51 protein-coding genes, 3 tRNA genes and 1 pseudogene (2 of these 55 running past the window's edge) are annotated in these 56475 nt (G+C 66.1%); 26 read left to right on the top strand and 29 right to left on the bottom strand.

The features are described 5' to 3' along the window. On the bottom strand, window positions 1–251 hold the 5' portion of the coding sequence (gene secF / locus NZ773_06535) for a protein translocase subunit SecF (GenBank protein MCS6801583.1). The gene continues 718 nt to the left of window position 1, outside the view; the window shows 251 of its 969 coding nt (coding positions 1–251); it begins with the start codon at window positions 249–251; its stop codon lies beyond the left edge, outside the window. Between the two features lie 356 nt (window positions 252–607). Between secF and NZ773_06540 the strand changes: the two genes are divergently transcribed. Then, window positions 608–2074 (top strand): ABC transporter substrate-binding protein, encoded by a 1467-nt coding sequence (locus NZ773_06540; GenBank protein MCS6801584.1) that lies wholly within the window; start codon window positions 608–610, stop codon window positions 2072–2074. Between the two features lie 91 nt (window positions 2075–2165). Here the strand turns inward: NZ773_06540 and NZ773_06545 are convergent, their stop codons facing one another. Together NZ773_06545 and NZ773_06550 are read right to left on the bottom strand one after the other, a co-directional pair. Next, the gene (locus NZ773_06545; protein ID MCS6801585.1) at window positions 2166–2501 is read right to left on the bottom strand and encodes a hypothetical protein; all 336 of its coding nucleotides are present in this window, start codon (window positions 2499–2501) and stop codon (window positions 2166–2168) included. Window positions 2502–2612: 111 nt separating this feature from the next. Further along, entirely contained in the window at window positions 2613–3881 is a 1269-nt protein-coding gene (locus NZ773_06550; GenBank protein MCS6801586.1) for a Glu/Leu/Phe/Val dehydrogenase, read from the bottom strand. 163 nt (window positions 3882–4044) lie between these two features. Here NZ773_06550 and NZ773_06555 point away from each other — a divergent pair, with 163 nt between their 5' ends. After that, complete coding sequence (locus tag NZ773_06555; protein MCS6801587.1) at window positions 4045–6087, top strand: hypothetical protein; 2043 nt, start codon at window positions 4045–4047, stop codon at window positions 6085–6087. Window positions 6088–6252: 165 nt separating this feature from the next. Here the strand turns inward: NZ773_06555 and NZ773_06560 are convergent, their stop codons facing one another. Further along, window positions 6253–6939: a GDSL-type esterase/lipase family protein gene (locus NZ773_06560; GenBank protein ID MCS6801588.1), complete on the bottom strand. Its 687-nt coding sequence runs from the start codon at window positions 6937–6939 to the stop codon at window positions 6253–6255. 52 nt (window positions 6940–6991) lie between these two features. Beyond that, a complete protein-coding gene (locus NZ773_06565; protein ID MCS6801589.1) occupies window positions 6992–7696 on the bottom strand; it encodes a GntR family transcriptional regulator in 705 nt (234 codons plus the stop codon). Between the two features lie 14 nt (window positions 7697–7710). Here NZ773_06565 and NZ773_06570 point away from each other — a divergent pair, with 14 nt between their 5' ends. Continuing rightward, window positions 7711–8379, top strand: coding sequence for a ComF family protein (locus tag NZ773_06570; protein MCS6801590.1), 669 nt, complete (start codon window positions 7711–7713; stop codon window positions 8377–8379). 112 nt (window positions 8380–8491) lie between these two features. On the opposite strand, the gene NZ773_06575 is transcribed toward NZ773_06570, so the two are convergent. From NZ773_06575 to NZ773_06585, 3 genes are all read right to left on the bottom strand, one after another. After that, the gene (locus NZ773_06575) at window positions 8492–8635 is read right to left on the bottom strand and encodes a pilus assembly protein (protein MCS6801591.1); all 144 of its coding nucleotides are present in this window, start codon (window positions 8633–8635) and stop codon (window positions 8492–8494) included. A 23-nt stretch (window positions 8636–8658) separates the two neighbouring features. After that, a complete protein-coding gene (locus NZ773_06580) occupies window positions 8659–9339 on the bottom strand; it encodes a response regulator transcription factor (protein MCS6801592.1) in 681 nt (226 codons plus the stop codon). Window positions 9340–9439: 100 nt separating this feature from the next. Beyond that, window positions 9440–10411 carry an esterase family protein gene (locus NZ773_06585; GenBank protein MCS6801593.1) on the bottom strand — a complete coding sequence of 324 codons (972 nt, stop codon included), beginning with the start codon at window positions 10409–10411 and terminating at the stop codon, window positions 9440–9442. A gap of 199 nt (window positions 10412–10610) precedes the next feature. Between NZ773_06585 and NZ773_06590 the strand changes: the two genes are divergently transcribed. From NZ773_06590 to NZ773_06615, 6 genes are all read left to right on the top strand, one after another. Beyond that, window positions 10611–11243, top strand: a complete 633-nt coding sequence (locus NZ773_06590; GenBank protein ID MCS6801594.1) for a nitroreductase — start codon at window positions 10611–10613, stop codon at window positions 11241–11243. 122 nt (window positions 11244–11365) lie between these two features. After that, window positions 11366–11854 (top strand): crossover junction endodeoxyribonuclease RuvC, encoded by a 489-nt coding sequence (gene ruvC / locus NZ773_06595; GenBank protein MCS6801595.1) that lies wholly within the window; start codon window positions 11366–11368, stop codon window positions 11852–11854. Then, window positions 11851–12483: a Holliday junction branch migration protein RuvA gene (locus tag NZ773_06600; GenBank protein ID MCS6801596.1), complete on the top strand. Its 633-nt coding sequence runs from the start codon at window positions 11851–11853 to the stop codon at window positions 12481–12483. Before ruvC ends, NZ773_06600 begins: the two co-directional genes overlap by 4 nt. Window positions 12484–12499: 16 nt before the next feature. Continuing rightward, the gene (ruvB, locus tag NZ773_06605; GenBank protein MCS6801597.1) at window positions 12500–13531 is read left to right on the top strand and encodes a Holliday junction branch migration DNA helicase RuvB; all 1032 of its coding nucleotides are present in this window, start codon (window positions 12500–12502) and stop codon (window positions 13529–13531) included. 347 nt (window positions 13532–13878) lie between these two features. Further along, on the top strand, window positions 13879–14340 hold the full coding sequence (locus tag NZ773_06610; protein MCS6801598.1) for a pyridoxamine 5'-phosphate oxidase family protein: 462 nt from the start codon (window positions 13879–13881) through the stop codon (window positions 14338–14340). Window positions 14341–14350: 10 nt separating this feature from the next. Continuing rightward, window positions 14351–14815, top strand: a complete 465-nt coding sequence (locus NZ773_06615; protein ID MCS6801599.1) for a pyridoxamine 5'-phosphate oxidase family protein — start codon at window positions 14351–14353, stop codon at window positions 14813–14815. Between the two features lie 478 nt (window positions 14816–15293). Here NZ773_06615 and mdh read toward each other — a convergent pair whose 3' ends face one another. Genes mdh through NZ773_06630 form a run of 3 tightly spaced genes read right to left on the bottom strand, consistent with a single transcriptional unit; the run spans window position 15294 to window position 18825 of the window. Further along, window positions 15294–16223 (bottom strand): malate dehydrogenase, encoded by a 930-nt coding sequence (mdh, locus tag NZ773_06620; GenBank protein MCS6801600.1) that lies wholly within the window; start codon window positions 16221–16223, stop codon window positions 15294–15296. After that, a complete protein-coding gene (locus NZ773_06625; protein MCS6801601.1) occupies window positions 16220–17737 on the bottom strand; it encodes a UDP-N-acetylmuramoyl-L-alanyl-D-glutamate--2,6-diaminopimelate ligase in 1518 nt (505 codons plus the stop codon). Before NZ773_06625 ends, mdh begins: the two co-directional genes overlap by 4 nt. Next, entirely contained in the window at window positions 17734–18825 is a 1092-nt protein-coding gene (locus NZ773_06630) for a hypothetical protein (GenBank protein ID MCS6801602.1), read from the bottom strand. Before NZ773_06630 ends, NZ773_06625 begins: the two co-directional genes overlap by 4 nt. A 638-nt stretch (window positions 18826–19463) precedes the next feature. Here NZ773_06630 and NZ773_06635 point away from each other — a divergent pair. Both NZ773_06635 and NZ773_06640 read left to right on the top strand, forming a co-directional pair. Then, window positions 19464–20150, top strand: a complete 687-nt coding sequence (locus tag NZ773_06635; protein MCS6801603.1) for a methyltransferase domain-containing protein — start codon at window positions 19464–19466, stop codon at window positions 20148–20150. An 82-nt stretch (window positions 20151–20232) separates the two neighbouring features. Further along, the gene (locus NZ773_06640) at window positions 20233–21426 is read left to right on the top strand and encodes an HD-GYP domain-containing protein (protein MCS6801604.1); all 1194 of its coding nucleotides are present in this window, start codon (window positions 20233–20235) and stop codon (window positions 21424–21426) included. Here the strand turns inward: NZ773_06640 and glgX are convergent. Further along, the gene (gene glgX / locus NZ773_06645) at window positions 21377–23503 is read right to left on the bottom strand and encodes a glycogen debranching protein GlgX (GenBank protein ID MCS6801605.1); all 2127 of its coding nucleotides are present in this window, start codon (window positions 23501–23503) and stop codon (window positions 21377–21379) included. The two genes, NZ773_06640 and glgX, sit on opposite strands and share 50 nt — an antisense overlap. Before the next feature lie 126 nt (window positions 23504–23629). Between glgX and NZ773_06650 the strand changes: the two genes are divergently transcribed. After that, complete coding sequence (locus tag NZ773_06650; GenBank protein ID MCS6801606.1) at window positions 23630–23905, top strand: hypothetical protein; 276 nt, start codon at window positions 23630–23632, stop codon at window positions 23903–23905. A gap of 526 nt (window positions 23906–24431) precedes the next feature. On the opposite strand, the gene NZ773_06655 is transcribed toward NZ773_06650, so the two are convergent. Genes NZ773_06655 through NZ773_06665 form a run of 3 tightly spaced genes read right to left on the bottom strand, consistent with a single transcriptional unit; the run spans window position 24432 to window position 25633 of the window. Further along, window positions 24432–25193, bottom strand: a complete 762-nt coding sequence (locus tag NZ773_06655; GenBank protein ID MCS6801607.1) for a hypothetical protein — start codon at window positions 25191–25193, stop codon at window positions 24432–24434. Then, window positions 25168–25488, bottom strand: coding sequence for a hypothetical protein (locus NZ773_06660; GenBank protein ID MCS6801608.1), 321 nt, complete (start codon window positions 25486–25488; stop codon window positions 25168–25170). Before NZ773_06660 ends, NZ773_06655 begins: the two co-directional genes overlap by 26 nt. 10 nt (window positions 25489–25498) lie before the next feature. Then, on the bottom strand, window positions 25499–25633 hold the full coding sequence (locus NZ773_06665) for a hypothetical protein (protein MCS6801609.1): 135 nt from the start codon (window positions 25631–25633) through the stop codon (window positions 25499–25501). 354 nt (window positions 25634–25987) lie between these two features. Here NZ773_06665 and NZ773_06670 point away from each other — a divergent pair. Then, window positions 25988–26061: pseudogene (locus NZ773_06670) on the top strand (zinc-ribbon domain-containing protein). A gap of 154 nt (window positions 26062–26215) precedes the next feature. After that, entirely contained in the window at window positions 26216–26605 is a 390-nt protein-coding gene (locus NZ773_06675; protein MCS6801610.1) for a hypothetical protein, read from the top strand. Window positions 26606–27083: 478 nt separating this feature from the next. Here the strand turns inward: NZ773_06675 and NZ773_06680 are convergent. From NZ773_06680 to NZ773_06695, 4 genes are all read right to left on the bottom strand, one after another. Next, window positions 27084–27156: transfer RNA gene (locus tag NZ773_06680), tRNA-Lys, on the bottom strand. A 55-nt stretch (window positions 27157–27211) separates the two neighbouring features. Then, complete coding sequence (locus NZ773_06685; GenBank protein ID MCS6801611.1) at window positions 27212–28432, bottom strand: DUF58 domain-containing protein; 1221 nt, start codon at window positions 28430–28432, stop codon at window positions 27212–27214. Continuing rightward, window positions 28429–29376, bottom strand: a complete 948-nt coding sequence (locus tag NZ773_06690; protein MCS6801612.1) for a MoxR family ATPase — start codon at window positions 29374–29376, stop codon at window positions 28429–28431. The genes NZ773_06685 and NZ773_06690 overlap by 4 nt, the downstream gene beginning before the upstream one ends. Further along, entirely contained in the window at window positions 29373–30242 is an 870-nt protein-coding gene (locus NZ773_06695) for a PHP domain-containing protein (GenBank protein MCS6801613.1), read from the bottom strand. The genes NZ773_06690 and NZ773_06695 overlap by 4 nt, the downstream gene beginning before the upstream one ends. 108 nt (window positions 30243–30350) lie before the next feature. On the opposite strand from NZ773_06695, the gene chrA reads away from it, so the two are divergent. After that, complete coding sequence (gene chrA / locus NZ773_06700) at window positions 30351–31532, top strand: chromate efflux transporter (protein MCS6801614.1); 1182 nt, start codon at window positions 30351–30353, stop codon at window positions 31530–31532. On the opposite strand, the gene rpoD is transcribed toward chrA, so the two are convergent. Then, entirely contained in the window at window positions 31520–32824 is a 1305-nt protein-coding gene (gene rpoD, locus NZ773_06705; GenBank protein MCS6801615.1) for an RNA polymerase sigma factor RpoD, read from the bottom strand. The genes chrA and rpoD overlap by 13 nt on opposite strands. A gap of 453 nt (window positions 32825–33277) precedes the next feature. Here rpoD and NZ773_06710 point away from each other — a divergent pair, with 453 nt between their 5' ends. Next, on the top strand, window positions 33278–34495 hold the full coding sequence (locus NZ773_06710) for an LCP family protein (GenBank protein MCS6801616.1): 1218 nt from the start codon (window positions 33278–33280) through the stop codon (window positions 34493–34495). A 150-nt stretch (window positions 34496–34645) separates the two neighbouring features. Continuing rightward, window positions 34646–35383 carry a glycosyltransferase gene (locus NZ773_06715; GenBank protein ID MCS6801617.1) on the top strand — a complete coding sequence of 246 codons (738 nt, stop codon included), beginning with the start codon at window positions 34646–34648 and terminating at the stop codon, window positions 35381–35383. A gap of 6 nt (window positions 35384–35389) precedes the next feature. On the opposite strand, the gene NZ773_06720 is transcribed toward NZ773_06715, so the two are convergent. Further along, window positions 35390–35893, bottom strand: coding sequence for an Hsp20/alpha crystallin family protein (locus NZ773_06720; protein ID MCS6801618.1), 504 nt, complete (start codon window positions 35891–35893; stop codon window positions 35390–35392). Window positions 35894–36114: 221 nt separating this feature from the next. Continuing rightward, a complete protein-coding gene (locus NZ773_06725; protein ID MCS6801619.1) occupies window positions 36115–37446 on the bottom strand; it encodes a citrate synthase in 1332 nt (443 codons plus the stop codon). Window positions 37447–37915: 469 nt separating this feature from the next. Between NZ773_06725 and NZ773_06730 the strand changes: the two genes are divergently transcribed. Next, window positions 37916–41284: a CPBP family intramembrane metalloprotease gene (locus tag NZ773_06730; protein MCS6801620.1), complete on the top strand. Its 3369-nt coding sequence runs from the start codon at window positions 37916–37918 to the stop codon at window positions 41282–41284. 169 nt (window positions 41285–41453) lie between these two features. Here the strand turns inward: NZ773_06730 and NZ773_06735 are convergent, their stop codons facing one another. Beyond that, entirely contained in the window at window positions 41454–42311 is an 858-nt protein-coding gene (locus NZ773_06735; GenBank protein ID MCS6801621.1) for an aspartate/glutamate racemase family protein, read from the bottom strand. 68 nt (window positions 42312–42379) lie between these two features. On the opposite strand from NZ773_06735, the gene NZ773_06740 reads away from it, so the two are divergent. The 3 genes from NZ773_06740 to NZ773_06750 all read left to right on the top strand — a co-directional run bounded on the left by NZ773_06740 (window position 42380) and on the right by NZ773_06750 (window position 43477). Continuing rightward, window positions 42380–43231: an alpha/beta hydrolase gene (locus tag NZ773_06740; GenBank protein MCS6801622.1), complete on the top strand. Its 852-nt coding sequence runs from the start codon at window positions 42380–42382 to the stop codon at window positions 43229–43231. A gap of 93 nt (window positions 43232–43324) precedes the next feature. Then, a tRNA-His gene (locus NZ773_06745) sits at window positions 43325–43397 on the top strand. Between the two features lie 6 nt (window positions 43398–43403). Beyond that, a tRNA-Arg gene (locus tag NZ773_06750) sits at window positions 43404–43477 on the top strand. Window positions 43478–43606: 129 nt separating this feature from the next. On the opposite strand, the gene NZ773_06755 is transcribed toward NZ773_06750, so the two are convergent. Both NZ773_06755 and NZ773_06760 read right to left on the bottom strand, forming a co-directional pair. Continuing rightward, entirely contained in the window at window positions 43607–44440 is an 834-nt protein-coding gene (locus tag NZ773_06755) for an SDR family oxidoreductase (protein MCS6801623.1), read from the bottom strand. Continuing rightward, window positions 44437–44760: an REDY-like protein HapK gene (locus tag NZ773_06760; GenBank protein MCS6801624.1), complete on the bottom strand. Its 324-nt coding sequence runs from the start codon at window positions 44758–44760 to the stop codon at window positions 44437–44439. Before NZ773_06760 ends, NZ773_06755 begins: the two co-directional genes overlap by 4 nt. Before the next feature lie 189 nt (window positions 44761–44949). On the opposite strand from NZ773_06760, the gene NZ773_06765 reads away from it, so the two are divergent. After that, on the top strand, window positions 44950–46500 hold the full coding sequence (locus NZ773_06765) for an acyl-CoA carboxylase subunit beta (protein ID MCS6801625.1): 1551 nt from the start codon (window positions 44950–44952) through the stop codon (window positions 46498–46500). On the opposite strand, the gene NZ773_06770 is transcribed toward NZ773_06765, so the two are convergent. From NZ773_06770 to NZ773_06785, 4 genes are all read right to left on the bottom strand, one after another. Then, on the bottom strand, window positions 46497–47405 hold the full coding sequence (locus NZ773_06770; protein ID MCS6801626.1) for a sugar phosphate isomerase/epimerase: 909 nt from the start codon (window positions 47403–47405) through the stop codon (window positions 46497–46499). The genes NZ773_06765 and NZ773_06770 overlap by 4 nt on opposite strands. Then, window positions 47405–48721 carry a site-2 protease family protein gene (locus tag NZ773_06775; protein ID MCS6801627.1) on the bottom strand — a complete coding sequence of 439 codons (1317 nt, stop codon included), beginning with the start codon at window positions 48719–48721 and terminating at the stop codon, window positions 47405–47407. Before NZ773_06775 ends, NZ773_06770 begins: the two co-directional genes overlap by 1 nt. An 89-nt stretch (window positions 48722–48810) precedes the next feature. After that, a complete protein-coding gene (locus NZ773_06780) occupies window positions 48811–50655 on the bottom strand; it encodes a DUF2079 domain-containing protein (GenBank protein MCS6801628.1) in 1845 nt (614 codons plus the stop codon). A gap of 193 nt (window positions 50656–50848) precedes the next feature. Then, window positions 50849–51196, bottom strand: coding sequence for a twin-arginine translocase TatA/TatE family subunit (locus NZ773_06785; GenBank protein MCS6801629.1), 348 nt, complete (start codon window positions 51194–51196; stop codon window positions 50849–50851). Window positions 51197–51463: 267 nt separating this feature from the next. Between NZ773_06785 and NZ773_06790 the strand changes: the two genes are divergently transcribed. From NZ773_06790 to trpE, 4 genes are all read left to right on the top strand, one after another. Continuing rightward, window positions 51464–53284, top strand: coding sequence for a hypothetical protein (locus tag NZ773_06790; protein MCS6801630.1), 1821 nt, complete (start codon window positions 51464–51466; stop codon window positions 53282–53284). 438 nt (window positions 53285–53722) lie between these two features. After that, complete coding sequence (locus NZ773_06795; GenBank protein ID MCS6801631.1) at window positions 53723–55084, top strand: TrpB-like pyridoxal phosphate-dependent enzyme; 1362 nt, start codon at window positions 53723–53725, stop codon at window positions 55082–55084. Next, entirely contained in the window at window positions 55081–56076 is a 996-nt protein-coding gene (gene trpS, locus NZ773_06800) for a tryptophan--tRNA ligase (GenBank protein ID MCS6801632.1), read from the top strand. The genes NZ773_06795 and trpS overlap by 4 nt, the downstream gene beginning before the upstream one ends. Beyond that, window positions 56076–56475, top strand: partial view of an anthranilate synthase component I gene (trpE, locus tag NZ773_06805; protein MCS6801633.1) — the start only. Its footprint extends 1034 nt past the window's final position; 400 of the gene's 1434 nt are visible here — the first part of the coding sequence; its start codon is at window positions 56076–56078; its stop codon lies beyond the right edge, outside the window. The genes trpS and trpE overlap by 1 nt, the downstream gene beginning before the upstream one ends.

Below are 56475 nucleotides of genomic sequence, written 5' to 3' on the forward strand. Positions count from 1 at the left end.
CGCGTCCGGATGAGATACTGGTCGCCGCCGCTGCGCTGGATGATCGCTTCGGGAAATCCTTGCTGCGCCATGAAGGCGCGGAGTTCATCTTGAGGAACAGATTGGGAGAACTGCACCGTGAAGGTGGTTCCCGAGGTGAACTCAATGCCGGGAACGAGCGCCGGGGGAATGAGGAGCGAGATCGCGCCGGGGATGATGAACAGCAGCGACAGCAGGTAATACCAGTTCCGCTTGGAGACAAAGTCAAGCACGCGCCATCCCTCCGACTGAGCGGAGTCTACTCGACCAGCGTCGTCCCGCACCAACCGGCGCGCGGCGACGAGCGGGCGGTCCCGCTTCACCGTCGCTCGTCGTCGGCACTCCGGCAGAGAGAGCGGGGGACAGGGACGGCGCGCGGTTGCGGAGCTCCCAGTGTGCTCCAAAAACGTTGCCGTTCTTCATCCGGTGATGAATAATGCACCAAGTGTTGAGCAAGCTCTTGCGGGAAGGGGAACAGCAGATGCGCAGACCGATTGTTCGGGCACTCCTCGGCGTAGCGGTGCTCACAGCGGCTTGCGCGCCGGCGCAGCAGCCATCGCCGGGCGCGCCGGGCCAGCCACAGGAGCGGATGGCAGCTCAGCAGGTGCTTCGCTTCGGCCGGCCGGGGTTCCCGACGAGTGCCAGCCCGGAAAGCTCCTCCGCCAACAACCAGATCTTCAGCAATCAGTTCGATACGCTCACCACCCTCGGCAAAGGGTTCCAACTGCAGCCCGCGGTTGCTGAGCGGTGGGAGTTCCTGCCGAACGATCAAGGGTGGCGGTTCTTCCTCCGCAAAGACATGACCTTTTCGAATGGGGACAAGCTGACGTCAGCGGATGTCGATTTCACGGCGAAGCTCCTGCTGGAAGTGTCGCCGCCGCTGCCTCAGCGCGGCCTGCTGCCGAAGCTTGCCGGCAGCCGCATCGTTGATGAGTACACGATCGACCTGTTGACTGCCGGCCGCGACAGCTCGCTCCTCTACGGCACGCCGTATTTCTACGTCCTGCCGAAGCGCTACTACGAGAGCGTCGGGAGGAATGAGTTCGCCATCAAGCCGATCGGGTCCGGGCCGTATGAACTCGTCGAGTTCAGAAGCGCCGACATCTTCCGCTACCGGCTGCGGCCGAACTATACCCATCCGTATCGAAAACCGATCGCGACCGAAGTGATCTGGCGCGCCATCCCTGAGCCCACGGCGCTGATGAACGGCCTGCGGCTCGGCGAGATCGATATCGTCTGGACAGGCCCGTCGCCCGACCAGGCGGAAACCGCGAAGCGCGAAGGCAACCAAGTGATCGTCGCCGACTTGGCCAGTTCGCTGATCGCGATCGACAAGGCCGCCAATGAACGGGTGAATTCCCCGCTGCTCGATCGGCGCGTCCGTCTTGCGCTCAATTACGCTATCGACCGCGAGGCGCTGGCGAAGAACCTCTACAAGGGCTATGCCCAGCCCCTCAACCAGATCGCGATCCCCGGCACGCCCGCCTTCAACAAGGACATCCCGCCTTTCCGCTATGACCCGGCAGAGGCGAGGCGGCTGCTGGCCGAGGCTGGCTATCCGAACGGCTTCCGGATCCAAAACCCTATCGACTATACCGGCGCGGGGGTCGTCGACTCGCTCTTCCTCGCCGTCCAAGACTACTGGCGCCAAATCGGGGTCGAAGTCGGTCTCCAGCGCCATGAATTGGGGATCTGGGTCGACAAATTCTACGCCCGCAACAACCAGGTGCGGAACGAACTGATCTCGTCGGGCGGGTCCGATGCCCTGGGCATCCTGCTCTTCTTCCGGCAGTTTGTCACCTGCAACAACCCGCCCGAGCGCATCATCTGGTGCGTCCCCGAGTTCGACCGGCTGATGGACCTCGCCTACGCCGAGCCGGACACTGCTAAGCGCGAGCAGCTGATCCGCGAGGCGGTCAAGGCGCACCAAGCGGAGATCACCTATATCTACATGCTGGCAACGCCGCAGTTCTTCATCGCGAGCCCGAAGGTGCGGGGCTTTGAGATTGACGCCGCCGTCTTCTGGAACAGCGACAAGGTGTACAAGATCGAGTAAGCGCCGCTGTGCGCCCCGAGAGAACACCGCGCCCCCGGCCTCGCCGGTCGGGGGCGTTTTCGCGGGAGAGCGGCGCGCCGGTGCGCGAACGTTACCGCGCGGGGCGCCGCGGCGGGAGCTTGGTATGGCCGCGCTTGGCCGGACGTCGTGGCCGCAGCGGAGGACGGCGGCTGGCGACCCCGCCGAGCGACGGATGGTCAGCGTCATACACGTAGCCGACCGATGGGAGGGCGGCGATCGCCGCGACGCTGGCGGCGGCGACCCGGCCGGTCCATAGCCCGCCAGCGCTGGAAGAAGGGGAGAGGCCGAACCTGGCGAGGACGGCCGTGTCATGGTCGGTCGGCGCGGCAAGGAGCTGGACGGCGACCGTCACCTCGCCCTCATGGCGATCGCGGAGCGCAGGATCCACCTTCCACGCGGCGCTCATCGTTCCTCCTCCTGCTGGCACAGCATCGCCGCCGCAGCGCGCTGCGCCAGCCCATCGACCGGGGCCCCGCGGCGAGGTCGCTTCCGACCGTCCGGCATCGCTCCTGAAGGATCACGGGTACAGCCCTCGAGCGGCATAGGTCTCGGCGACGCGGTGCACCGCCAGCATCGAGGCGGCGAGCCGAAGCGAGATCCGCTCGTGAGCGGCGAGAGCGACGACCGCGTCGAAGGCACGCGTCAACAGCCGCTCGAGGCGGCTGTTGACTTCGGCTTCCTCCCAGAAATATTCCTGCAGATCTTGCACCCACTCGAAGTAGCTGACAGTGACGCCGCCCGCATTGGCGAGGATGTCCGGAACAACGGTCACGCCGTTTGACTCGAGGATGGCGTCGGCGTCCGGGGTGGTGGGACCGTTGGCGCCTTCAACGATCAGCTTCGCGCGGACGTGCGGAGCGTTCGCAGCGGTGATCTGGTGCTGAACAGCCGCCGGCACGAGGATGTCGACGGGGAGCTCGAGCAGTTCGGCGTTGGTGATCCGTTCGCCGAAGCCGTCGACCGTGCCGGTGACTTGGTGGTAGCGGCGCAGCCGCTCGTAGTCGAGCCCTGCCGGGTCGTACGCTCCTCCATTCACATCTGAGACGGCGACCACCCTTGCGCCGAGCTGGCTCAGCAGCTTGACAACGCCCCCGCCGACATTGCCGAAGCCTTGAACCGCGACCGTAGCGCCCGCGAGGTCGAAGTTCAGGTGGCGCGCCGCCGCTGCGGCGATGATGACGATCCCGCGCGCGGTCGCCTCGGCGCGTCCTTCTGAGCCGCCGATGGCGACCGGTTTTCCGGTCACCACCGCAGGGACCGCGTAGCCGATGTGCTGGCTGATTGTGTCCATGATCCAGCCCATCTCGCGCGGGCCGGTTCCAAGGTCGGGGGCGGGGATATCTTTGTCTGCCCCGATAATGATCGAAATCTCGGTGGCGTAGCGGCGAGTGAGCCGCTCGAGCTCGCCGGGCGACAGCACCCTCGGGTCGCAGACGACGCCGCCCTTCGCGCCGCCGAAGGGAAGCCCAATCAGCGCCGTCTTCCAGGTCATCCACATCGCGAGCGCCCGGACTTCGTTGAGGTCGACCGTCGGGGCATAACGGATGCCGCCTTTGGCGGGACCCCGAGCAACGCTATGCTGAACGCGATACCCCGTGAAGACGCGCACTTTGCCGTTGTCCATCTTGACCGGGAAGTTGACGATCAGTTCGCGCTTCGGCGCCCGGAGGACGACGCGCAGGGTATCGTCGAGATTGAGCCGGTCGGCCGCGGCATCAAACTGAGCGAGTGCCATCTCCCAGAGATTGGGCCCAGGAGCATTCGCCGCCGGCGCGACAGACACCATCTCGACCTCCTTCTCGGGCCGCCGATTCTATCAGCCGTGAAGAGACAATGAGGGGGCGGCCCGATCTCCTTGAAGCCGTCTCCAGACGCTCCTACTGTAGAGCGTCGGCGGCCGGGTGCTGGCTCTGCATTCGGCTGGACCACCGTTGCGGATGGAGAGGACGATGGCGGTCCTTACCCGAGACACGACTGCGGTCCAGGCGCCGGAGTTTGCTGCGGTTGGCGCGATCCTCCCAGACGGCGTGGCGGTCCGTCAGGTCGCTGGCCGCCGAGCATCGGACGGCAAGCGCGTCATCGAGACGATCTATGTCCTGCTCGGGGGACCGAAGCATGCTGAGGCCGGGATCGCGATGGAGCCGATCCTCGAGGAGTTCGCGGCAGCGTACCGAACGGTCAGCGCGCGCCTCGTGGACGGAATCCAAAGCGCGAGCCGGCGCATCGCGAGCGAGAACCAGCGCAGTCTTGCCCGCGAGCGCTTTCGGCTCGATTTAGCGCTCGTTGTGATCCGGGGGGCGGAAGCGCTGTTCTCCCTCGCTGGTGCCGCCCATGCCTACGTCGTGCGCGGGGGACAGCTGTTTGAGGTCGGCGCTGGCGATGCCGGTCCGGCGCTTGGCGAAGAGGACCCACCGATCCCGATTGTCATTCGGGCGCGTCTCGAGCAGGATGACATCATTCTTCTCGCCAGCGGCGAGATCATCGCGTATGCCGATGCCGACCGGATCGCGGCGTGGTTCAGAGCGGGGGTTCGGAAGGGCGCGCGGTGGCTCGATGCCGCCATCGGCAATCAGATCGGAGTTGCGGTCTTTGAGCCGGGCGGCGCGCCGGAGGAACAGCGCGGGCGGATCTCCTCCTCCCCTGTTGCCGAGACACTGCGCGCGCTGCCGATCGAGGGCGTAGTCGCGGGGGCGGGCGGCGCGGCGGCCGCTCTTGTCCGCGGCGTCGCGCCGGCAGTGCGGCTGTTCGTCCCCGCGGGCGATGAACCGCGTCGTGCCGTCGGCGCGGAGCGAGACGAAGCGTCTCCTTCCGCGCCGGGAGAACCGCGCCCTCACCCGCAGCGGCGCGCTGCGGGCGGCTGGCGGCGTTTTCTCGCTGGCGCTCTTGCCGCGGTCATCGTAGTCGCTGCTCTGGGGCTGACGCTGCCGACGATGGTCACGAAAGATCGCGGCGAAGCAGCCTATGTCAACGCGATGACCGAAGCAGAGCGCTCCTACCGGGCCGCGCTGACATCGACTGACCAAGGGTTTGCGCGAACTCGTCTTCGCGAGGCGGAATTTGCAGTAGGGCGGGCGCTCGATGCGCGCAGAGACGACCCCGCCGCCCTCAAGCTCCAGGAGGCGGTCAAAGCGGAGATCCAGAAGCTCGACCGGGTCGTGCGCGTGGGGGGGGTGCAGCAGGTCATCGACCTTGCTGCCGCGGGAGCGCGCGATCCCAGCGGCCTCGTTGTGGAAGGAGGAACGACCGCCTACGTGCTGGACCCTAGTCCGTGGGGGGTCCGGAAGATCGCGCTGGAGCCGAACAAGCCGAAGGAGCCTCAGATCGTCGCCGTCCGAGGCACGCAGACCGACGGCGTCGCCGTCGGCGACCCGATGGCGATCGCGTGGCTTTACCCGGTGGATGCTCGCTCTCGCGTCGGGGTGATCGTGCTCGACCGCGACCGCCGTTTGTTCTACCAGCCGGCGAACCGGCCGCTTGTCGAGCTTGCGGTCCGAGGCGCCAGCGCATGGCAAAGCGTCCAAGCGATCCGCGGCTATGTCGGCAATCTGTATATCCTCGACCCGAAAGCGAACCAGGTGTGGCGCTACCTGCCGAACTGGAGCGGATACGACACTGAAATGCGGGGCATTCTCGAGGGCGCCCAGATCGCCGATGCCCGCGACTTCTCGATCGACGGCAACATCTATGTGCTGACCGAGAGCGGTAAGGTGTGGAAATTTGTCGACGGCATCGGCACCGAATTTGATCTCCGCTCGCTCGATAAACCGCTCAACAAGCCGACGGCGATCGTGACCGGAGCGACTGCCCGGGGCGTCTACGTCGCCGATCCCGCCAATCACCGCATCGTCGTGTTCGACAAAGAAGGCCGCCTGCAGCGCCAGCTCGTCTCCGAAACCTTCAGCGGCATGACTGCGCTCGCGGTCGATGAGGCGCTCGGCAAGTTCTGGTTCATCGCGGGGAAAAAGCTGTTCTGGGCGCCGTTGCCGAAATAGGGCGCTTGTCCCCCCTGCCGGGCGCCCCGGCCGGCTTGGCGCTCGCCGCGTTCGCGCCCGCTGGGGAGGCGGCGGTCCCGCTCGAGGAGGATCCGCTCGGCAGGGGAGGTCGGCGCAATGTTCTCGTGAGCGGCGAGTGCGCGTCTGAGAGGCGACTTGTCGTCATCACCGCGCCGATGGCGCAGGCGCGCCCATCGCTTCCCAGAACAGTTCGGCGATGCGGCGGTGGCCTGCATCGCTGGGATGAAAGCCGTCGGCGGAGACATAGTCGGGGGAGAAGGCGAGGTCGCGCCACGCCCGGGCGAGGTCGACCACGACCGCGCCGTTCGCGGCTGCCACCCGAGCGATGACGCCATTCCATTCCTCGACGCGCCTCGCCAGCTGCTGCTGGTCGCGTCCCGCGAGCGCGGGAAGCGCACCGAGATGCGGGATGGTCGCGATGAAGACCTGCGCGCGGGTTCCCTCGCTTAAAGAGCGGAGCAGGAAATCGAGGTCTCGCTCATAGGCGGAGAGCGGCGTGCCGGCGAGGAAATCGTTGACGGCGAGCCAAATAAGGACATAATCGGGAGAGGCGGCAAGGGCGACAGGAAGCTGGGAGACGATCGCGTCAGCAATCCGAGCGCCAGGCTGCCCCAGATTGCGCAGTTGCGTGCCGGCGGGCATCTGCTGGTGCACTTGCGGCACCCAGCCCGTCCGCGCTGGGTCGGAGGCGCCGATGCCAACGGCGTCCGAGGCGCCGATCGCGACGAGGACGAGGGGGCGAGGCGCAGCGGGAGGGACATCCTGCCTGCCGCAGCTGGCGAGGGCGGTCACGGTAGCGAGGAGAAAGAGGGACCAACGCGCGCCGATCATGGAAGGACCACGGCGTCCGCTCTAGGCGGGGAGCTCGACCGGGCTTGGCTGCTTAGCCGGTCAGGACACTCAATGACGTGCGCTGTCCTAGCCGCAGATGCGCGATCATCTCGTCCCGCACCTGCTCGGGCGTTCCTTCGCGCAGCACGTCGATCAGGCGCTGGTGCGCGTTGAGAAATTCATCCCAGCCGTTGATGCCCGCGCGGCGGGCCACGCGGTAGGTGAACCCAAGCTCCATGAAGGGGCCGAGCATCTGAACCAGCCGAGGATTGTCGCCGGCGTTGTAGATCAGTTGATGGAAGCGAACGTGCTGGCTGACGATGCGCACCGGCTCATTGGTCTTGACCGACTCGCGCATCGCTTCCAGCGCCTCCTCAAGCTGGGTAAAGCCGGTCTTGCGGAGATTGTCGATCGCTTTCACCGCTGCCGGCACCTCGAGAAATTCGCGAATCTCGTAGATTTGCCGGATGTCGCTCTCGGTGAAAGAGGCGACGCGAAAGCCGCGGTGAGCGAGCGATTCGACGAAGCCGTCGCGTTCGAGCTTATGAAGCGCCTCCCGAAGCGGGATACGGCTGACGCCGAGCTCGCTGGCGAGCCGCTCTTCGACGATTTTCATCCCAGGCGGAAGACGCTCCTCGATGATGGCGTTGCGCAGGGTGGTGTAGATCTCCTCGCTCAGGAGTCGAGGACGAACAGCTAAGCCAGTCAGTCCAGTCAGGAGCCGCCTCCTTATGGTCACAAGTATTCGGGTTACCATTCCACTGTATACTTTTGGCAACTGTCAGTCAAGGGGCTGCCATCGTTCTCACGTGCATTCTGGATTTCCTCTTCCCGCGCCGCTGCCTCGGCTGCGGCGTCGAAGGACGGTATCTCTGCCGCCGCTGCCACCCGATGGCCGTTCCTCGCTGTCCTCGCTGCGGCGCGACGGCTGGCTGCAGCTGCTGGGTGGGCTCGCCGCTTGACGCGGTTGCGTCGCTCGGCGCCTATCATGGTCTGCTTGCGCTGGCGATCCGGACGATGAAATATCGCGGCGTCGCCGACATTGCCCGCGAGCTTGGAGAGGCGCTCGGTTCTGCCGTCGCAGCGGGGGAGGTGCTGGTGCCGGTGCCGCTGCACCCGCAGCGTGAGCGCGAACGGGGCTATAACCCTGCCGCTCTGCTCGCGCGCGCGGCGGCGCATCGCCGGGGGAAGGTCGCCCGGTGCCTGAAGCGGGTGCGGGCTACCCCGACCCAAGTTGGGCTCGATGCTGCGGCGCGCCGGCGCAATGTTGCCGGCGCCTTTGCCCTTGCCGGCTCGCTGCCGCCCGCCCTCGTTTTGATCGACGACGTGATAACGACCGGGGCCACCCTTGAAGAGTGTGCGCGGGCGGCGCGCGCGGCTGGCGTTCGCGCTGTGCGCGCCCTCGTCGTTGCCCACGCCCAGCTTGACAAAGACCGTTGACGACAGGCCGGCACAGCCAGCTGGGCGGAGCGTGCGGGCGACGGGAAGGCGCGCCGCGAACCGGATGGACTGCAAGCGGGAGCGGCGTGCGAGGGCGGGAAAGCGGCGCTCGCTAGATCGCTTGAACGAGCGAGGAATACATGCTGCCGATCCGCGGGCCGACCAGAACGAGCACCGCGATCACTACGACGGCAACGAGGAAGATGATGAGGGCATATTCGATCATCCCTTGCCCTGACTGGCCGTCATCGTGCATCTCGAGCTCCTCCTCGCGGGACGCTAATCGACCTTGATCCACCCGCGGCGCAGCGCAAAGACGACCGCCGCAGTCCGGTCATTGACGGCGAGCTTACGCAAGATCGACGTGATGTGGTTCTTCACGGTCTGATCGCTGATTTTGAGCGCGCGGGCGATCTCCTTGTTCGAGTTACCGCGCGCAATATAGTCGAGGATCTCGATCTCGCGATTGGAGAGCGGCGCAAAGAGCGGCTCGATCTCCTTCTCTACCATGTTCAATTCGCGGAACTCGCGCAGGACGCGCGAGGCGACTTGGGGACGAGTGAGCACGGTCTCGTTGATGAGGTATTCGCCGCTGGCGACCCGGCGGATGCCCGCGATCAGTTCCTCAGCGGAGGTCTCCTTGCCGAAGAAGGCGGAAGCGCCGGCGCGGATCGCTTGGAAGAGCATCTCTTCGTCGTCGCCGGCGCCAGAGAGCAGAACAAAGGCGGTGCTGCGCGCCGCCATCCGCATCTTCCGCGTCAGCTCGAGCCCGTCGATCCCCGGTAACCGCACATCGGCGATCACCACGTCTGGCTGCAGCCAGTCGACGAGTTCAAGCGCTTGGGGTCCTTCGCCGCATTCGCCCACGATCTCGAAGTCGGGCTCGTCGGAGAGGATGGTCCGCAGCCCCTGGCGGAAGATCGCTTGCGGGTCGACCAACAGTACCCGAATCTTCTCCACGCACCCCTCCGGTCGCCGGACCCTGCTCGCTGCGCGAGCCCCGGCGTCCCTACTCGCATTCTACCACAGCGGCGGTCTGGTCGCCTGCTCCTCTCTCCGGTCAGTTAGCGGGGGCGATCTCCGCAGGATCGACCAGCGTCGCGGCGCGCACCGCACTGTCGCGCAGCCGCCGCGCGAAGGCGTTGCCATAAAAGAGGAGATAGTCCTCCAGGCGGCTTGACCAGTAGGCGCCGTCATGCCCGCCCGGCTGCGGCCGCCACTGATGCGCGATCCCTCGCTCAAGCAACGTCTGATGCAGCTGCTCCGCTCGCGCTCGCCAGGGGTCGCTATCGCCCGTGTCGATCCAGATATCAAGGTCGAGGCGCGCAACCTGCTTGGCGAGGGACATCGGGTCGCGGCGCTCGAAATCAGGGCCCCGGCCGAAGAAGGGGAATGCTTCACGCTCTGTGCGCAAGCCGGGACTGTGGGCGCCGACGGTTGCGAAGAGATGGGGATTGTTCCACGCTAACTGCAGCGCCCCGTGTCCGCCGGCCGAGATCCCGCCGATCGCGCGAAGCTCGCGGCTGCCCGCGATCGGTTCACTCGCTTCCACCAGGGGGATAAACTCAGTGATGAGGTAGTCGCGCCAGCGTGGGCCATCGGGGCGGTGGTTCATCCAGTACCCATCTTCGCCGCTTGGCATCACGATCACCATCGGCGGGATGACCCGCTGCGCGATCAGCCGGTCCGCTTCTTGGACGATCCCAATCGCGGGCCACTGCGAACAGTCGGCGCCGAGGCCATGCAGCAGGTAGAGCACGGGATAGCGCTGGTCGCCGCGCTCAGCCCCAGCTGGCCGGTAGACGAGATACGGCAACTCGCGGCTGAGGATACGGCTCGCAATCGTGCGCTGGACGACGGTCCCTTGAGACGCGGTCGGGGATGAGGCCGCGCTGGACTCGCTTCGGGAGAGCGCAGGTGGCTGCGAGAAAGTGGCGCCGCCGACCCCGGCAAGGGGGCGTACGCTGAAGAGCACGCCTAGACCGCTGCTGCACCCGCCAACCAGCAGCGCTGCAAGGAGGAGCCGCTTCATGGGAGCAGAGCCTTGCCTCGACCGGTGATTTCGTGGAGGCGCCCCGCGGACCGCTCTCCGGTCACGCACATTTCATACTATAGTGTGTCAGCCCTGCCAAAAGCGAGCGGCGGCTAAGGGTAAGAGGCGCTCACGCCGGTCCCAGCTGGCGCTGGACAGCGCAGCGGGTTTCGATACGATTCGCTCGGGAGTGCGCACGATGACCATGAGCGTTCAGGAGGCAATCCGCGCTCGGCGAACGATCAAAGAGTACCGGCCGGACCCGGTGCCCCGGCAGCTTATCGAGACCGTGCTCCAGGCGGCCGCTTGGGCGCCGAATCACCACCTCACGCAGCCGTGGCGCTTCATTGTGCTCGAAGGCGCTGCCCGCATTCCGCTCGCAGAATTGCGCCGCGCTCTTAAGCGCCGCGAACTGCGCGAAAAAGGGGCGCCGCCCGACCAAGTCGAAGCCGAGGCCGCGGAATCTGGCGCGAAGCTGCTGCGGGCGCCCGTGCTGATCGTGGTTGCCTGCCAGCAAATCGGCGACACGGTCCGCCGCGAGGAGGACTACTCGGCAACAGCCGCCGCTATTCAGAATATGCTGCTCGCCGCAACCGAGCTGGGGCTCGGCACATTCTGGACTAGCGGCCCGCTCGCTCTCGCCCCCGAGACCAACGCCCTGTTCGACCTCGACCCGAGCGACCGGATTGTCGGGATCATCCATCTCGGCTTTCCAGCCGAAACGCCGGCGCCCACCCATCGCCCTCCTCCCCCAACCCGCTGGATTGCTCCCCACGAGGTGCCGAAGCTCGTCGGACGGATCGAACGGCTCGTCAATGGCGGAGTGGGGTAGCCAGTCGCCTCCTCCGCTGCGGCAGGACCGACAGCGTCCTGAAGCGATTGCGTGCTGGTGCCATCTTCGCTACGATTGACTAGAACGAACGTTCCGAGCGATGCTCCAGTCAGGGTGAGGCGATGACGGAGCAGCGGATCGTCGGGGTCGACCCCGGGCTCGGCACGACCGGCTACGGGGTGATCGCTGTCCGCGGCGCAACCATCGAACTGGTTGAGGGGGGGACGATCCGCCCAGCCAACCGGCGCGCGCCGATTGAACAGCGGCTTGCGACGATCTTCGGCGATATCAGCGCGCTGCTGCGCGAGATGCAGCCGGTGGTCGTCGCGATCGAGGACGTATATACGCGGTATGAGCGGCCGCGGACGGCGATCCTGATGGGGCATGCGCGTGGCGTTATCGCCCTCGCTGCTGGTCTTGCCAATATTCCCGTCGAGGCCTACACCGCCTCGCAGGTGAAGCGGGCGCTCACTGGCGAGGGGCGCGCGAGCAAGGGCCAAGTTCAGCGGGCCGTGGCCGAGGTGCTGGGGCTCCCCCGCGTTCCTGAGCCTCCTGATGTCGCTGATGCGCTTGCTCTCGCGCTCACGTGCGCGAACGCGAGGCGAGGATGATTGCGTACTTGGAAGGGTTGCTCGTCGAGGTCCATTCAGACCGGATCATTGTCGATGTCGGCGGAGTCGGCTACGAGGTCATCGTGCCGTACTTCGTCAAGCGCAGCTTCGACCAGAAATTGGCGCAGTCGAACGGCGCGCCGCCAAAGGTGAAAGTGGTTACGCTCTACCGGGTCTCCCCCCAAAATCCGAAGCCGGAGCTGATCGGATTTGAAACGGTCGACGAGCGCATTTTCTTCGAGAAGCTGCTGACCGTCTCGGGGATCGGCGCGGCAAAAGCGGCCAAGGCGCTGGTGTATTCTGTCTCGACCATTGCGCGCTTCATCGAAGAGAACGATGTCGAGCAATTAGCGCGGCTGCCCGGCTTTGGGCGGCGCACGGCGGAGAAGGTGATCGCCGAGCTGCGGGGGAAAGTGTTGAAGGAGGCGCTGCTCGCGGACGAGCGCTTTGCGGACCTCCCCTCGCTTGACCAAGAGATCGACAAAGAAGCGCTCGAAGTGCTGCGCCGTCTTGGCTTCACGCAGGTCGAGGCAAAAGCAGCGATCCAAGCGGCGCGCAAGCGGAGCGGGCCGATTGAATCGGCCGAAGAGCTCGTCCAAGCAGCGCTGCGGGCGCAGGCACAGGGCTAGCGGAAAGGAGGGGGCGATGGCACGGGAGAAGGTCGTCAAACGAGGAACGCCTCCTAACGAGGACGCGCCGACACCGCTTTCTCTCGCCGAGGAACCGGCAATCAAGTCGCTCCGGCCGCGGCGGCTGGCCGAATATATCGGCCAAACGCACGTCGTCGCCAACTTGCGCGTTGCGCTGCAGGCGGCCAAGCAGCGCGGGGAGCCACTCGACCATGTGCTCCTTCACGGTCCGCCGGGGCTCGGCAAAACAACGCTCTCGCACATCATCGCTGCCGAGATGGAGACGACGATGATCGCCACCTCGGGGCCGATGTTGGAAAAACCGAAGGATCTACTGGGCATTCTGACCAATCTCGAAACAGGCCAAGTGCTCTTTATCGACGAGATCCATCGGATTCCTCATGTCGTGGAGGAGTTTCTCTACGCGGCGATGGAGGATTTTCAGGTCGATTTCGTCCTCGACCGAGGGGCGTTTGCGCGGACGATCAAGATCCCCATCAAGCCTTTCACCCTGGTTGGCGCGACAACGCGAGCTGGGCTGCTGACAGCGCCGCTTCGCGACCGCTTCGGCATCTTTCTGCACCTCGATTTCTATACTCCTGAGGAACTGGCGGAGGTGGTTTCCCGCTCGGCGGATATCCTCGGGATCCCGATCGAGCCGGAGGGCGCGGCCGAGATCGCGCGCCGGTCCCGCGGGACCCCGCGCATCGCGAACCGGCTGCTCCGGCGCGTGCGCGACTACGCGCAGGTCCATGGGGAAGGGGTGATCACGCGCGAGATCGCGCAGCTCGCTCTTGAACGGGAGGGGATCGACGAGCGCGGTCTCGATGCGCTCGACCGCCGCTACCTCTGGACGATCAGCGAACTGTACGCCGGGGGGCCGGTTGGCATCGAGGCGCTCGCCGCAACGCTGAACGAGGAGCCTGACACCCTGGAGGAGGTAGTCGAGCCCTACCTGCTGAAGCAGGGCTATGTCATTCGCACCGCTTCCGGCCGAAAGACACCGTCTTCCCGTCCCGACCAGCCCCCTCTTTTCTCGCTCGACTAGCGCCTCGCTCGCCGTAAGCGGAGGGCAGGACGCCTTCTCGTTGGCGTGGCCCCTCGCGCACGCCCTTGGTCTGAGGGAGCGTCAGCAGGGCAGCGGTCTCTTCCCGCGATGGCGGGGCGCTGCCCCACGCTTCCTCATGGGCGCGCCTCTCGCCCGGCGGGAAGCTGCTCGAGCGGGCGTCTCCCGAACGCGATCGCTGCGCAGCTCGAGCGAACGCCCGAACCCGAGCCGGCAGCCGACCCCTAGCCTGCGAGATGGCCGCCGGCAGCAGCGGACCCCGCAGAGCGCGCAGCCGCGCCACTCATTTGCTATAGTCAGCACTGACATATTTGGGGAGGACAGCCGCCATGATGGCTCCACACAAGACGTGGGACAAGGCGCATCTCGACAGAATCCAGGCGATCCTCGATCGAACGGCCAAGAACGCTCGCCCGGAGGCGGCACGGATCTTCGCGCGTGACGACTGGAGGTTCAACGCCGAGCAGTTTATGGAGTTCTGGCAGAACACCCACTGGTGCACGGTTGCCTCAGTGGGGCCGAATGGCCAGCCCCACCTGGCGGTTATCCATTCCTACTTTCAGCCGGATGGGCGGCTGACAATGCGGATGTTCACCAACTCCCTGCGCGCGAAGGATTTGCAGACCAACAACCGGGTTGCTCTCAACAAGAACGCTGACGGCGCGGTAGCGACGGTCTACGGCCGGGCACGCATTGTGCCCGGAAGCGAAGCCGTTCGGCAGGGGGCGGAGAGCGTTGAGGTCGAGATCGACATCACGAGCATTTATGCCATGAAACCGAAGCGAGACTAGCGAGGGAGCAATGACTGCGGAGACCATTGCTCGCGACCCGGCGTTTGTCCAGCGCATTCAGGAATTGCTCGACCGGTCGGCGGCAACGGCCACCCCCGAAGTGGGACGCACGTTTGCCCGTCCGGACTGGCGGCTTGATGCGCAGACGTTCCTTGACCTCTGGCATCAGCAGCGCGCCTGCACGGTCGCGTCGGTTGGTCCGAAAGGCCAGCCGCATCTAGCGATGGTGCATGCCGACTTTCAGCCCGACGGGCGGCTGACGATGCGCATGTTCACCAACTCGGTGCGTGCCAAGGATCTCCGGACGAATAACCGGGTCGCCCTGCAGAAACATCTTGACGGCGCGGTAATGACGATCTACGGCCGCGCCCGCCCCGTGCCTGGGACGGAGGCGAGCCGAAACGGGATTGAGAGCATCGAAGTCGAGATCGAGCCGACGCGGATCTATGCCATGAAACCGCAGGGCGGGCGATAGCAGCGTCGGCGGCCGTTCCCGCTTGCGCGGCGGAGCGAGAGGTTTCGCCCAACGGTTGTGCGGCGCCGTCCGGACCAGGGAGCAGACGTTCCGCGGAATGGCGGCCGCCGCGCCTCGGGGGCCGACGTCGAGGGAGTGAGCAGCTAGGTCCTTCCTCCGCGCGCGGGTCGGCGTCGGCGGCCGACCGCTCCCTGCGCGGCGCCAATCCGAACGGCTGCCCCAGCGCTTCAGCCTGAAGGGCGACTTCGCCCCAGACCTCGGAGCCGGGCGTCGCAGCCGCTGTTCGACAGCCACGCGGGGCGTCCCGGTCTGCGGCGAGCGCCGTGTCAGCAGCTGAACGCGGGCGGACCAGACGGTTGACGCTCGTCTCGATAGCCTCTTCTGCCCTGACCGGCCGGCGCCATGCAAGCGTCCGCGCCCGGTTGCCGCACTGCCGCCTGCCATTCCCTAGCGGCGAGGCGGGGCAGCGCTGGGGGCGCTACACCCCGATCACGTCGACGAGCTCTTTCACCGCGTTGGCCGAACGCTTGAGGGCGGCGTCTTCCTCCGGCGTCAGGGTCAGCTGGATGATTTCCTCGACGCCGTTTCTGCCGAGCTTGACCGGAACGCCGACGCAGAGGCCGGAGATCCCATACTCGCCCTGCAGCATGACACAGCACGGCAGGATCTTCTTCTTGTCGAGGACCACCGCGTCGACCATCTCGACCGTTGCCGCTGAGGGCGCGTAGTACGCTGACCCCGTCTTGAGATAGCGGACAATCTCCGCTCCGCCGTCCGCTGTCCGCTGCTCGATCTCGCGCAGGCGCGCTGGCGGGATCAGTTCGGTCACGGGAATGCCTGCGACGGTCGTGTAGCGCGAGAGCGGCACCATGGTGTCGCCGTGGCCGCCAAGCACAGTCGCGTGGACATTTTCGACCGAGACGTTCAGCTCTTGGGCGATGAACGTGCAGAACCGCGCGGAGTCGAGCACTCCCGCCTGGCCAAAGACCCGATTGCGCGGAAAGCCGCTGCGCTTGAGCGCAAGCTGCGTCATGGCGTCGAGCGGGTTGGAGACCACGATGAGGATCGCGTTCGGCGAATACCGCACGACCTGATCGGTGACGCTCGCAACGATGTCGGCGTTGGTGCGGAGGAGGTCGTCGCGGCTCATCCCGGGCTTGCGCGCAACGCCGGACGTAATGATCACAATGTCGCTATTGGCGGTCGGCGCGTAGTCGTTTGTTCCGATGAGCGCGGTGTGGTAGCCGTAAATCGGACCGGATTGCAGGATATCGAGCGCCTTGCCTTGCGGCAGCCCCTCGACGATATCGACAAGGACGACATCGGCGTAGTCACGTTCAGCGAGACGCTGAGCTGTCGTTCCTCCAACATTGCCGGCGCCCACAACGGTGATCTTGGTCCGTTTCATTCTGTCCTCCTGAGCCCATCTGCTGAGTGGGGCGCGTGATAGCCAAGGTCGCGCAGCAGTTCACGGGCGACGACGACGTCGTCGAAGGGGATGCGACGCCCGTTCCATTCAAGCACCGTTTCGTGGCCGCGGCCTGCCACAAGCACGGTATCGTGCGGCGCTGCCTGCGCAAAAGCGCGGCGCATCGCTTCGCGCCGGTCGAGGCAGCGCATCACAGCCGGCTGGCGGCCGCTTTGCGCGATCCCCGCTTCGATCGCGTCCGCGATCTGAGCGGGGTCTTCGGAATAGGGGTCATCCATGGTGACGATGATGACATCGGCAAAGGCTGCGGCGATCTCTCCCATTCGCGGACGGTTGGCAGGGTCGCGCTCGCCGGCGTGACCGAACACCGCGATCAGCCGGCCGGGGGTCAGCGGGCGGAGCGTCGCGAGCACCGCCCCGAGCGCGAGCGGCGTGTGAGCAAAGTCGACCACAACCCGAAACGGCTGCCCCGCGTCGACCACTTCCAGCCGGCCTTTGATCGGCGGCATGGCTTCGGCGGCGCGAGCGACCGCCTCAAGCGGGATGCCTTCGGCGAGGGCGACGGCGGCCGCTGCCAGCCAGTTCTGAACGTTGAACTGCCCGATCAGCCGGGTGCGGATGGGAATGCGGCCGAACGGCGAGACGAGCTGGAAGGTGGTGCCTGCGGCGCTTGTCGCGATTGCTTCGGCGCGGACATCGCCCTGCGCAAGCCCGAACCGCAGCTGGCGGGCGTGAGCGGGGACGGTCAAGCGATCGCTCAACGGGTTCTCGGCGTTGCGGACGGCGATCCCGCCCTCCTCGAGCAGCGCGAAGAGGCGCGCTTTGGCGGCAATATAGGCCTCCAAGGTGCCGTGATAGTTCAGATGCTCGGCGTCGAGGACTGTGCAGAGTGCCGAGGAGAAGCGAACGCCGTCCAGCCGGCGCTGGTCGAGGGCGTGCGAACTCGCTTCGATCACGGCGCGCCGGCAGCCGGCGTCGACCATTTCGGCGAGAAGGGCTTGGATCGTCACGGCATCGGGGGTGGTCAGAGCGGTCGCATTGACGCGGTCGTCGCCAGCAACGATCCGGATCGTCGTCACGAGCCCGCTCCGTTCACCGGCCGCCTCGTAGATAGCCCAGAGCAGGTGGCTGGTGGTGGTCTTGCCGTCGGTCCCCGTGACGCCGCTGACGCGCAGCTGTCGCGCGGGGTGGCCGTAGAAGGCGGCGGCGATCTGGGCAAGCGCCTCGCGGGCGTTTGGGACGACGATCGCGGGAACAGCGGGCGGCTCCGGAAGCGCTTGGACGACGACCGCGACGGCACCAGCAGCGATCGCCTGCGGGATGAAACGCGCGCCGTCTGTGGTCGTCCCGGGCACGGCAACGAACAGGTCGCCTGGCCGAACGAGGCGGCTGTCAAACTGGATGCCGGTGACGAGCGGGTCGCCGCCGGTCAGCCGCGCGCCGGGGACGGCGGCAGCTAAGCGCGCGAGCCGTGCCGAACGCGGTGCAGTCACGCCGGCGCGCCCCAGGCGCGCATCGATCGCGGAGCGAGTGCCTCGCCGAGCGCGAAGAGGGCGGTGACAAGCAGAGGATACCGCGTGGACCAGCAGGCGGCGTGACCATCGCGTTCATGCAGCCCCAAGCGCTCCTGGGCATAGCGCCAGAGACCGGCGGCGGCCTCTTCGTCGCCCGCCTCGCGCGCCGCCACGAAGGCGAAGGCGCTATTGAGAGCTTCGTCGGCAATCTCTAGGAGCGCATTCGGCCAGCGCGCCGGCACGCGCGCCAGTGCGCCGCGCCACACCAGTTCGCGTCGGAAGCGAGGGTAGAGGGAGTCGAACAGCTCCGGGTCGACGGGAGAAAGAAACGCCATGCTCCAGGCATCCATTACCCGGACGTTCAGCGGGATGACGAAGTCGCGCTCCGTCAAGTAGGCGACCTGAAAGATCCCGCCGCGGCGGCGCACCATCCGCTGACGCACCCACCGGTTCCACGCCGTTACCAGCGGCCGGTGGTCGGTGCCATGCGCGGCATCATAGAGCAGCAGGGCAAGCGCTGCGTGCGTGTTGCAGGCGACGTAAACATTGCCCGGCTCGCAGGTCACGCCGTGGCAGCGGTTGGCGGCCATTTGGCGCGCAATAGCCGCGACAACGCCGTCGTGCGTGTACTCGTGCCGGCTTGCTGCCGCGTCGTCGAGGAGGAAGGGTCGGTCGAACCGGCGGTCGCCCGTCAGCCGTTCATAGATGCCGATCAACTGAGCAAGGTGGCCGCTATATTGGATGTTATGCGGGAAGATCGGGTCGAGCGCCGCACCTCGGGCGAGCCAGTAGCGCCACACCTCCGGCTGGAGAAATCGATCGATGAGGGCTCCGAGCGCTGCTCCTACTTCGGCGGCAGGGGCTCCGAGTCGCTCGGCGAGTGCGGCAAGCGCGTAGCCGTGAAACGCGATCTGAAAGCGGAGCCCGAAGTTGCCCGCCTCGAAGCGCGGCTGCCGGTAGGCAGACCAGTCGTTGAGCGGCCGCTGCGCGGCGGTGAGCAGATAGCGGAACAGCGCCTCGGCGTACCCCGCATCGGCGGACCGCCGGGCGAGGGGCAGCGTGGCCAAGCTGTTCCTCCGTTCCGTCGATCGGCAGGAAGTATAGCCGACCCCGCCCAGCAGGCTGCGCGCGCGCTGCTGGCAAAGCAGTCCGAGCATGGCGACCAAGCGCGCAGCGCCGATCGCTTGCCCGCCCTCGCTCGCTGCGAAGGGGGGGCAAGCGATCGCGAGGGCGTCAGGAAGCGGGACGCGCCCTGTCCGCCGCTTGCTTCAGTCGGCGTTCTGCGCGCCGGTGCCGATGAGATCGCGCGTTCTGCGGCAGACAGCCGTACCAGCGCGAGCGACCCGGGTGGCGGCGTTGCCGACCCGACTGGCGCAGTGCCGACCAGGGAGCGGCCGACCGCTGCCGCCCGCTTAGCCGGCGACCCCCTGCTCCGAGAGGGCATCCGACGGGGCGTGCCGGCGCGCTGCGCAGCAGCGGGCGCTCGCCTGACGAGCACGGCCGGCAGCGGTCGGCTCGCTCCCCTCTCGGCGCGGACGGCAGCGGCGCGCTTCTCCTGCTCCGGCACGCGGCTGCTCGCCGCTTATGCGTACTTGCGCCCAGCCGCTCCCCTCACTCTATTGATCCGACCGCGCTTCGCCTCTTTCGAGGGACGGCGCCTGACAGCGGCTGAGCAGTCGGGGGAGGCCGCTCTCTCCGCCAAGGCGTGGCGTCGGGGCGCACGCGCTGGCCGTTCGAGGCGGCGGCACCGGACGGCGGGCAGCGCATGATCTGGCTTCCCCGGCCGCTGGTGCGGCTGGCGTTTGAGCTGCTCTACGGTCCGCTGGCGCCGTGCTACGACTGGGTGAGCCGAACGTTCTTTCTCGGGCAGTGGGCCCACTGGCAGCAGGCCGCCCTCGCCTTCGTTGAGGGGCGGGTCCTCGAGATCGGCTCGGGCACCGGGGCGCTCCAGCTCGTTGCGGTTGAGCAGGGGCGCGACTGGGTCGCTGTCGAGCGCTCGGCCCAGATGATCCGGCAAGCCCGCCGCCGCTTTCGGCGCGCAGGGGTGGCGGCAGGTCTCGTTCGGGGAGAGGCAGCGGCGCTCCCGATCCAGACGGCGCGCGTCGACGGCGTCGTGAGCACTTTCCCCACCGAGTACATTTTCGCTGAGGCAGTGCATCAGGAGATTGCGCGCGTGCTCCGGCCGGGAGGGGTGGCCGTCGTTGTGCTTGCTGGCGCGCTCCGGCCGACGGGACCGCTCGGCGCAGTGCTTGACCAGCTGCATCATCTTGTGGTGGGCGATGCGCCCGCGCTCGAGGGGTTTCCTAGGTCCACTGGACTGACGTGGACAGCTCGGTGGATCCCAAGTCCGCAAGGCAAGGCGCTTGTGCTCATCGGCAAGCGGATGCCCTGACCTCTTCAGAGGCGCTTCGTTCGGGCCGAAAAGGGAAGTGCGGACGCGCGCACGCGTCCACACCCGTGCTCGAAAGGCCGCCATGCGCCGCATTCCCGTCTCAATGCTGCGTCCAGGCGATCGGCTGGGGCAGGCGCTTCGCAATGATCGCGGCGACATCTTGGTCCAACCGGGAGTTCCCCTCACGCCGGAGATGATCACCTCAATCCGGCGGCGAGGGTTTTACGCCGTCTATGTCCGCGACGGCATCGCCGATGACGTCATTCCGGAGGACGTGATCTCCGACCGGGTGCGGGCAGTGACGGTCCGCCATATCAGCGAGCTGTTTTCTCTCTCGGCCCAAGAGAAGAGCAACAGCCGCTCACGAACATCGGGGATCGAACTGGCGCGGGCGCGCAAGACTCAGCGACTGCTTGAGGCGGTACGCCAAGACGTCGATCTCATCTTGAATGAAGTGCTCGACCACGACATCTTGACCGGCATTACGGCACTGAAAAGTTACGACGACTACACCTTCCACCATTCGGTCGATGTTGCCGTGATCGCAATCCTGCTCGGCCGGTCGCTGCGTCTTCGTCCGGATGAGCTGCGCCAGCTCGCGCTTGGGGCGCTGCTGCATGACATCGGCAAGATGTTCATCCCCGCGGAGATCTTGAACAAGCCGGGCCCGCTGACGAGCGAGGAAATGCGCACTATGCAGCAACATACCGAGCTCGGCTTCCGCTACCTTGCGGAGGGAAGCATCGGCGACTACGTCGCTAACCATGTCGCCTTCCAGCATCATGAGCGTCAGGATGGCGGCGGCTACCCGCGGGGATTGCACGGTGCCAATCGGCTGCGGCGTGACGAGCATGACCGCTTCGACCGCACGCGGATCCATCCGCTTGCCGAGATTGCGGCGGTCGCCGACGTCTACTCGGCTTTGTCTTCTGACCGCCCCTACCGGCCAGCGATGACGCCCGAAGCGATCCGGGCGACGATCCGCCAGATGGCGGGGCGTCATCTCAATGAGGAAGTTGTCACCTCATTCTTCGCCACGGTCCCACTCTTCCCGGTCGGTGCGCCGGTGCGCATTACCGGCGGCCGATATGATGGCTACACCGGCGTGGTCGTCGAAAATCGTCCGGGGCGGCTCGACCGTCCGGTGGTTCGGCTGACGCTTGACCCGCGCGGCCAGCTGCTGGAGCCGGAAGAGTTCGCCACGCACACCGACCCCGACTGCATGCTTACGACCCCGCCGCCGGCGCCGGCCCCGCCGCTCGCGGCCGCAGGATGAACACGGCGAGCGAGCGCGATTCGAGGGGGTAGACCCCCATCGAATGGAGGCCGCGCTCATCCGGCCGCGCTGTGTCCTCAAACAACTCCCAGACGCCGTTCGCCGGAGGCAGGACAAAACGCACCGGCTCAGGCGCTGCATTCATCAGGACGAGCAGGGTGTCGCCTGTGACTGGTCGGCCGTATTCGTCGATCTCATTGAGGGACTCTCCCGAGAGCAGCATGCCGAAGGTGTGGAGGTCGGCACGGAGCCAATCATCGCTCGTCATCTCCCGGCCATCAGGGCGGAGCCAAGTGATGTCCTTGGGGCCGCTGCCGTTGGGGGAGGTGCCGGCGAAGAACGTCTGGCGCCGCAAGACCGGCTGGCTCTGCCGGAAGCGGATCATCCGCTTCGTCCACTCGAGCAGGTTGTGCTGCCACGGCTTGAGATCCCAATTGACCCAGCTGATCGCGTTGTCTTGGCAGTAGGGGTTGTTATTGCCCTGCTGCGTGCGCCCGATCTCGTCGCCGGCGAGGATCATCGGAACCCCGCTCGAGAGGAGAAGAGTGGCGAGGAAGTTGCGTCGCTGGCGATCGCGCAGGGTTAAGATCGCGGGGTCATCGGTTGGGCCTTCGTGACCGCAATTCCAGCTCAGGTTGTGGTCGGTGCCGTCGCGGTTATTCTCGCCATTTGCTTCGTTGTGCTTCTGGTTGTAGGAGACAAGGTCGGTAAGCGTGAACCCGTCGTGGCAGGTGACAAAGTTGATCGAGGCCCAAGGGTGTCGTCCGTCAGCTTGATACAGGTCGCTCGATCCGGTGAGGCGGTAGCCCATCTCGGGCGCGAGGCCGGCATCTCCTTTCCACCACGCGCGCACGGCATCGCGGTAACGGCCGTTCCATTCTGTCCAGAGGATAGGGAAGCGGCCGACCTGATAGCCGTCCTCACCGATATCCCAGGGTTCGGCGATCAGCTTGACCCGCGAGATGATGGGGTCTTGATGAATGACGTCGAAGAAGGAGCCCAGCCGGTCGACGCGGTGCTCTTCGCGCGCGAGGGTCGTCGCCAGATCGAAGCGGAACCCGTCGACATGCATCTCCTGCACCCAGTAGCGGAGCGAGTCCATGATCAGCTGCAAGACCTGAGGGTGGGGGCTGTTGAGCGTATTGCCGACCCCCGTGTAATCAACGTAAAACCGCGGTCGAGCTGGAACGAGACGATAGTAGGTGGGGTTGTCGATCCCGCGGAAGGAGAGGGTAGGGCCGAGGTGGTTGCCTTCGGCCGTGTGATTGAAGACGACGTCGAGGATCACCTCGATGCCGGCAGCGTGGAGGGCCTTTACCATGGTCTTGAACTCGCGCACGACGTTGCCGTCGGCGCGGTTGACGGCGTAGCGCGCTTCCGGGGCGAAATAGTTGATCGTGTTGTAGCCCCAGTAATTGACGAGACCGCGGTCGCGCAGCCAGCGGTCGTCGGTGAAGGCGTGGACGGGCAGCAGTTCGACAGCTGTGATCCCGAGCTCTTGGAGGTAGCGCAGCACAGGCGGCGAGGCGAGGCCGAGATAGGTGCCGCGCAGCTCCGGCTCGATTTCAGGATGAAGCTTGGTAAACCCTTTGACGTGCAGTTCGTAGATGATGGTCCGGTTCCACGGGATCTCGGGATGGCGGTCGTTGCCCCAGTCGAAGTGGCCGTCGATCACGATCCCTTTCGGCACTGCGAAGGCGTCGTCGCGATCATCGCGCGTGAGGTCGTCGCAGCCCGGGGGATAGGCGAAGACCGGGCCGTACCAGTCGACTTCTCCGTCGAGTGCCCGAGCGTAAGGGTCGATCAGCAGTTTGGCGGGGTTGAAGCGCAGTCCCGCTTCGGGATCGTAGGGACCGTCGATGCGGTAGCCGTAGCGCTGGCCGACCTTCACTCCCGGCAGATAGCCGTGCCAGATGTGGCCGGTCCGTTTCGGCAGCGGGATGCGCTCCTCCACGTCGCCGGAGAAGAGGCAGAGGATGACATTCGTTGCCCGCTCCGAGTAGATGGCGAAGTTCGTGCCGCGGTCGTCGGGGGTCGCGCCGAGCGGGTACGGCTTGCCTGGCCAGACCTCGCGCATGGCAGTCGAACCTCTTGCCAAGAGCTGAGAAGTGGCGGAGACATTCTCGTTCAACCGTAGCAAATCTTCGCGGCCGCTGCCCGCGGTTCGCATGACCTGCTCGACAGGACCGAGTAGACTTTCACTGTGAACCACGATCGCGCTGCGCTGTGGACGATGCTCGGCGTTGCCATCGGGTTTAAGTTCTTCGGCGCCCTTCTCATCCTCCTTGCCGACCAGTCGCACGAAGCAGTTACTTTCGTCGTGGCGACCCATTGGCCGTTTCTTCTGCCCTTCGCTGCCCTGCTCGGCCCGGGCGTGTGGTGGTGGCGGCTTCTGCGGGCGCGCGCGAAGCGCCGCCAGCTCATCGCTGCCGAATGGCGCGAGGACGACCTGCCGACAACCCCGCGCCTCGATCGGTGAGCGCGCTGTCCCGCAGAGGCGGGCCCTGCGCAGCGGCTGAAGTGCGCGGAGAGAGCAAGGTGTCAATGTAGTGGGGCGGAGCGGCCGCTCGCTCCGGACGGCGGGAGGGGTGCTGCGCTCTCGGCTACTCCCGCGACGCGCGATGGCCGCGCCGCCAGAACGCCTTCTCCGGGGCGCAGAGCGGAAAGGGCAGCATTCCGGCGCCGACGCGCTGTACCCGAGGCGCGTCGAACCTGCCGTTCTGATCGCATCCTATTCGCGGCCTGCGCTCTCCTCACGCTGCGGGGAGCGTGCTCTCGGCCGCTCTGCTGTCCGCGTTCTCGCGGCCGGCCGGGCGAGATCGGAGCAGTTGGGCTGCTGGGCGCCGCGCGGGTACAGGCTCGCCCGTGCGTGGTGGCTGCCGGTGACGCTCGTTTCGTTGCTGCTCGTTATGTGACAGCGGCGGGTGAACTCCCGCAGTCGACGGGAGTGGGAGAGCGGATGGAGGAGCGAAGCAGGTCAGCGTCCCAAACGCTGTCAGTCGGCACTAGAGCGGAGAACCGCAGGCGTACTGAACGTAGCAGCGAAGCGTTTCGAGTTCTGAAATGCTCAGCTGTTCGCCGGTGTCGCGCCAGCGGACTGTATGCTGCTCGGCCCAGCGCCGGAAGTCTGGAACTTCAGTCTCCCGTATGTGCAGGCCGGGAATTTCTCCGGTTGGCGGCGGCGTGGTCTCGACCAGCGTGTTCCAGAGCGATTCCAAATCGTCTTTGATCTCGGCTATCTGTTCTTCCGATAGCTGTAGATTTGGAATTTTGGGAAGCACCCGGAGGAACTCGGCGGCGGGGTGGGTTTGAATGAATTTGCGAGCGACGGCGGGGTCATCCACCATGTTCCAAGGAGGCTCACTCGGAACCGACGATTCTTCAATCCAACGCAAGCGCAGATTTTCGAAGAAGGCATCATCGCCTTTGCCGGGCGGGACGATGTAGCACAGCCATGACCAATCGTACCCCAATTCGGCGATGAACAGATAGCCGTCGCCGAAATTGTACCCTTTGAGCCTCACGACTTCTCCGCCAATATGGTCGGTCCACCCTGATGAGTAGAATTGCCAGACATCCTCTGCAAAGTCGTCGAGGTGCATATCTTCCTCTCGCAATGCAGAGACCAAGCTTTCGAAGCCGCCTGCAACTGCTGTGGAGGGCTCGTAGATCTCTTTGATGGAAGATTTCTTCACGCCGAGCTCTCGCCAAAGCAAGCGGCGAAAGCCGGCCTTGGTGTACTCACGGAACGGTTTTCTTCGCGCCATGCTCCCTCCTCCTTTGCGCGAGTGTGTCTGCTGCGACCCAACGCGGATCGTCGAGCGCTGCCTGAATTTCGTTGCCGGCAAGCCGTGCCTGCCGCTGATCGGGGGTGAGGGTATTGATGAACTCCTTTATCTCCTCGACGAGCCAGTCAGGCCACTTTGGATAGCAGCCCCATCGCTCATGGCAACGTCTCAGGCGCTGCGCCATCGGTCCCTCCCGGCACATCTGCGCGTAGAAGGCCCGGTTCAGCGCATCGGCCTCTGGCATGCTCCTGCGATAAGGCGATAGTTTTATCATAAAAATAATCTTATCCGATCGCGTTCCTCTTGCGCTGCGCGCGGCGCGCCGCTTCCTTGGCCGCGCGGCGGTGCTCGGCGTCGCGCGGGCTGGCCGGTCGAAGGCAGGAGGGCAGCGGCAGAGCGTTGTCGAGAACGCCGTCCATTCCGTGAGAGGGGAGAGCCTCCCGCAGCATGCTGCTGCGGACTGCGCGGCGCTCTCCGTCGCCGGCGCGCCGCAGCAATGGGAGTACCTCACCGGCCCTGTCGCGGAGCGCTGCTTTGAGGCCGGCGCGCCGCACGGAAGGCTGACGCGTCGCCCTGCGGAAGTGATCGGAATGGCTGCGGCATCACGACCGGTTCGGGCCCAGCACTGGGCGCGATCGAGCGGAACCATGCTCGCGGCGCCGACCGGCCTTTCACCGGGGAGCGGGGCGCGCGGCTCGATACACTGGGCGCGCGATGCTCTTTGCGGTCACAAGTTCACTTCATAATAAAATAAAGCGATGCGGTGATAGCGCGTGAATGCCGTCTTCTGTGATGCCTGCGGTTCCGAAAACCCCGCCGCCGCACGGTACTGCTTCAACTGCGGCGCGCCCCTTACGCGCGGGCAGCCTCGCGGCGTATCGCTACCCCCGCAATTTGACGAGGCGCAGGAGGAAAGCTTTCTCGCCCCAAACCGTCGCCCCTCGGCACTCATTGGCTTCCTCCGCGAAGCGCTGCTCTTGTTGGGGTCTTTCCTGATGGGCATGGGCGGCGCGACTTACCTCTTTGGCTCCTTGCTCAACGTCTTCGCCGCCCTTGTCTTCGCCTATCTCCTCTGGGGCGTCTTCGGTTTGCTGGGTGCCATTGCCCTCCTGCCAGTCGCCATGGTCGGAGTGCCGCTGCTGATGGGATTGCAGTACGGCTTGTGGCAGCCGCTGCTTGGCCCGCTCTCAGTCTATGTTGTCGCTTTCGTGGTCTATGGCGTTGGGCGGCTGCTCACGGGAAAACACGAACCGAAAGAAGTGACCATGATAATCGGGGTCGTTCTCGGCTTCATCGGCCTCTGCGTCGTATGGTCGTATCTTTCGCTGCTGGCGGGAGCAGTTGAGATTGTCAGCCCTGATGGAACTGTCCGCCCCCTCCTGACCCGCTAGCAGGAGGCGCCATCCTCGCTCCCCCTCTTCGCTCGGACCCTGCCGCCCGCTCACGACCATGTCGCTGCCAAATTCGCTTGTCTTTGGAGGGCGCCGCTTCTCCCGCTCAGCGCTCGGCACGCCATCGCCTCCTAAGCTCCCCGTTGCCGGCTCGTCGCGCTGGGCTCTCTCGTTGGCACAGTTCTGCGTCTGTAGTTCACGCGTCTTTTTAGGACACACGCGGTTTGAGGCCGTCTTGCTCCCGGGGTCGATCTCCGGGGAGTGCAGCACGTGCTCGGGCACGCTCAGATTGCGCGCACCGCGAACCTCTCTACCCATGTGATGCCTGTACTGCTTCAGGATGCAGCACCCGCGATGGCCAAAGCCCGGTGGGAGACGCCGGCGATAGGCGAGCTGATTGGCGAGCTGACGAGGACGAGGGGGCAGAGAGACGCGAGAAGGACGGGGGGCGTGAGCGTGACACGAGGGTGAAAGCGGGTGAGCCGCGTAGGACTCGAACCTACAACCCGCTGATTAAGAGTCAGCTGCTCTGCCAGTTGAGCTAGCGGCCCAGAACGGTCACCTCACAATCATACCGGATAAGAGGCGGAAGGAACCAGAGCGCCCCTAGAAGATCAATTCGCGCTCGACCGCACTCTCATCGAGGTCGAGCGGGGCAACACGATAGACGGTCAAACCGGGAAGCGGCCCCAGATCCGCGTCGCCGATAAGGATAAGAACGATCGGATGGCCAGCGCGCTGCAGCGCGGTGAGAACAGCGAGCAGCGGTTCGGCCGCGATCGCCGTGACACAGACGATCGTCGCCGCCCACGGCAGCGCGCGGCGCTCTTGGCGCAGCAACTCATCAAGCGACAGCGTGACGAAGGGCGACAGCTTCGCCAGCGCTTCAAGCAGCCGGATCAGCTGGTCGTTCCCGCGGCCCGGCGCAATTTTGAGCGGCCGGTCCGAGCCGTGGACCATGCCGTTCGCCATGATCCCAACCGGAAATCCCTCAGCCAGCGCGTGCGCAGCGGCAGAGGCGGCCACCGTAATCGCTGTCTCAAGCAAGTCCGGCCGCGTGCCCTGCCACGAGTAGTCCAAGGTGGCGAGGTTGAGCACAAGATACAAGTCAAGCGTCGCGGTCGGGTCAAACTGCTTCACCTGAAGATCGCCGGTGCGGGCGGTCGCCTTCCAGTGAACGCGCTTGAGCGGGTCTCCCGGCTCGAACGGGCGGACCGCCCGCAGCCGCGTGGGGTCCTCAAAAAGACGCTCGCGTGCCCGGTAGTCTCCAAAAGGCTGCTTCGCCGGCAGCCCAAGCTGATCCACCGGCACGATCTTCGGGTAGATGAGCAGATAGTCAAGGTCAGGCACCTCCCGTTCGCGCTGCCCGAACCCGAAGACGTCGCCCGAGCGGAGGGTCGCCGGTCCGAACGCCCAATACCCCCGCGCTCGGCACCGGAGCCGGTAGCGGCGGATGACGCGCTCATACGGGCCAAGCGAATACATGTTCGACAGCAGGACACGACGCGGTCGCGCTGAAGGAAAGAGCGGCTCCTCCCCGACCGGCAGCGCGAGCGGGACCTCGTCATCCACCTCGAGCCAGGGAAGCGGCAGCAGCTTGCGGTTCACGGCTTCCACTGCAAGCTCGATCTCTTCGCCGAAGAAAGCGCGCCGCTGGCTGAAATGGCGACGGTATTCGACCCGGTCGAGCGACCGCGTAATCCACAGGCGAGCAAGCCCCGAACTGACCAGCAGCAGCGCGAGCAGCAGGGCGAGCGGATAGAGACGAAGACCAACCGCTGCCAGCAGCAGCGCCACCGTCATCGGAACAAGAGCGCGACTAATCACGCTTCAACGGGGACCGGAACCGCGTTCACAATTTCGTCAACAATCTCAGCCGCGCTTCGTCCGCGCAGCCGCGTGCCGGCTTTCAGCAGCACGCGATGCGCCAGCACAAAGGGCGCGAGCCGTTTCACATCGTCAGGCAGGACATAGCGCCGCCCCTCGATGGCCGCAAGTGCCTGCCCGCCCCGATAGAGGCCAAGGCTCGCCCGCGGGCTTGCTCCCAACTCAATCGTCGGGTGGTCGCGCGTCGCGCGGACGAGGCGCACAACATACTCTTCGACCGCCTCCGAGACATACACCTGCCGCACGTCGCGCTGCAGGCGGAGCAGTTCGTCGGCGGAGACCACCGGCGTCAAGTCGACGACCGGGTTCGATTCGCGAAAGCGCACGAGGATCTCGCGCTCTTCACTCTCGTCAGGATAGCCGAGCTTCACTCGCAGCAGGAAGCGGTCAAGCTGGGCTTCCGGGAGAGGAAAGGTCCCTTCAAGTTCGATCGGGTTTTGGGTGGCGAGGACAAGAAATGGGCGGGGGAGCGCCCGCGTTTCCCCCTCGACGCTCACTTGGCGCTCTTCCATCGCCTCAAGGAACGCCGACTGGGTGCGGGGGGTCGCTCGGTTGATCTCATCAGCAAGAATGATCTGGGCGTGGATGGGGCCCGGCCGGTAGACGAACTCGCCCGTGCGCGTGTCGTAGATCGTCGTCCCGAGCACATCCGAGGGCAGCAGGTCCGGCGTGCATTGGATGCGCCGGAATGTGCACCCCAGGGAGCGCGCAATGCTCCGCGCGAGCGTCGTTTTGCCGATGCCGGGAACATCCTCAAGCAGGACATGGCCTTCGCAGAGGAGCGCAACCAGCACCAGATCGATCACGTCGCGCTTGCCCACGATCACTCGCTCGACGTTCTCGCGGACGGCATCGGCGACGGCCTGAATGCGTTCGACGCTCATCGCGCAAGCGCCCATCGTGCGAGGAAGTCGGCGTGGCGATGGGAGTCGCTCCCGCTCGTCTCCCCAAGGCCGAGGTCTGCCGCAACGGCGCGGAGACGGGCGATCACTGCCTGTTCTGCTGTCGCGTCGAAGAGATGAGGCGAACAGGCTGCGTACGGATAGTCGGTTTCCACGGCATCAAGCCCGGCGGCAGCAAAGGCGCGCAGATCGCGCTCGGGGTCGAACCATCCTTCGCGGATGCCGTACGCTGGGTGGGCAATCGCGGCGCGGCCGCCCGCGGCGTGGATCAACGCAATCGCTTCCGGAACGCTGAGCCGGGCGAGCGTCGTTGTCGGGCGGATCTGCTCGCGGAACCAGCGCGCCGCCGACTCGTAGGTCGGGAAGACCCCCCGGTCGAGGAGCGGCTGGATCAGGTTGGGCCGCATGAATGTCTCCCGCGGCGGAACAAACACCTCCTCAGGCCGCAGAACACCGTTCAGCTGGGCATTCACCTGCGCAAGCTCCTCCTCAGTCCGCCGCCGCCGCAGCGCTTGGACCCGGCGGCAGTGATCGAGCAGAGGCGGCGAAGAGGGGTCGACCCCATGCCCCAGAACGTGGATCTCGTGCCCGCGCAGCTCTGCGTCGATCTCAATCGCGGGGAGGAGGGTGATGTCAAGTTCTCGCGCGAGCGATTCGATCCGACCGGAGTCGAGATGGAACGCGCCGACCGTCTCGTGGTCCGCGATAGCGAGAACGCGAACGCCCGCCTCATGTGCCATCCTCACGATCGCAAAGGGGTGAAGGTCGCCATCGGAGAGGATGGAATGGACGTGGAGGTCGACCGCAAACCGAAGAATCCTTGCCTCCTGAGGACGGCGTTGTGCCATTCTATCAAATCCCCTTCGCTTCCTTGCTTGGAAGGATGAACCGGAGCGCCTATTCCCCGTCGCGAGGCGCGGCCTGACATGCCGTTAGGCTTTTTCGCATTCGCGTGGATGCGCGGGTGGGAGGTGCTCGCGGTCTTCACCAAACTCGGGCTCACATCGTTCGGCGGCCCAATCGCTCATCTCGGCTACTTCCGAGAGGAACTCGTGCAGCGGCGACGCTGGCTGGATGACCGCGAGTACGCCGACATGGTGGCGCTCTGTCAAGTTCTTCCCGGACCGACGAGCAGCGAGGTGGCCATGGCAATCGGGATCGCGCGGGCAGGCCTGCTTGGTGCACTGCTGGCGTGGCTCGGCTTTACTGCCCCTTCGGCAATCGCGATGCTCGCGTTTGCGCTGCTGGTCGGAGGCGGGCCGCCGGCGCGCGGCCCGCTCGCCGGGGCGCTGCAGGGATTGAAAGTAGTGGCGGTGGCGGTCGTTGCCCAAGCGGTCTGGGGCATGGCGCGCTCGCTTGCGCCGGATCGCCCCCGCGCCACGATCGCCATTGCCGCGGCAGCGGCCGCGCTGCTCTGGCAGACCCCACTCGCCCAGATCGCGATCATCGCAGCGGCGGCGGTCGTTGGCTGGAAAGCGCTCTCTGCCGAGAGCGCAGCCCCGCCTGCGGCGCGTCCCGTTCCGATCTCGCGGCGGGCTGGGGCGGTTGCACTCGCCGCCTTTGGTCTGCTCTTGCTCGCCCTGCCGCTCGGGCGCGCCGCGACCGCCAGTCCGGCGCTCGCCGTCGCCGATGCGTTCTATCGCGCCGGCGCCTTAGTCTTTGGCGGCGGGCATGTCGTGCTGCCCCTCCTCGCGGCTGACGTCGTCCCCGCGGGCTGGGTGACTGAAGACCAGTTCCTCGCCGGCTACGGCGCAGCCCAAGCCCTCCCCGGGCCGTTGTTCACCTTCGCTGCCTATCTCGGGGCGGTGCGCGCGCAACCGCCTGCCGGCGTCATCGGCGGGCTGCTCGCGCTTGGGGCGATTTTCTTGCCCGCCGGGCTGCTTGTGATAGGCGTGCTGCCCTTCTGGGATGCGCTGCGCTCGCAGCAGGGCTTGCGCTCAGCACTGAACGGGGTGAACGCTGCCGTTGTCGGGATCCTGCTCGCCGCACTTTACTCGCCCGTCATGACAAGCGCGGTCCACACCCCGCTTGACGCGGCCGCAGCGCTGATTGCGTTCCTCTTGCTGGTTATCTGGGCCGTTCCGCCGTGGGCGGTTGTCCTGCTGACGGCAGCCGCCGGCACGCTCTATTCGAGGTAGTCTTTCAGCTTTTTGCTCCGGCTGGGGTGGCGCAGTTTGCGGAGCGCCTTGGCTTCGATCTGCCGAATCCGTTCGCGCGTCACCTTCAGCTCCGCCCCGACCTCTTCAAGCGTGCGCGTCCGCCCTCCATTCTCAAGACCGAAGCGCAGCTCCAGCACCCGCCGCTCGCGCGGCGAGAGGGAGTTCAGAACGTCGTTCACTTGCTCTTTGAGCAGCTGGCGCGAGGCGGCATCCATCGGCGCCGGGGCGCCGCGGTCCTCGATGAAGTCGCCCAGGTGGCTATCCTCTTCCTCGCCGATCGGCGTCTCGAGCGAGACCGGCTGCAGCGCCGCTTTGCGGATCTCGCGGACCCGCTCTGCGGTAAAGGGCCCATATCCCATCGCTTTCATCTCGTCGGCAATTTCTTGGTCGGTCGGCTCCCGCCCAAGCTCCTGGAGAAGCTTCCGCGAGGCGCGATGGAGATTGTTGATCGTCTCAACCATGTGGACTGGGATCCGGATCGTCCGCGCTTGGTCGGCAATCGCTCGCGTAATCGCCTGCCGGACCCACCATGTCGCGTAGGTCGAGAATTTGTACCCGAGCGTGTAGTCAAACTTATCGACTGCGCGCGTGAGCCCGATGTTGCCTTCTTGGATGAGATCGAGAAGCGACAAGCCGCGGCCCATGTACTTCTTGGCGATCGAGACGACAAGCCGCAGGTTCGCTTCTGTCAGGGCTTGGTGAGCGCGCCGGCCATCGTCGACCACCTCCAAGAGGGCAACTGCTTCCGGGGGGAGGTCGCGGCCGTAGCGTTGGACGAGATCGGGGCTGCGGCCGTTGATCAGGTCCACCATGATCTTCTCTTTGAGAGGCGCCGGCACGCACTCGAGGGCGGCGAACTGCTCTTTCGCCTTATTGCCCGCCTCCATCCGCTTAGCCAGCTCGACCTCGTCAGCGGCGGTCAGCAGCTTGACCCGGCTGATCTCGCGCAGATACATCCGGACCGGGTCGTCGATCGCTTCGTCCTCGGCGGTCGCAGCGACCGTCGCCTCGATCGCCTCGGGCTCGGCTTCTTCCGCCTCGATTTCGCGCAACTCGGCAAGCGGCGGCGCCTCCGGCAGGATCTCGTCTGCGGCTTCCGGCTCGACGAGCGTCTCTACGGACAGCGGCTCGCTCGCTTCGAGCGCGGCGACGGGGTCGTAGTCGAGGTCGTGATCGTCGGCATCGTCGTCCGGGTCAGTCATCAGGTCGGGAGGGAGCGGCGGGATGCCATCATCCGTAGAAGCGCCGCGGCCCTTCCGTTTTGCGCTCATACTCCGCCTCCTGCCGAGGTCCGTTCCCGGCGGCTCGCCGGTCCACACTTGCGACCTGCCTCTTCCCCGCTGTTGCCGCAGCAGGGATGCAGTCGGCCAAATTGGGTGGAACCCGCAGAATTATACCGATGGCCGCTGTCTCCTCCTACCACAAACGGCGCTTCCATCGTCAGTAGGTCATCCGCGTCGTCACGCCCGGCCAGCAGCGCTTTGCGCGCCTCCTAGGAGAGCGCTGAGGCGATTGCTCGCCTGCTTGGCTGCTGATATACTGCGCCGCTGAGAGCGAACACGCTTCTTGCATCCAGTTTGACGCGCCTGCATCCGGCCCCAGGGGCCACTCAGCATGGAGCGCTTGTGAAGCGACGGGCTGGTTATTCTCACCGGACGGTTGGGCAGCGAGCGAGGCGTCACGCCGTTTGGCGGTCGTTCGCACGCGGGGTAGCGGTGGGGTTCGTGGCGATTGGTGCTGTGGCGCTTGGGCTTATGCTTGTTCAAGGCGCAGGGAGCGCAGTAAGCGGGCTCCTCCGCGCTGCTGGCATCCGCGCTGCCCTCGGCGACGAGCTGCCGCTTTGGACGGGCGCAGAGCGGGTCAACCTCCTCTTGATCGGGGTGGACCGCCGCGAGGAGGAGAACGCTGACTATGTTCGTTCGGACAGCATGATCCTCGTCTCGATCGATACAAAGATGAAAACGATCGGCATGCTTTCGCTGCCGCGCGACTTATGGGTGACGATCCCGATTTCTGAGAAGCGGAGCGTCCAAGATCGGATCAACACCGTCTTCGTCTATGCGAAGACGGCGCAGACCCCCGGCGGCGGGCCAGAGCTTGCCAAACGCACCGTTGAGCGTTTGATCGACACAAAGGTGCACTACGCGGTGTGGGTCGACTTTCAAGGGTTTGTCCGTGCCGTGGACCGCCTCGGCGGTCTCGTCGTCGATGTCCGCGCTCCGTTGAAGGACAATCAGTTTCCGACAGAAGACTATCGCACCCAGCGCATCTACTTCGCGCCCGGGCTGCAGCGGATGGACGGCGAGCGCGCGCTCATGTACGCGCGTTCGCGTCACCAAGACTCCGACATCGCTCGGGCGGCGCGCCAGCAGGAGCTTCTGCTCGCTGCTCGTCAGCGCCTCCTCCAGCTCGACCTGCTCCCAACACTGCCGCGTCTTCTCGCCGATTTCCGGGACGTCGTTCACACTGATATGTCAACAGTGGAGATCCTCGGCCTGGCTCGAGTAGCGCGAGAGGTTGATGCCCAGCGGATCACCGTCCGCACTGTCCCGGCGACGCCCGTCACCCGGGGAGGAGCAGATATTCTCGAAGTGGACAAGCGGGCGTTGGCCAAAGTGGTGCGGGAGGTCCTCGGGGAGCCTGCTGCGGCGCTGGAGCCCGCCTCGATCGAGGTGCTCAACGGCACGCCAATTGTCGGCCTCGCAACGCGCACGGCGGCAATGCTGACCGAACGGGGGCTGACGGTGAGCCGGTTTGACACCGCGAACGAAGCGCGGGCCGAAACGGCGATTTACGTCTCCAACGGAAAACGGCGCACGGCAGAGGTCGTCGCTACGCTGATCGGCGTTCCGACCGACCGGATCCGGGAAACGGCCGCCCTGCCGAGCGGCGTCGATATCCGCGTCATTCTAGGCCGGGATGCCAAAGACCCCGCTTCGTAGCCCCGGCAAATTCTTTCCCCTGTGCTATATTTTTTCTGGGCATGGCGTCAGCCGGGGCGCATGGCGTCCCAGTGCGTGCTGCGAGAGGCGGGGCGCCAGCCCAGCGTCGTCCGATTCACGGGCATTGTCGCCCGAGAAAGTGAGCGCCCCATGCCCAAGGCGTCCATCATCATCCGCGCGAAGAACGAAGCCCGCTTCATCGGCGAGACCCTCGAAGCGATTGCCAACCAGCGCGAACGCGACTATGAGGTGATCGTCGTTGACTCCGGGTCAACGGATGAGACCCTCGCTATCGCGCGACGGTTCGGGGTCAAGATTATCGAGATCAAGCCCGAGGAGTTTACCTACGGCTACGCGCTGAACGTGGGGATGCGCGAGGCGCGCGGCGAATATCTGATCTCGCTGAGCGCCCACTCTACCCCTGTTGACGACAACTGGCTGAGCGCAGCCATCGCCGGGTTTACGGACCCGCTGGTCGCTGGCGTCTACGGCCGCGAGCTCCCCCGGGCGGATGCGAGTTTCGCTGACTGGTTTGGGGCGTGGATCAGCGGCACACTGAGCACCAAGCCGAACCGCCTTACGTCCGGAATGGGGTTCTCGAACCGGAATGGCGCGGTTCGGCGTTCGGTCTGGCTCAACGTGCCGTTTGATGAGCGGCTTCCTGGCGCGGAAGACCTCGCTTGGGCGCGAACGGTACACCGCCTCGGCTACGCGATTACCTACCAGCCGGCGATGGCGGTGTATCACTCGCATCGCGAGTCGCTGCCGAAGCTGTTGCGGCGGCTGCGCAAAGATCAGCCGGTGATCGCGCGGATTGCGCTCGGCTTCTACGACCGGCCGGAGTTGAACCGCTTTCGCGTCCGCCGGCCGCAGGCCGAGCGCTCCTAAGGCTCCTCAGGAGATCGGGATCCGCTTCGCCGCCGGCTCGGGCGTTTCGGCTTTCGGGATGCGGATCTCGAGGACCCCGTCCTTATACTCGGCGGTGATGGCGTCGGGGTTCACGCCGGTCGGAAGCGCCAAGCGGCGATAGAAGCTGCCGTACGACCGCTCGAGGCGGTAGTAGTCTTCTTCTTTCACCTCGCTCTCGCTCTTGCGCTCCCCTTCAATAACGAGGTCGCCCTCCTGAACGGTGACCCGGATGTCGTCCTTGGACACCCCCGGCAGCTCTGCCTTGACGATGAGGTGGTTCCCTTTCTCGAAGACATCCATCCGCGGTGCCCACGTGAAGCCAGGAGCGAGAGTGCGGCTCGCCGGCCGCGCGAGCGGCCACCCGAAATCGAACAGGCGCGCCATCTCCTCGCGCATTTCATCGAACAGCGCGAACGGGTCCCACCGCCGCGAGCGTGTAACGGCCGGAGGCTGCGCAGGTTTGTCCGGGACTGAGGGTTGGGACGTCATTCGGCTCCTCCTTCAGCTCGATGTCTCACGACACTGGTGAGCAACCTCAACCCTAGATCGATCAGTCCCGTTGGCGCAACGGCCGAATGGACTGATTTTCCCTGCGAGAGGACCATGTCCGCTTCGGGGGCCCGGAAGCGGCGGCTCTCTCGCCGGGCATCGCCCGCGGAACGTCTCTTCTCGAGGAAGGCCCTCAGGATCGCCCGAGCGCGGCGGCAACGTTAGCCGCGCTGGTCGATTGGGACGTAGGTCAAGTTGAGGGGGCCGGTGTAGATTTGGCGGGGCCGCGAGATCTTCTGCTCGGGATCGTGGATCATCTCCAGCCACTGCGCGATCCAGCCGGCAGTGCGCGCGATAGCGAAGATCACCGTCATCATATCTGTCGGAATGCCGAGCGCTTCATAGATGATGCCCGAATAGAAATCGACATTCGGGAAGAGCTTGCGCGAGACGAAATATTCGTCAGCAAGAGCTTGCCGCTCGAGTTCGACCGCAATCTCGAGCTTGGGGTTCATGCCAGTCACGGCGAGCACGTCATCGACATACCGCCGGATGATGCGCGCGCGCGGGTCGTAGTTCTTGTAGACGCGGTGACCGAACCCCATCAGCAGCTCGCGCCGCTCCTTGACGCGCTGGAGGAACGCGGGGATGTTCTCCACCGTGCCGATCCGGTTGAGCATCTGCAGCACCTGCTCATTCGCGCCGCCATGGAGCGGCCCGTAGAGCGCGCCGATGCCCGCGGCGACGGCGGAGAAGGGATCGACATGGGTCGAGCCGACAGAGCGGACAGCGCTCGTCGACGCGTTCTGCTCGTGGTCGGCGTGCAGGATGAGCAGGACATCGAAAGCGCGGACCAGCCGCGGGTCCGGCTCGTAGGGCGCATCGCCGACCTTGAACATCATCGAGAGGAAGTTCGCGGGGTAACTCAAGGCGTTGTTCGGGTAGACATAGGGCAGCCCGACACTGTGGCGGTACGCGAACGCGGCGAGGGTCGGCATCTTGGCGATCAGCCGCACCGCCGAGATGTGGTTCTGGCGGGGGTCGTCGATGCGCTTGGACTCCGGGTAAAACGTTGAGAGGGCGGCGACGCTCGCCATCAGCATGCCCATGGGATGCGCGTCGTAGCGGAAGCCCTCCATGAACTTCTTGATGTTTTCATGGACGAAGGTGTGGTAGGTGATTTCATGCACCCACTGGTCATACTGCGCCTTGGTGGGCAGATGGCCGTGGATAAGGAGATAGGCGACTTCGAGGAACGTCGAGTGCTCGCAGAGATCCTCGATGGTATAGCCCCGATGGATCAGAATGCCTTTGTCGCCATCGATATACGTGATCGCGCTCCGGCAGGATGCCGTGTTCAAATAGGCAGGGTCGTACGAGAGGAGCCCGAAGTCGTCCTCGTCGACCTTGATTTGGCGGAGATCGATCGCGCGGATCGCTCCGTCCGTGACCGGGATTTCATAGCTCTTCCCGGTCCGGTTGTCGATGATCGTCAGGGTATTGCGGCGGTCGCCGCTGGTTGTGCCGAGCGCCTGTGCGGATTCCAAAGGCATTCCAACCTCGTCGTTGTCTGTTCTCCACGCGACCGTGCGCCGAGCGCGGGCCGTACAGAGGTACTATACGAATTCTGCCCCCTGGATCGCGATCGTCTTTTTCGCGCTCTCGCCTCCGGTGGGACGGGCGGCTGCGCACGGGGGCGCGCTGCCGGCGGGGACCTCCTCTCCTCGCTGCCGTCTTGGCTTGCGGGAGGTGCCGGTCATTGGGTTCGGATCATCTTCGGTCGCGGGGCGCCCTCAGCGCCGGAAGCGGCGTCTTGAGCATGGGCGCAGGACCGCGCCGCGAGGAGAGCGCCCCGCAGAGAGGGGCAAAACGCCCGGCGCAGGAGACGCCGAGGACCCAGATGACCGCTGCCCCGCAAGCGCCCGAGTGCGCCGGCAGCCGTTGGCGGGGCGGGAGGGAACGACACGGCCGTGCGGCGGCGGGCGCGCCCCGCGCGCTCCCTATACTTTTGCTTGATCGCCCGTGAACCTGCGCTCTGCTCGCCGCCTGCCCTTCTTCGTCGACCGCTGGCTGCTGGTGATGGCAGTGCTCGGCATCGCCGGGGTTGGCATTGTCCTCCTCTTCCGCGACCGCGGGGTGCCGATCGCGGCGATCGAGTTTCGGGTCCTTCAGCCCGGCGCGGAGGCGACCGCGCGCGCCTTTCTCGAAGCCCGAGGAGTCGACCTGCGCGACTTCCGAGCATCCGTTTCGTTCGAAACCGACCGCGACGCCCAAGGCTATCTCGAGCGAGTAGCGGGGCAACGCGCGCTCGATCGCATCGCGGCGGCCGAGGCGACTATCTGGCGCTGGCGGGTGCGGTTCTTCCGCGAACTCGATCCTCTCGAATATCTCGTCTCGGTCCGGCCCGACGGCGCCGTTGTGGGGTGGGCGCGCGTGCTGCCCGAAGCGGCTGCCGCTCCCTCGCTCGATGAAGAGGCGGCGCGCACCCTCGCCGAGACGGCGCTTCAGAGCGCGGGGCGAACTCTTGCCGGCTGGTCGCTCGTTGGCGCTGCGCGCGAAACCCGCCCCAACCGGGTGGATTATCGGTTCACGTGGGAGCGCGACGATTGGCAGGTGGGCGACGCCCGGCTCCGGCAGACAGTTCTCGTTCAGGGCGACACCGTCGGCGGCTGGTTCGACTTCGTTCGAACCCCCGAGAGCTGGGTGCGCGCTCTTCGGATCGAGACGAACCGCGGGGTAGTGCTCGCCAATATTGGCTGGACCCTGACCTACGCGATCGGGCTGGCGGCGGCGACAGTCTTCCTCGCAGAGTGGCGGGCGGGGCGGACGCGCCGGGGCGTTCCTCTCGCGCTGATGGGGGGCTTCCTCATTGTCGGGCTGGCGGCGCTCTTCAACCAGCTGCCGCTCTGGGTAGCGAGCGCGCCGACGACGATGACGGTCGGGGCCTACGTGCTCGCCCAGCTTCGCGATCAGCTCGGCCAGCTAGTTCCCTCTCTCGCTGTGGTGGGGATGGCCGCGGCCGCGGGGTTGGCGCTCTGGCCGCGCGCGTTTCCTCAGCTGCCGCACCCTCTCGCGGACCTGACCCCGGCCGGCTGGCGGACGCGCCGTTTTGTCACCGCCGTTCTCTTCGGCTATCTCGCGGCCGGCGCGTGGCTCGGCTACTTCACCGTGTACTACTGGCTCGGCTCGGCGTTCTTTGGGGTCTGGTCGCCGGTTGAGCTGCCGTATCGCGATGTCATGAGCGGTGCTTTCCCTCCCGCCTTTCCCCTCGTTGTCGGCGCGGCGGCGGCGATCGCCGAGGAGACGGTTTTCCGGCTCTTCGCGATCCCGGCGGGGACACTTGCGCTCGCGTGGCTCTGGAAGCGCGGCACTGGCCGCTCCCCCCGCCGGCGCGCCCAGGCGCTCCTCGTTGGGATCGTGATTGTTGTCGCCGCGCTTGTCTGGGGCAGTCTGCATTCGACCTATCCCCAGCTGCCGTTCTATGTCCGCGCGGTCGAAGTCGCTGTCATCGGGGTGCTTGCCGGCGTGGTGCTGCTGCGGTGGGGGCTCGTCGCCACCCTGACGACCCATTACGTCGGCAATACGAGCGTCGTGGGGGTGCTGTTCCTGCTTTCCGGCAATCCTGCCCTGCAGGCGGGGGCGATAGTGGTCATCGCCTTGCCGCTGCTTTCGCTCGTGCCAGCAGCCCTCGCGCTCTTGAGGGGCTCGGCGCTGCCAGACCTGCCTCCGCAGCCGACGCTCGCGCCAGTCTCGCCGCCGACCGCTCCCTCTCGCTCCGTGCCATCCCTGCGGCCGTGGCCGGCGTGGACCCTTGTTGTGGCGGTCGCGGCGCTCGGGGCCGTCGCTGTTTTTGCGCCGCCGCGTCCTCACGATGCGCTGCGGATGGCGACGACCCGCGAAGAAGCAGTTCTCGCCGCTGCGCAGGCGCTTCGCCAGATCGGCGCGCCGGTCGATTTCCCCCTGGTGGTAGCGGAGGTGGTCGACCGGTCAGGGGGGGCCGAGGCGACGTTCCTGCTGCGGACCCTCGGACCGGCCGAGACCGCGCGCTTCTATGAAACGACGCTGCCGCCGGCGGTCTGGAATGTCCGCTTTGTGCGTCCCCTGCAAAAGGAGGAGGCGGCCGTCCAGATCGGGCCCTCGGGCACGCTCGCGGGAGTGGCCCGTCAGGTGGAAGAGACGGCGCCGGGCGCGGCGCCGACCCTGGCGGACGCGCGCGCGGTCGCCGAACGATGGCTGCAAGAGCTGACCGGCCGGAGCGCGTGGTCCTTAGTCTCGGCCTCGCAGACGCGGCGCGACCAGCGCGTCGACAGTGTTTTTGTCTGGGAGCGCGCCGATTGGTCGGCCGGTCCCGCCGAGGCAGCGGCGACCCTGCGCGTCCAGATCGTCCTCTATGGGAATGAGCTTGGGCTCTATCAGCCGTTTCTCAAGCTGCCGGAAGAGTTTGTGCGCGCCTTGCGGCGCGACACCGGGGTCGAGGGCGCCGTGCGGACCGCGCGCGACCTCGCGCTGCTCGGCGTCGGGGTGGTGGTGGTGGTCTTCTTTGTCCGGTCGCTTCGGCGCAGTGAGACCGATGTCATGCTTGGAGGGAAGCTGGCCGCTTTCGTGGGGCTGGCGCTGCTCGTCTCTCTGATCGCCGATCTCCCGCGAGCGCTGGCCTCTTATAGTTCAACGCTCGATCTGCCTGGCTTTGCGCTCTGGCGCCTCAGCAGCCAGGTTCGGGAGAGCCTCCTGGTCCTCGGGGCGGTAGTCGCCTTGGGCATGCTCGTGCCGGTGCTGCTGCGTCAGCAAGGCCAGCAGGTTGCCCCCCCGACCGGGCGCGAGGTGGCGCTCGGCCTGCTCGGCGCGCTCGGGGTCGTTGCTGCTGCGGCCGCCGGCTGGGCGCTCCACGCGTGGCTGGCGCCGGCGACCCTCCGCGCCCCGGCAGGGCTGCCCCCGTTCGATGGAGCGCTTCCCGCTGCGCTCGCGGCGAGTCTTGCCGTTCAGCGCGCGGTCGTCGGAGGAACGGTCGCGGCGGTCGTGCTGCTGATCGTCGGTCGCCTGCCGGCTCGAGGCCAACTGGCGGCTGCGGCGGCGCTCGGCGGGCTTGTCGGCGCCGCGGACCGGGTAGGCCCGGAAGCGGCGGTCGGCGGAGTGCTGGGTGCGGGGGGCGCCCTGCTCTTCCTGCTCTTCGGCCGCGTTGCCGGACCATCCCTTTGGGCGCCGATGATCGCGCTGGGAGGCGCCGCTCTGGTGAGCGAGGGCGTCGGCCTCCTGCGCTACAGCGCTGCCGGCTGGTATCTCAGCAACGGGGTTGTCCTCCTCGCCCTCATCCCCCTGCTGGCCGCGGGACTGCTCAGGCGGCGCTTCCGCGCTCGGCGGGTGGCGCCGCCGGCGTCCGGGACCGCGCAATAAAAAAAGGCCGGCACTGCCGGCCCATGGCTCCGAGCCCAGTGGGCTCAGCTGCTGGCACACTCCTTCGGAAGGTGCTCGCTCGATCCCACCGGACTCGGACGCTGGTCATCTCGCATCGGCACCACCTCCTTTCTTTCGCTGCCACTCTATCATGCTTGCGGAAGCGGGGTCAAGCAGCTCCAGCCGAACCTTCCGCCTGCGCCCGATCGGCTTGGCGCAGACCGAACATCTCGCGAACGCGGGCGAGCGTTTCTTTGCTGGGTCCGGCGTATGCTCCCGCACGGCTGCGAACGATCCCGAACGCGCGGTGGAGATCGACGAGCGCTTCGATCAGCTTGATTGCGCTCGCCATGAGGTCGACCACGGGCGCGCCGGTGCCGGGGATCTCGAATAGGTTCGCGCCGGAGACTGCCATGGAGAGCACGGTGTCGCCGGCGATGATCACCTCGGCGCCCTGATCGATCAGCTGGCGCGAACGCTGCTCAAAGCGGGTGAGGATCTCATCGTGCCGGCGCTCGGCGAGGTCGGCGAGATAGCGCTGTTGCGGCATATCGATCGGCAGCATGCCGACGCAGCGGTCGAGCACGCCATAGCGGGCGAGCAAATGACGGCGGTGACGGTAGCGCTTCGCAAGCGGGACCCCCTCGTCGAAAGCGTTCGTCACGATGCCGAAACGCTCTCCCCAGATCGTGGCGAAATGCGTCGCAGCTTCCATCAGGCCGACAACGGGAATGTCGAGGATCTCCTTCGCCTCGTGGAGGCCCGGGTCGCTGCTCATCCCGATGATCACGCCGTCGTAGCCCGCCTCGCCGGCACCGGCGACCGTCTCCACGATCTCGCGGTCGGAGATGGTGCGGACATAGTCGGTCCACCAGTCGCTCCAATTTGTGATCCCCCGCGCGGTGGGGACGATCGTCACATCCGTGTCTGGCCGTCGGACGCGATCGAGAATGGCCATCACGCTGCCGAAGACTACCCCCTCGCGAAACGGGCTGACGGGACCGGGATACTGGTACCAAATGCGCACGTGCCGCCTCCTTGGGGCGAGTGTAGCACGGCAGCCGCGGATGACAGACTGCTCTTCCGCCCGATACCATGTCCCTCGCTGTGTATCTTGAACTGCCCGCGCGCGGCCTCACTGTCTTTGTTGTCGACACGGGCCAGCCTGCTGGCGAGCCCGTTGTGCTGCTTCACGGGATGCTGACGACCGGGGAGAACGGCTTTCGGGGGGAGATCGCCGCGCTTAGCGATCGCTACCGCGTGATCGTTCCTGATGCCCGCGGCCATGGCCGCACTCTCGGGCCGCCTGAGCCGTTTTCGTTTCACGTCCTAGCGCTCGATACCATCGCGCTGGTCGAGGCGCTCGGCGTGCGGCGGGCGCACTTTGTCGGCTTTTCGCTCGGAGCGATGGAGCTGCTTGTCCTTGCGCGCCTCCGCCCGGACCTTGTGCGCTCGCTGGTGCTGATGGGCGGCGGGCCCTGCTTCGACGAGGCCACTCGCCATCAGATCGCCCGCATCAGCGCCTCTCCCCCCTCGTCGCTGCTGCAGCGGCTCACGGAGTGGCACGAGCCGGCGCAGGGAAAGGGAGCGGCGCAGCGGCTGCTGGCGCAGTGGCGGCAGCTTTCGCTCTCCGGCGAACTGGCGCTCACGCCGGCGGAGCTGCAGGAGATCGCCGCGCCGACCCTGCTTCTCTTCGGCGACCGCGACCCGTTCTATGCCGCCGACCTGCCGATCCGCATGCGTGCCGCCCTTCCGCACGCCGAACTGTGCATCGTCCCCAACAGCGGCCACGCGGTTAACCTTGCCAACCCTGCGCTTGTCCAGTTGGCAATCCGCCAATTTTTGGCGCGGCATCCCTTGAGTGCGGAGGAGCTGCCGGCTGGGCGCGGGGCGGGAAGGGCAGAAGACGCGCCCAGCGGCGACGAAGACCCGATCGGCATGGGATAGCGTCCGCGCGCTCAGGGAGGCGCTTCCCGCTCGAGCAGCTCGTGCCTCCGTAGCTCGCTTCGCGGCCGCTGTGCTAAACTCAAAAGCCGTGCGGTGGGCGTAGCCGAGCGGTCAAGGCGCCAGATTGTGGCTCTGGAGATCGAGGGTTCGAATCCCTCCGTCCACCCCTTCTGCCCCTGTAGCTCAGTGGATCAGAGCGTCTGACTTCGGATCAGAAGGTCGCGGGTTCGAATCCTGCCGGGGGTGCCCATCCTTGCGGAACGCGTGCCCCTCCGCCTGCTGCCCAGAACTGCGTTGCGACCGCTTCTCGACCCGGGCGGCGCGTTCGGCTTCGGAGCTGCGGTCGCTCCGTTCCCGGCATCAGGCCCGGGACAGCTAGTGCATCTCCTCCCCGCCCGAGACATTCAGCGCTTCGCCGGTGATGTATTCAGCATCTTCCGAGCATAAGAACGCGACGGCGTTGGCGGTGTCTTCCTGCCGGCCGGGCCGACCGAGCGGAATGCGCTGGCGCATGGCGGCAAGATACTCCTCGAGCGTGCGGCCGGTCGCCTTGCTGAAGAATTCGTTCTGCCACGCGCCGAGATCGGTCGTGACATGGTTTGGGCAGACGGCGTTGACGGTGATCCCATAGGGGCCGAGCTCGATGGCGGCGCTTCGGGTCAGGCCGATGACCCCGTGCTTGCTCGCGGTGTAGGCGGCGGCGTAGGGAAAGCCGGACTTCCCCGCTTGGGACGCGATGTTCACAATGCGGCCCCCGCGGCCTTGGGCGATCATCTGGCGGGCGGCATGCTTGATCCCGAGAAAAGTGCCCGTCAGATTGACGGCGAGGACAGTGTTCCAGTCGGCGATATCGGTTTCGGTCACGAGGGACATCAGGTAGCCGATACCGGCGTTGTTGACGAGGATATCCAGCCGGCCGAACGCTTCGACCGTGCGGGCGATGAGGTCTGCGACCTGCGCTTCCTCGCGGACATCGCACGCGATCGCCATCGCCCGCCGCCCCGTCGCCTGCAGGTCGGCAACGACCTCCTGCATCTCCTCTGTTTCGGCGACGAGCCCGGCTGGGAAGTGGCGGCCGCTCGCGCGCCCGAGGTCGGCGATCACGATGTCTGCTCCGTCGCGCGCAAGGCGGAGCGCGATCGCCTTCCCCAAGCCGCGATGCCGTCCGGCACCGGTGACGATTGCGACTTTCCCTTCTAGTCCGCTCATCGTGACTCTCCCAACGCAAGCTGCTCGGTCAGGATGAAGATGGGGTCTTCCGCAAACTGCCGGAACTCGGCGGCGATCTCTTGGATGGCCTCCGTTCCGATCTCGCTGCCGAAGCGAGCGAGATCGTTCACTTCGATAACCTCAATATAGTGATAGGGGGGATTGCCGCCGCCGAGCAGCCCCGTCGCTCGCAGAACCCGAAACGAGTCGACGGAGGTGAGCGCAGAGACCGTGGGCACATCTCGCTCGACTGCCCAACGCTCATATGCTTCCCGCGCAGCGTCAGCCTTCAGATTGAACAACACGATGAGCGTGGCCAAGGCAGTCCTCCTTGTGGTCGATGCGATCAGCCTAGCAGAGCGCTGCCACTCCGTGCGCGAGCAGCAAAAACGCAGCCTCCTTGCTCTCGCCTGCTCCTGCCGCGCCCCGCTTCCTGCCCTCTCCGGACGGAGCGCGTGCTATACTGCGCCGGCGCAACTTTCTTCCTCCCCACACGCGGTGAAGCTGGTATGTCCATCGAAGCACGGTTAGCCCAACTGCGGCAGCTGCGCGAACAGGCGAAGCTCGGCGGCGGGCAGAAGCGGATCGAGGCGCAGCACGCCCGAGGCAAGCTGACAGCGCGCGAGCGTATCGACTTGCTCCTCGACGAGGGAACGTTCGTCGAATTCGACATGTTCGTCACTCATCGCGCGACCGAGTTTGGGCTGGCGGACCAGAAATATCTCGGCGACGGCGTGGTGACGGGCTGGGGCAAGATCGATGGCCGGCCGGTCTTTGTCTTCTCCCAAGATTTCACGGTCTTCGGCGGCTCGCTCTCCGAAACCTATGCCGAGAAAATCTGCAAGATTATGGACCTCGCGCTCCAGAACGGCGTGCCGATTATCGGCCTGAACGACTCGGGCGGGGCACGCATCCAAGAGGGAGTGGCCTCGCTTGCAGGCTACGCCGAGATTTTCACGCGCAATGTCCTTGCCTCCGGCGTCATTCCGCAGATCTCGGCGATCCTCGGGCCCTGCGCCGGCGGCGCCGTCTACTCCCCGGCGATCACGGATTTCATCTTCATGGTCCAAGATACGTCCTACATGTTCGTCACGGGGCCGGATGTGGTGAAGACCGTGACACATGAGGAGGTGACGTTCGAGGAGCTCGGCGGCGCTATCACTCACAGCACGATCTCAGGCGTTGCGCATTTTGCGGCGGCAAGCGAGGCAGAGTGTCTGGAGGGGATCCGGCGGCTGCTCTCGTTTCTTCCGTTGAACAATGCCGAAGATCCGCCGCGCGGGCCGCAAGACGATCCTCCCGACCGGATGGACCCCGAGCTTGATTACATCGTGCCGGAAGACCCGAAGAAGTCCTACGACATGCACGAGGTGATCCGGCGTGTTGTCGATCACGGTGACTTCTTCGAAGTGATGGAAGGCTGGGCCCAGAACATCATCATCGGCTTTGCCCGCCTTGATGGCCGCCCGGTTGGGATTGTCGCTCAGCAGCCTTCTGTGCTCGCAGGGGTGCTCGACATCAACTCCTCGATCAAGGGTGCCCGCTTCGTCCGCTTCTGCGATGCCTTCAACATCCCGATCGTGACTTTTGTCGATGTTCCCGGCTTCCTGCCTGGCGTCGCTCAGGAGCATGGCGGCATCATCCGCAACGGCGCAAAATTGCTCTACGCCTACTGCGAAGCGACGGTACCGAAGCTGACGGTCATCACCCGCAAAGCCTACGGCGGCGCATATGACGTGATGGGCTCGAAGCATGTCCGCGCCGACCTCAATCTTGCGTGGCCGACCGCGGAGATTGCGGTCATGGGGCCGGAGGGGGCCGTCAACATCATCTTCCGCGCTCGGATCGAACGTGCCGAAGATCCTGCCGCCGAGCGCGAAGCGCTGATCGCGGAGTATGTCGAAAAGTTTGCCAACCCCTATGTCGCTGCCAGCCGGGGATTTCTCGACGACGTTATCGAACCGCGCCAGACCCGTCCGCGGCTGATCGCCGGTCTCGAGATGCTCGAAAACAAGCGGGTGACAAACCCGCCGAAGAAGCACGGCAATATCCCGCTCTAGTGCGCGAGGACGCCGAAGCGCGTCAGGACGCTTCTTGCCCGCGCCACGTCCTCCGGCGGGTTGCGCCGGTCGAACTCGCAGACGCGCAGCGCGTGAGGGGGCAGGTGGGCGGCAACCAGCGACCACTCCATCTCGCCGGTGCCGATGGCGAAATGATCGCGGGTGCCGCGCAGTTCGTGCAGGTGCACGCCGATGATCCGCGGGCCAAGCGTTTCGAGCCAAGCGCGCTGCGTGCCAAACCCCAGCAGTTCCTGCCCGGCAGCGTGGCCGACGTCGTGCCAGTAACCGACCGGCCCCTCCTGCCCTGCCTCGAGGAGCAGCAGCATCTCCTCGAGGTTCGGGATCTCAAAGACGTTGTAGCGGGTCTCGAGCCCGATCGAGACGCCCCGCGCCGCAGCATAAGGAGCGATTTCGCGGATGCTGCGGAGCGACTGCTCGAGGTAGGGGCCGGCATTTGCGGCGCGCTCCGCCGCGAGGGCATCGCGTAGCGTCCAAAACTCATCGCTGCCCCGCTCGCCCGCCGCAACCAGTTCGCGGAGCCGCGCCTGCTTCGTGCTGTCGACTGGGATCGTTGCGACGTGGACGACAACCGCTTCCGCGCCGAGGCGAGCAGCGAAGTCGATCGTCGCTTTCGTCAGCCGGACCGCGGCGCGGCGCTCCTCCTCGTCTGTCGCTCCAAGCGACAGCTCATAGCTCCAGCGTCCATCGTCCGTCTGGCGCGCCGGGCAGGGGTTGTGGACGCTGCGCAGAGGCGGGCCGTCTCCCGGCTCTGCGATCCAGCTGGGGGGCGCCTCATAGTTGAATTCAACAGCGTCGAACCCCAGCTCTGCGGCGGCGCGCCGAAACGCGGCAGCAGTCGCAAAGCGCCCAACCGCCCACATGCTCGAAAGCGCAAGGCAGGTCACTAGCGCAAGAGGCTCTCGCCGCTCACCAAGCGGACGACGTCGTTGAAGGTGATGGCGATGATGAGGGTAAACAGGAACACTGCGCCGATCAGATGGGCAAACCGCTCCTTATCGGGGGAGATCCGCTTGCCGCCGCGCACCGCTTCGAGAAGCACGAACATGATCCGCCCGCCGTCGAGCATCGGGATCGGCAGCGCATTGATGATTGCGAGATTGAGGCTGAGCAGCGCCATCAAGTCGAGCAGGACGGCGGGGCCGGTGCGCGTCGCCTGCTGGGCGACTTGGCCGGTGATCTCATAGATGCCGACGGGGCCGGCAACCTGCGGGGCAGAGCGCTGCGCGATCATGCTGGTGATGTCGTTCTTGAACAGCACCAGCATCTCCCATCCGCGCTGGATCCCCGCCGGGACCGCCTCGAGCGGCGAAAGCGCCCGGGTCTGCTGGCGGAGATAACTCTCGGTCAGTTGGGTGGTGCTCACGCCGAGCGCATTCGCCACGGCAGCAAGGTACTCCTCGCGCAGCTGCCCCCCGGTCATCCCGCGCTGAGCGGCCTGCTCGCGCTCCCACGCTGTGCGGCCGATGTTCTCCGCGCCGGCCAGTTCCCACACCTGCACGACGTCGACCGGAACGCCGACACGCTCGGCCAGCTGGGCGGTTGTCAGCCCACGCTCGACGCGGTAGCGCCAGATCGGGTTCTCAAGGCCGATTAGGATGCCCGTTGCTCCCTCGCCGGGGGGCGGCGCAATGCGCGGCGTGACGCGAGCAAGGACCTCGCGGCCGTCGCGCCGAACGATGACATCCATCGGCTGGCCGAGATTGAGGGTAACGTTGTAGCGCAGTTCGCCAAGCCCCCGGATCGGGCGCCCATTAACGCTCACGATCACATCATCAGGGCGCAGGCCGCCGATCTCGGCGGGCGACCCAGGACGCACGCCGAGAATGACGACGTTGCCGACCGTCTCGGTTCGCGGCAGCATCGCGCTCACCGTGAACAGCACAAAGGCGAGCAGCACATTCATGACGACGCCGCCCGACAGGATCGCCAAGCGCCAGGGAATGCTCTGCGCCGCGAGGCTGCGCGGGTCACTGGGGTCCTCTTCGCCGACCATCCGCACAAAGCCGCCGAGGGGGAGGAGGTTGAGCGAATACTCCGTCTCGCCGCGGCGAATGGCAAACAGCCGCGGCGGGTAGCCGACCGCGAATTCGAGCACCCGCACGCCGGCGCGCTTGGCGGTCAGAAAATGGCCGAGCTCATGGACAACGACCAGCACGACCAAAACGACCGCGAATGTCGCGAGATTCAGCACGATTTCCACTCGGGACCTCCGGACGGGGCGCTCTGCGAGCAATTGTACGTCACGTTGCCCGCTCAGCTGAGCAGAGCGCGCCGAAGTGAGCTGTTCTCTTAGGGAATCCTTAGTTCCGGCAGCGCGCCGGCGCGGGGAAGTGCCGGGCCGTCCGGCTCGCCCCGCACTGTCACCTCGAGCGTGTAGACCCCCGGCGCGAGCGAGGCGGGCAGATCAAACCGCTCCCAGATCCGCTCCCCGATGATGCCGCGCCCGGTCTCGAAAAAGCCGCTGCCGGCGCGCGGCGGGCGGATACGCTCTGCGGCGACCGTTCCGTCCGGGCGGCGCAGCCGCACTTCTTGCCGGTAGCCGTCCACCCGCCAGCCGGGTTCCCAGCGGGCCATCACCTCCCAAACGAGACCGAGCGACCCGGGCTGGAGGTCGACGGCAGCAAGCCGCAGCACCTGCCCGAAGCGCACGTCGGTCACGATGCCGGGCAGCTGCTCCTGCCGCTGGAACAGCGCAAATCCCTCCTCGTTCGCCACAAGGCGGTAGAGCGGGTTCCGCAGGAGCTCCGCCACCTCGCGGTCCCATGTTGCCCGGTCGACCGGGAAGGTTCCCCCTTCGTTATCAAGGATGATGAACTCTGCCCCATGGAGAGCCGGAAAGAGGTACAGATGCTCGCGCCGGCTCAGGTGCGGCGCGAGATTTTCTTGGGCAGAGACACTCGCCTCGGGAGGAATGCGGGCGAACAACTGGGCAGCAACGGCGACGCGCGGCGCAACGACATAGCGCTCGGGGTCAAACCAGCCGCCGCCGGGGCCGGGCCCAAATTCGAGGTAGGTGGCAACCGCCGCCGCTCCCACTCCCAGCGCAATGGCTGAGGTCACGATAGGACGGCGCTCTCGCTGCTGCGCAAGCCGCGCTGTGCCAACCGCTGCCGCTACCGCAACCAGCGGAATGATCACGACGCCATACTGGCGGCCGAGGCTGTATTGGGCAGCATAAGAGCTGAGCAGCAGATAGCCGAACGTCGGCAGCGTGAGGACGAGGAGGGTGGGCGCAAGAACAGGAAGGAAGGCAAAGGGAGCGAAGAAGCTGAGCACAAACTCCAGCTTCACCGGCTGGAGCACGAGAGCGAGCACGAGGTCGGGACGCGTGAGCGCGGTGCGGACAATCTCGTCCGGCGAGCGGCCGAGCGTTTCGTAGCGGCTGACGTAGGTGTAAGCGCCGCTCCCCTCGAACCACGGGATGAGCAGCCCGATCGTGAGGATGGCCCAGGCAATGGCGGCGGTGACGATCGCGGCTCCGAGCGCGATGTCCTGCCTCGCCGCGCGAGGATGGCGGAAGCTGAGGAGGCCGCTCAGCAGCAGCGTTGCGCCGAAGCCGGCGGCGACGAAGGCGATCTCCTCCTTGCAGAGGAGCGCGCCGCTCAGCCAGAGAACGAGCGCGCGGCGGCGGCGGCGGACGAGTGCTTCGGCGGCGAAGGCGAGGGCCGGCACCGCGAGCGCGACTTCATGAAAGTCGTAGAGGACGGTGTGCTGCAGGGTTGGAGTGAGAAAGTATCCGACGACGAGCGCGGGGGGGAGGAGGGGCGACTGCGTCAGCCAGCGCGCTACGCGGTAGACCGGGAGGGCGCCGGCGGCAAGGAGGAGGCTCTGCGCGACAAGGATCGCCCGGACGTCGTTCCACACCCACGTGAGCGGCGCTAGGAGCGCGATCGCCGGCGAAAAGTGGTCGCCGAGGAGGATGGGGTTCGCGAGGTCGTCGATCTTGATGCTGACGGCGTAAGGCCGGCCAACCGCGGTGTTGTAGATCGCTTGGTCGAAGATCGCGAGGTCATAGGCGTTGCTGCGCAGGGCGTTGTGGCGCTGGATCGACAGCGTCGTAAAGACCGCGAGAAACGCAAGCGCTGCCGCCAGCGAAAGGAGAGGCGCCGCGATAGGCGGGACCCGGCGGAGCAACGGCGCGCCGATCGCGCCGACGCCTGCGCCAACCAGTGCCGCGAGCGCAATCGGCCCGAAGGGGGCAAGCGCGACGATCAGCGGCTCGATCGGCTGTTCTCCAGCAGCGAAAGCGCTGCCTCACTGCGCAGGGGCAGCAGATCCGGCAGCCGGTGCAGCGGCAAAACCACAGCCACGCTCGCTCGAACACCCGCTAGAAGAAGAGAAAGAGCACTATCCCGACCACGCCGAGCGCGCCAGCCGCGACCTGAAGCGGCAACCCGACCTGAAGCCATTGGGCATCGGCGTAGAAGAGCAGCAGCCCGAGCCCGAGGGTGACCATGCCGAGGGGCCGCAGCCGCCGGCGCGGGGCCCTCGGCGTTGTCGGCGTCGGCGGTTCGGCGGCATCGCTCGGCTCTTCGACAAGTTCGCCCCGGGCGCCGGCTTGGAAGTTCTTGACCGCCTTGGGGAGCGCGGTTCCCAGCTCGCTCAGCCGGCCGGCGCCGAAAATGATCAGCACGACCAGCAAGATGATGAGAAGCTCGCCGACCCCGATCCCCATGATGCTGCCCTGCTCTCGCTTGGCTACTCGTCCGTCGGGGGATTCTAGCGGCTGACAGGGGTTCTCCCCGGCGCTTTGTCAGCAGCGGGCCCAGCGCGGCGCCGCACCCGGCAAAGAGCGGCCTCTTCCCGCAAGCGCGGCCGTGCCGGAGGAAGCAGGGAGGCTGTTGCCGGCTTGTTTGCTTCGCCCTATACTCACGGCTCGGCTGCCCGGCCGCTCCTTGGGCGGAGAGGTCGGCGGCTAGAGCGCCCATTTCTGGGGGTGGAGATGTCACGCGCTTGGCGAATTGCCCTCTCGTTGGCCGTGCTGGCCGCGCTAGTCGTTCCGCTTGCCCGTCCTCAGCCAGCGACGGCGCAGGCTCGGCTCGACTACGAGATCCCCGGCGGGTGGTTCTATACCCAAGCCAACGGCTCGCCCCTCGGCACGAGCCCGAAAGGCTATGCCGTCACCAATGCGGACGGGGTGCCGTTCTACAACGCTTTCCGCTTTGTCGGCGGGGTCGATGCCATCGGCTACCCGGTCAGCCAGCGGTTTAACTACCAAGGGTTCATCACCCAAGTCTTTCAGAAGGCGGTCTTTCAGTGGCGGCCGGACCTCGGCAATACGGTCGTCTTCGCTAACGTGATCGACGCGATCGGCGACGCGGGCAAGGATGGCTGGCTCGACGTTGTCCGCTCGACCCCAAATCGCTTGCCGACCAGCTTTGATGAGGGAGCGGCCAACTTCCAAGAGATCATCCGCCGGCGCCAAGCCCTGCTGGATGAAAACCCCGCGATCAAGCAGCGCTATTTCTCCGTGCCTGACCCGATCTCGCTCTATGGCCTGCCGACCTCTCGCGTTGTCGACCGGGGGAACCACTTTGTCGTCCGCTTTCAGCGGGCCGTGATGCAGCACTATAAAGAGGATGTTCCGTGGGCGCGTCGCGGCCAAGTGCTGGTCGCCAATGGCGGCGACCTCGCCAAGGAAGCGGGGATCTTCCCGCCGGAGGCGCTCGTTCCGACAGACCCGCCGGGAACCCCGGGCGCAACGCAGGCGCAGCCTGCCGCCGCTGCTCCGCCTCGCGGCAGCACGCCAACCTATCCCTTCGGCTACGGCTTTCAAATTGACCAAGGCAACTTGGCCTACGGCATTGAGATGACCCGAAAGGCGGGCTTCAACTGGGTGAAGTTCCAAGTGCGCTGGGAGAACCTCGAGCCGACGAAAGGCCAAGTGAATTGGGGTGAGATCGACCGCTGGGTCAATGGCGCGGCGGGATTGCGGATCCTGCTCAGCGTTGTCACCGCGCCTCGCTGGGCGCGGCCGCCCGACACCGACTTCAGCGTGCCCGGTCCGCCCGCCAACCCCCAAGATTTTGCCGATTTCGTCGCCGCTCTCGCTGCCCGCTACAGGGGGAGGGTGCACGCGATAGAGATCTGGAACGAGCAGAATCTCTGGTACGAGTGGGGCGGGCGCGGGCGCAAACTGTCTGCGAAGCAGTACATCGACCTGCTGCGGGCATCGTACACTGCCATCAAGCGCGCCAATCCTGAGATGGTGGTCGTCTCGGGTGCGCCCACCCCAACCGGGGTGAACGACGGCGACATCGCGATCGACGACCTCGTCTATCTCCAACAGATGTACGACCACGGGCTGCGAGACATCTCCGACGCGATAGGGATCCATCCCAGCGGCTACAACAATCCGCCCGACGACTGGATCGACCGCAAGACGGTCCCGACCACCACGTTCAAGGGCCATGGGTCGGTCTACTTCCGCCGGATCGAGCAGTTCCGCGAAGTCATGGTCCAGTATGGCGACGCCAACAAGCAGTTGTGGGCGACCGAGTTCGGCTGGGCAAGCTCGCCGAACCCGTATCCCGAGTACTCCTACGCGCGCGATAACTCGGAGGAGCAGCAGGCTGCCTATCTCGTCCGCGCGTTCCAGATCGGGAGAGAGAAGGGCTACATGGGGCCGATGTTCGTCTGGAACTTGAACTTCGCAGCTGGCGCCGAGCCGGACGACCGCTACGGCAAGCGCGCCTTCTCCGTCCTCTATCCCGATGGGCGGCCGCGGCCGGCCTACACGGCGCTCGCCAACATGCCGAAATAGGCCTGCTCAGCCCGCCGCAGCGCTCCGCCGGCAAGGGAACTGTCTGACCTTCCGAACAGGTGCGCTATAATCGGCATGCGGCACTCTGGCCGGCAGGAAGAATGCTGCCGGCTAGTGCGCTCAGGTCCATACTGGAACGACGTCGAACGAGACGAGTACGCTCCCAGCGAAGCTCAGAGAGCCGCGGCAGGTGTGAGGCGGCGCTGGCGCAGGAGAGGAATGGACTCGGGAGTCGCGGTCCGAACCCCGAACGGGCAGTAGGCGCCGCCGGCTGGCCTCCGTTAGCAGGCACCGGGCATCGCCTTTCGGGCCGTGCTCCGAACGAGGGTCCGCCAGCAGCGGGCTGAAGCAGGGTGGCACCACGGGAAACGCCTCTCGTCCCTCACGGACGCGAGGCGTTTGCGCATTAACCCCAAAACCGCGGAAAGGAGCCGGTGCGTGGAACAGACGAAATATCTCCTCAGCGAATCCGAGATGCCGCGGCAGTGGTACAACATTGTGGCTGACCTGCCGGTGCCCCCGCCTCCGGTGCTGCATCCCGGGACGGGCCAGCCGATTGGCCCGGCCGACCTCGCTCCGCTCTTCCCGATGGCGCTCATCCTCCAAGAGGTGAGCACCGAGCGCTTTATCCCCATCCCCGACGAGGTGCTCGCTGTCTACCGCCTCTGGCGGCCGACCCCGCTCTATCGCGCCCATGCTCTCGAGCGCGCGCTCGGGACGCCGGCGAAGATTTTCTACAAGTACGAGGGGGTCTCCCCGACCGGTTCCCATAAGCCGAACACGGCCGTCGCGCAGGTCTATTACAACAAGCAAGAAGGGGTGAAGCGCATCGCCACCGAGACTGGCGCCGGCCAGTGGGGCAGCGCGCTCGCGTTCGCCTGCAGCCTCTTTGGGCTTGAGGCGAAGGTCTACATGGTGAAGGCGAGCTACTACCAGAAGCCGTACCGCCGCTCGCTGATGGAAGTGTGGGGCGGCTCGGTCACGCCCAGCCCCAGTACCGAGACGAACGCCGGTCGGGCGGTCCTCGCCAAGGACCCCGACTCCCCCGGCAGCCTCGGCATCGCGATCTCCGAAGCGGTCGAAGATGCCGCCAGCCGTGAGGATACGAAGTACTCGCTTGGGAGCGTCCTCAACCATGTCCTAATGCATCAGACGATCATCGGCGAGGAAGCCCTCAAGCAGCTGGCGCTCGCCGACGCCTATCCCGATGTCGTGATCGGCTGCGTTGGGGGCGGCAGCAACTTCGCCGGACTGGCGTTCCCCTTTGTGCGCGAGAAACTGACCGCCGGCAAGCCGACCCGCATCGTTGCCGTCGAGCCTGCCGCCGCGCCGTCGCTCACTCGCGGCAGGTACACCTACGACTTCGGCGATACGGTCGGCATGACCCCCCTCATCAAGATGCACACGCTCGGCCATCAGTTTATCCCCGACCCGATCCACGCCGGCGGGCTGCGCTACCACGGGATGGCGCCGCTCGTTTCGCTCCTCTATGAGCACGGCCTCATCGAGGCGCGGGCCTATCCGCAGAGGACCTGCTTCGAGGCGGCCGTCCAGTTTGCCCGGACAGAAGGCATCGTGCCCGCTCCCGAGTCGTCTCACGCCATCCGCGCCGCGATCGATGAGGCGCTGGCGGCCAAGGAGGCGGGCGAGCGGCGCACGATCCTGTTCAACCTGAGCGGCCACGGCCACTTCGACCTCGCCGCCTACGATGCCTATCTGGCAGGCAAGCTCGAAGATTTCGACTATCCGCCGGAGCGCGTCGCCGCAGCGTTGGCGACCCTCCCCAAGGTGCCGGCATGAAGCGCATTCTCACAGGCGATCGCCCGACCGGCAAAGGCCATCTTGGCCACTATGTCGGCTCGTGGGAGAACCGCGTCAAGCTCCAAGACGAGTACGAATGCTTCTTCCTGATCGCCGACCTCCACACCTTGACGACGGCGGTAGACCGGACCGCGAACATTGCCGAGAACGTGCGCGACCTCGTTCTCGACTGGCTGGCGGTCGGCATCGACCCCGCGAAGTCGACGATCTACCTTCAGTCGCTTATTCCTGAGGTGACGGAGCTGTTCTGGATCTTCTCCTGCCTCGTAACGGTGCCGCGAGCGCAGCGGATCCCCACGCTCAAGGATGTGATGCGCGACTTGCATATCGAAGAGCCGTCGGTTGGGCTGCTCTCCTATCCGATCCTGCAGGCGGCCGACGTGCTGATGGTGCGGGCCGAGCTTGTGCCGGTGGGAAAGGACCAAGAGTCGCACATCGAGCTCCTGCGCGAGATCGCGCGCCGCTTCAATCGGCTTTACGGGCCGGTCTTTCCGGAAGCGCAGGCGCTCACGGGGCGCGTACCGACCCTCGTCGGAACCGACGGCCAAGCGAAGATGAGCAAATCGCTCAACAACGCGATTTTCCTCTCTGACCCGCCCGACGTCGTCGAACAGAAAGTGCGCGGCATGTACACCGATCCGAAGCGGCTGCGGGCGACCGACCCCGGCACGGTCGAAGGCAACCCGGTCTTCATCTATCACAACGTTTTCAACGACAACGTCGAGGAGGTGCGCGATCTCGAGGAGCGCTACCGGACAGGCCGGGTGGGCGATGTCGAGGTGAAGCAGAAGCTGGCGGCAGCGCTCAACCGCTTTCTCGCCCCGATCCGTGAGCGGCGGGCGCAGTTCGAGGCGAAGCCGGGGCTTGTCGATGAGATCATCCTCGCTGGGACGGCGCGGGCGCGCGCCGAGGCGCAAGAGACCTTGCGGCGAGCGAAGGAGGCGATGGGCCTGCCGTACGTGGGCGTGTGATGTACGTTCCGAGCCTCGCGCAATTTCGTGATCTCGCCGCGCGCGGCAATCGCGTGCCGGTCTATCGCGAGATCGTCGCGGATCTTGAGACGCCAGTCTCAGCCTATCTCAAGATCGCGCGTGGCGACTACGCCTTTCTCCTCGAGTCGGTCGAGGGAGGAGAGCGGTTGGCGCGCTACAGCTTCATCGGCGCGGAGCCGTACCTCGTAGTGCGAGCCGATGGCCGAACCGACCCGCTGCTCGCCATCGAGGAGGAGCTGGCGCGCGTTCATCCCGTGCCGGTGCCGGGATTGCCGCGCTTTCATGGCGGCGCGGTCGGCTACCTCTCCTACGATGCAGTCCGCCATTTCGAACGGCTGCCCACCCCGGCTGCCGACCCGCTCGGCGTGCCGGAAGCGG

The organism is Dehalococcoidia bacterium, from assembly GCA_025054935.1.
GTDB lineage: Bacteria > Chloroflexota > Dehalococcoidia > SpSt-223 > SpSt-223 > JANWZD01.

What these genes read in the sequence shown, in the direction of transcription:
- glgX (MCS6801605.1), bottom strand. Translation starts at nt 23,503, where the DNA reads ATGCGCGAGGTCTGGCCAGGCAAGCCGTACCCGCTCGGCGCGACCCCC.
- mdh (MCS6801600.1), bottom strand. Translation starts at nt 16,223, where the DNA reads ATGAAACGGACCAAGATCACCGTTGTGGGCGCCGGCAATGTTGGAGGA.
- NZ773_06640 (MCS6801604.1), top strand. Translation starts at nt 20,233, where the DNA reads ATGCGCCGCATTCCCGTCTCAATGCTGCGTCCAGGCGATCGGCTGGGG.
- NZ773_06585 (MCS6801593.1), bottom strand. Translation starts at nt 10,411, where the DNA reads ATGAAGCGGCTCCTCCTTGCAGCGCTGCTGGTTGGCGGGTGCAGCAGC.
- NZ773_06725 (MCS6801619.1), bottom strand. Translation starts at nt 37,446, where the DNA reads ATGCCTTTGGAATCCGCACAGGCGCTCGGCACAACCAGCGGCGACCGC.
- NZ773_06590 (MCS6801594.1), top strand. Translation starts at nt 10,611, where the DNA reads ATGACCATGAGCGTTCAGGAGGCAATCCGCGCTCGGCGAACGATCAAA.
- NZ773_06715 (MCS6801617.1), top strand. Translation starts at nt 34,646, where the DNA reads ATGCCCAAGGCGTCCATCATCATCCGCGCGAAGAACGAAGCCCGCTTC.
- NZ773_06560 (MCS6801588.1), bottom strand. Translation starts at nt 6,939, where the DNA reads ATGATCGGCGCGCGTTGGTCCCTCTTTCTCCTCGCTACCGTGACCGCC.
- NZ773_06545 (MCS6801585.1), bottom strand. Translation starts at nt 2,501, where the DNA reads ATGAGCGCCGCGTGGAAGGTGGATCCTGCGCTCCGCGATCGCCATGAG.
- NZ773_06785 (MCS6801629.1), bottom strand. Translation starts at nt 51,196, where the DNA reads ATGGGGATCGGGGTCGGCGAGCTTCTCATCATCTTGCTGGTCGTGCTG.
- NZ773_06600 (MCS6801596.1), top strand. Translation starts at nt 11,851, where the DNA reads ATGATTGCGTACTTGGAAGGGTTGCTCGTCGAGGTCCATTCAGACCGG.
- ruvB (MCS6801597.1), top strand. Translation starts at nt 12,500, where the DNA reads ATGGCACGGGAGAAGGTCGTCAAACGAGGAACGCCTCCTAACGAGGAC.
- NZ773_06665 (MCS6801609.1), bottom strand. Translation starts at nt 25,633, where the DNA reads ATGGACGGCGTTCTCGACAACGCTCTGCCGCTGCCCTCCTGCCTTCGA.
- NZ773_06695 (MCS6801613.1), bottom strand. Translation starts at nt 30,242, where the DNA reads ATGGCACAACGCCGTCCTCAGGAGGCAAGGATTCTTCGGTTTGCGGTC.
- NZ773_06740 (MCS6801622.1), top strand. Translation starts at nt 42,380, where the DNA reads ATGTCCCTCGCTGTGTATCTTGAACTGCCCGCGCGCGGCCTCACTGTC.
- NZ773_06720 (MCS6801618.1), bottom strand. Translation starts at nt 35,893, where the DNA reads ATGACGTCCCAACCCTCAGTCCCGGACAAACCTGCGCAGCCTCCGGCC.
- rpoD (MCS6801615.1), bottom strand. Translation starts at nt 32,824, where the DNA reads ATGAGCGCAAAACGGAAGGGCCGCGGCGCTTCTACGGATGATGGCATC.
- NZ773_06765 (MCS6801625.1), top strand. Translation starts at nt 44,950, where the DNA reads ATGTCCATCGAAGCACGGTTAGCCCAACTGCGGCAGCTGCGCGAACAG.
- NZ773_06540 (MCS6801584.1), top strand. Translation starts at nt 608, where the DNA reads ATGGCAGCTCAGCAGGTGCTTCGCTTCGGCCGGCCGGGGTTCCCGACG.
- chrA (MCS6801614.1), top strand. Translation starts at nt 30,351, where the DNA reads ATGCGCGGGTGGGAGGTGCTCGCGGTCTTCACCAAACTCGGGCTCACA.
- NZ773_06655 (MCS6801607.1), bottom strand. Translation starts at nt 25,193, where the DNA reads ATGGCGCGAAGAAAACCGTTCCGTGAGTACACCAAGGCCGGCTTTCGC.
- ruvC (MCS6801595.1), top strand. Translation starts at nt 11,366, where the DNA reads ATGACGGAGCAGCGGATCGTCGGGGTCGACCCCGGGCTCGGCACGACC.
- NZ773_06565 (MCS6801589.1), bottom strand. Translation starts at nt 7,696, where the DNA reads ATGGTAACCCGAATACTTGTGACCATAAGGAGGCGGCTCCTGACTGGA.
- NZ773_06615 (MCS6801599.1), top strand. Translation starts at nt 14,351, where the DNA reads ATGACTGCGGAGACCATTGCTCGCGACCCGGCGTTTGTCCAGCGCATT.
- trpS (MCS6801632.1), top strand. Translation starts at nt 55,081, where the DNA reads ATGAAGCGCATTCTCACAGGCGATCGCCCGACCGGCAAAGGCCATCTT.
- NZ773_06790 (MCS6801630.1), top strand. Translation starts at nt 51,464, where the DNA reads ATGTCACGCGCTTGGCGAATTGCCCTCTCGTTGGCCGTGCTGGCCGCG.
- NZ773_06575 (MCS6801591.1), bottom strand. Translation starts at nt 8,635, where the DNA reads ATGCACGATGACGGCCAGTCAGGGCAAGGGATGATCGAATATGCCCTC.
- NZ773_06690 (MCS6801612.1), bottom strand. Translation starts at nt 29,376, where the DNA reads ATGAGCGTCGAACGCATTCAGGCCGTCGCCGATGCCGTCCGCGAGAAC.
- NZ773_06660 (MCS6801608.1), bottom strand. Translation starts at nt 25,488, where the DNA reads ATGATAAAACTATCGCCTTATCGCAGGAGCATGCCAGAGGCCGATGCG.
- NZ773_06550 (MCS6801586.1), bottom strand. Translation starts at nt 3,881, where the DNA reads ATGGTGTCTGTCGCGCCGGCGGCGAATGCTCCTGGGCCCAATCTCTGG.
- NZ773_06755 (MCS6801623.1), bottom strand. Translation starts at nt 44,440, where the DNA reads ATGAGCGGACTAGAAGGGAAAGTCGCAATCGTCACCGGTGCCGGACGG.
- NZ773_06675 (MCS6801610.1), top strand. Translation starts at nt 26,216, where the DNA reads ATGGGCGGCGCGACTTACCTCTTTGGCTCCTTGCTCAACGTCTTCGCC.
- NZ773_06555 (MCS6801587.1), top strand. Translation starts at nt 4,045, where the DNA reads ATGGCGGTCCTTACCCGAGACACGACTGCGGTCCAGGCGCCGGAGTTT.
- NZ773_06610 (MCS6801598.1), top strand. Translation starts at nt 13,879, where the DNA reads ATGATGGCTCCACACAAGACGTGGGACAAGGCGCATCTCGACAGAATC.